Here is a 57,034-nt window from a genome sequence, read left to right on the forward strand (position 1 = left end):
GACGACCCCGAGCACGAGGTCGTGCTGACCGTCGAGCGGATGGACGGCCTGCGGGTCGACGAGCTGCGGATCATCGTCGTCCCGATCGTCCACGACGACTACGACGAGTCCGAGGAGGACGAGCGATGAGCCCCGTCCTCGCGATCCTGCTGGCGATCGTCCTGCTCGCCGCCAACGCCTTCTTCGTCGGGGCCGAGTTCGCCCTGATCTCCGCCCGCCGGACCGTGATCGAGCCCCAGGCCGAGGACGGTTCCTGGCGCGCCCGCGTGACCCTCGGCGCGATGGAGAACATCTCGCTGATGCTGGCCGGCGCCCAGCTCGGGATCACGATCTGCTCGCTCGGACTCGGCTACATCGGCGAGCCCGCCGTCGCCCACCTGATCGAAGGGCCGCTCAACGCGGTCGGGGTCAGCGACGCGCTGCTGCACCCGATCGCGTTCGTGGTCGCGCTGACGGTCGTCGTCTTCCTGCACGTGGTCGTCGGCGAGATGGTGCCCAAGAACATCGCGCTCGCCGGACCGGACCGCTCCGCGCTCGTGCTCGGGCCGCCGCTGGTCCTGGTCGTCCGCGTGCTCCGTCCCGCGATCGCCGGCCTCAACTGGATCGCCAACGTGACGTTGCGGGCGGTCGGGATCCAGCCGAAGGACGAGGTCACCAGCGCCTTCACCCGCGACGAGGTCGCCGGGCTGGTCGAGGAGTCCCACCGCGAGGGGCTGCTGGAGCACGGTGAGGGGCAGCTGCTGCTCGACGCGCTCCAGTTCGAGGACCGCGACGCCCGCTCGGTGCTGCTGCCGCTCGCCGAGCTGGAGACCGTCGACGCGACCGCGACCCCCGAGCGGGTCGAGGCGCTGGCCGGGCGGACCGGCTTCTCGCGGTTCCCCGTCCGGGGGCCCGACGGCCGGCTGACCGGCTACCTGCACCTCAAGGACGTGCTCGACGGCGACGAGGCGATCCGCCGTCGCCCGGTGCCCACGACCGCCTGGCGCCCGCTGCCGACGGTCCGCGAGAACGACCGGCTGCGGACGGTCCTGACCACGATGCAGCGCTCCGGCGCCCACCTGGCCCGGGTCGAGGGCCCGGACGGGACCGTGCTCGGCGTGGTCGCGCTGGAGGACGTGCTCGAGGAGCTGGTCGGCGAGATCCACGACGAGAGCCGCCGCGCCGCCGCCTGACGCCGGGCCGGGGCCAGCCGGCCGTTCTCTTCGAGGTTGACCACCGTATGGGTGGCGAACCTCGAGCAGAAGCGGCGGGCTCGTGCCCCGCCGGCCGCCGCTCAGCCGAGCAGCCGGTAGCCGACCCCGGTCTCCGTCCGGATCAGGCGGCCGCCGCTGCCGTCGGCCGCGACCGGGCCCTCGATCTTGCGGCGGAGGTTGGCGATGTGGGTCCGCAGGGTCGCGGTGTCGTCGGCGTAGGCCGCGCCCCAGACCTCGAGCAGCAGCGCCTGGTGGGTGAGCAGCTTGCCGCGGTGGCGGACGAAGGTCCGCAGCAGCCCGAACTCGGTCCGCGTCAGGTGGATCTCCTGACCGTCGCGGCTGACCCGGTGGCCGGCGACGTCGACCTCGAGGTCGCCGACCCGGATCACCGGCTCGCCGCCGACCGGGGCCGCCCGTCGGACCGCGGCCTGGAGCCGCGCGACCAGCTCGCGCGGGCCGAACGGCTTGGTCACGTAGTCGTCGGCGCCGGCCTCCAGCGCCCGCACCTTCTCGTCCTCGTCGTCGACCGCCGACAGCACCACGATCGGCATCGCCGACCACTCGCGCAGTCCGCGGCAGATGTCGACGCCGCTGCCGTCGGGCAGCATCAGGTCGACGATCGCCGCGTCCGGCCCGTGCAGCGCCGCCAGGTCGAGCGCCTCCTCGACGCCGCCGGCCGCGATCATCTCGAAGCCCGCGTCGCGCAGCAGCACCTTCAGCGCCCGCACGATCTGGCGCTCGTCGTCGACGACCAGGACGGTCTTGCCTCCGGCGCTCATCGCTCCTCCCCCTCCGGGTCCTCGTCGGTCCCACGCGTCGCCCCGGGGCCGGAGTCGGCCGCCGTCGCCTCGTCCGGCGGCAGCTCGAGCACGAACGCCGCCCCCTGGCCGGGATAGCTCTCGACCCGGAGCGTGCCGTCGTTGGCCTCGGCGAAGCCCCGGGCGATCGCCAGCCCCAGCCCGCTGCCGGTCCCGTGGGTACCGCCGGCCGGCGGGTTGCGGTGGAACGGCCGGAAGACCATCGCCTGGGTGGCGTCCGGGACGCCCGGCCCACGGTCGACGATCCGCACCACCGCCCGGCCCCGGCGGCGGGCGACGCGGATCAGCACCCGGTCGCCCTCCGGCCCGCTCCCGCGCCCGTGCAGCAGCGCGTTCTCCAGCAGGTTGACGAGGATCCGCACGACCTGGGCCGGATCCGCGCGCACGCCCGGCGGCGGTTCCTCGACCTCGAGCGTGACCCGTCCGGCCGCGGGGCCGACCGCCTCGAGCGCGTCGCGGACGAGGTCGTCGAGCGGCACCCGATCGGCCCGCGGGCTGGCGGCACCGACCTCCAGCCGCGACATGTCGAGCAGCTTCTCGATCATCGCCGCCAGCCGTTCGGCGCCCTCCTCGATCCCGCCGGCCAGCTCGATCCGCTCGGACTCCTCCAGCGACGGCGAGGCGAGTGCCGCGGCCGCGGCCGAGATCTGGGTCAGCGGGGTCCGCAGGTCATGGCTGACGGTCCGCAGCAGCGTGGTCTTGACCTCGTCGCTGCGGCGCAGGGTCTCGGCCTCGACGCTGGCGGCGGCCAACCGCTCGCGCTCGCTGCCGGCGGCCAGCGCTGCGGCCAGCGCCGGCGCGATCCGCTGCCGCAGGGCACCGTCGATCGCCGGGTCCTCGATCTCCCGCTCGAGCCGGACCGCACCGATCGTGCCGGTCGGGCCGTCGAGCCCGATCGCGGTCTCCGGCGAGGTCCGCCCGAGCGCGCCCTCGCCGAGCACCAGCGTGACCCGGACCCCGACGTAGACGGACAGCAGCCGGGCCGCCTCCGGCAGCGCGTCGTTGACCCGACGCGCGCTCAGGACGGTGCGGGCGAGCTCGCCGACCAGCTCCGTCTCACGGCGCGCGAGCCCGGCCTGGCGGGCCTCGCGCCGGCCGGCCTCGGCGATCCGGGCCGAGACGACCGCGACCACCAGCAGCACCCCGACGGCCGACCAGTGCCGGCTGTCGACCAGCGTGAAGCGGTGGATCGGCGGCAGGTGGAACCAGTTGTAGGCGAGCATCGACGCGACCGCGGTCGCGATCCCGAGCCCGACGCCCCAGCGGGTCGCGACCCACAGCACGGGCAGGACGTAGAGGACCCCGAGCGAGAGCACCGGCACGGAGCCGGCCAGCAGCCCGATCGCCGCGGTCGCCAGGGTGATCCCGAGCGCGGCCGCCAGCACGCCCGCCCACTCGGGGCGACCGGTGGACGTCGCAGCAGGAGGAGCCCCGGACGGTTGCACCGACGCAGCGTACGCCCGTCGCCCGTCGGTGGGCGTGTCCGCGGCCGCCGTGGCGGCGCGGGAGGGTCGATCGGTGCCGGCGGCCGCGCGGGCCCGCGCGATCAGTCGGCGTCGGTCGCCAGCGTGGCGTCGCAGCGCGCCGTCAGCTGCTCGAGCGTCGGCGCCGGGACCGGCAGCGGCGACGCGCCGGCCGGACGCATCCCGTCGAGCACGATCCCGAGGTAGCGGCGCCAGAGGCCCGGCGTGACCTCGCCGGCGGCCCCGCACTGGCCGGTCGCGCCGCCGACGGCGCTCAGCAGGAACGGCACGTCCTCGGCCCGCAGGTCCTCGCGCACGAGGCCCGCCTTCTGGGCCCGCTCGATCAGGGTCTTCAGGTGCCCCATCCGCTCGGCGTTGCGGCGTTGCAGACTCGGCTCGCGGAACAGCTCGGGGCCGACCGACTCGAGGAAGGCGCGGTCCCGCGACTGGATCTCGGCGCAGACAGTCAGCACGTGGACGAGGCCCTCCCAGCCGTCGTCCATCGCCTCGGCCTGGACGATCGCGGCCTGGATGTCGTCGAAGCCCAGCTCGAGCGTGGCCAGCAGCAGCTCGTGCTTGGTCGGGAAGTGGCGGAACAGCGTCCCGGCGCCGACCCCGGCCCGGCGGGCGATCTCGGCCACGCTGGCGTCGGCGCCGACCTCGGCGAAGACGGCGGTCGCCGCCTCCAGCAGCCGCTCGCGGTTCCGCCGCGCGTCGGCCCGCTGGGGGCGCAGGACGTCCGCTGCGCCGGGGGCCTCCGGGAGGCCTTCGACCGTGGTGCTCATGGACGGATGCTAGTCGACCGGTCCACCCGACCCGGGATCGCGGGGGCTCCGGCGGCAGACCGGTCGACGACGCCCGTCGTCGACCGGCCCTGCGCGGCCATTCAGCCCGCCTCGGAGTAGGCCGGCGCCGCGCCCTCGGGAACCGCGTCGGCGTTGACCGCCGGCTCGTCGCGGAGGACCAGCACCGCGGCCGCGATCGCGGCGAGGACGATCCCCGCGGCGATCAGGTACGCCACGTGGAAGCCGGCGTTGAGGGCCTCCAGCTGGCTGGCGCCGTCCGCCAGCTTGCTCGTCGTGCGCTCGGCGGCGAAGGTCGCCAGCACCGACAGCGCGATCGCGCCGCCGACCTGCATCGACGTGTTCACCAGGCCGGACGCGATGCCGGAGTCCTCCGGCGTGGCGCCGGACATCGCCAGGCCCATGATCGAGGGGAAGCTGAGGCCGGCGCCGAGGCCGAGCAGCAGCATCGACGGCAGGACGTTGACGAAGTAGTTGCCGTCGACCGGCGTCTGCGTGAACAGCAGGACCGCGGCCACGATCGACGTCAGTCCGCCGATCAGGACGTTGCGCGGACCGAACCGCTCGGTCAAAGGCTGCGCGAGCCGCGTGGAGACCCCGCCGATCAGGAGGGTCAGCGGCAGGAACGCGAAGCCGATCTCGATCGGGCTGTAGCCGAGGATCTCCCCGGCGTAGCGGGCGCCGAAGAAGAAGACCGAGAACATGCCGGCCAGGACGCCGAGCAGGACGAGGTTGGCGCCGCTCACGTTGCGCGAGCGGAAGATCCGCAGCGGCAGCAGCGGGTGCGCGATCCGCGCCTGGCGAACGACGAAGCCGACCAGCAGGACCGCGGCGACGGCGAACAGCAGCAGCGTCTGGGCCGAGCCCCAGCCCTCGCGCTCGACGCCGACGATCGCGTAGACGCCGACCATCAGGCCGCCGGTCAGCATCAGCGCGCCGGGGACGTCGACCTTGTTCTCCTTGAACCCGAGGCCGGGACGGTCGGGCACCAGCCGCTTGGCCAGGATCACGGTCGCGATCCCGATCGGCAGGTTCACGAAGAAGATCCAGTGCCAGCTGAGCACGTCGGTCAGCACGCCGCCGAGCAGCAGGCCGAGCGAGCCACCGGCGGAGGCGACGAACGAGTAGATGCCGATCGCCTTGCCCTGCGCCCGCGGCTCACGGAACATCGTGATGATCATCCCGAGGATCACGGACGAGCCGAGCGCGCCGCCGACGCCCTGCAGGAAGCGGGCGCCGATCAGCATCTCCTGGCTCTCGGCGAGCCCGCAGAGCAGCGAGGCGAGCGTGAACAGCGACATCCCCCAGAGGAACATCTTGCGCTGACCGATCAGGTCGCCGATCCGGCCGGACAGCATCAGCAGGCCGCCGAACGGGATCAGGTAGGCGTTGAGGACCCAGGTCAGGTTGCTGTCGGAGAACTCGAGGCTCTCCTTCAGCACGGGCAGCGCCGTGTTCACGATCGTGCCGTCGAGCACGATCATCAGCATGCCCAGGCAGAGCACGTAGAGCGCGATCATGTCGCGCCGGTTGTTTGGGGTGGTCTCGGTACTCATACGGGGTCCTCCTGCGGAATCGGGGGCTCGGGACGGGACGGCCGCCGAGCCGGTCGGACGACGCCCGGCGATTAAGCGGAGCAGACGATCCGTTTGGCAACGTAGCACAAGCGGATCGCGCGCTCCGTTTCTAGCCGGGTGAGACGCTTTGACAGCGAACGACCGCCGCGCGACCCGCTGGCGACGGCCGTCCGGTGGCCGTGCGCTTCCCGCGGGACGCCTCCGCGCGCTACGGTGCGCGGGTGCTCGCGCTTCTCTACGACGTGCACGGCAACCTCGCCGCGCTCGACGCCGTGCTCGACGACGCGCGCGCGGCCGGTGCCGACGACTGGCTGATCGGCGGCGACGTCAGCGCCTTCGGCCCGTGGCCGGTCGAGGCGCTCGAGCGGCTCCGCTCGCTGGAGAACGCCCGCTGGATCCGCGGCAACCACGAGCGCTGGATGGTCGAGGCCGACGACGTGCCCCGGATCCCGCTCGCCGTCGACGGCGCCGCAGCAGCCCGCGACGCGCTCGGCCCGGAGACCGTCGCCGAGCTCTACGCGCTGCCGCTCTGGCTGCCGATCCCCGGCGGCGAGGCGTGGCACGGCTCGCCCCGCTCCGACGTGCTCGGCTTCCTGCCCGAGCCCGCACCGGACGAGGCCGAGCTGCTCGACGGACGCACGCCGGACCTGCTCGTCGTCGGCCACACCCACATCCCCGTCGAGCGCGAGCTGCTCCGGCCCGACGGCGGGACCACCGTCGTGGTCAACCCGGGCAGCGTCGGCCTCCCGTTCGACGGCGACCCGCGGGCCGCCTACGGACTCCTCCACGACGACGGCCACGTCGAGCTGCGCCGGGTCGCCTACGACACCGCCGGCACGATCGCCCACCAGCGCGAGCGCTGGGGCGACGCCGCGTGGGCGGCGACCGTCGCCGAGGCCTACTCCAGCGGCCTCCCCTCCCCGCTTCCTCCCCCGTCCCCGGAGTCCCGCCCGTGAGCGATCCGTCCGTCGACCTCGTCGCCACCGTCGGCCCGCTCGACGAGGTCGTCGTCCTGCTCCGCGAGCTGCTGCACGCGTCCGGCGCCAACCGCGCCGTCGCCGTGATCGCCGGCGGCGTCGGCCGCCACGACCTCGTCGAGCCCGCCGTCGTCGACGTCGAGCGGCTGAACCCGATCGAGGTCACGATCGGCGACCGCGTCTTCCACCTCCCGCACGCGATCGAGCTCGGGGAGGACGGGTCGATCCCGACCCCCGTGGTGCCGGCGTTCAAGTCGCTGCCGCCGTTCGACGCCGATCCAGAGTCGGGCGACATCGCCGCGCCACTGGGCGGCGTCGAGCACTACGCGGTGACCACCCAGCAGGCCGCCGCCGCCCTCGACGGCAGCGACGTGCTCCAGCTCCACTGGGACACGACCCGGCCGCAGCTGTCGTTCTCCGTGACCGTCCGGGCCGACGCCAGCGAGCCGGTCGTGCTCGGGATCGGCGAGGAGAGCTTCCCGATGCCGCCCGGCTGGCCCGACGCGGACTCGTCCGCCGCGCTCCGCGCCTAGCGAGCGGCAGCGCCCGCCGGCGACGACGCGGCGCCCCGGGACTCCACGCTCCGGGGCGGGACGGGCGGACAGCGTTCGCCCCAGGTGGTATGCCATTATGGCCTGTCTATGGCTCGACCTTCCAGCAAACCGGCACGTGGCCGGCGTTCTCCTAAGGGTGGCCCGCGGCGCACGCCCAAGCTCACCAAGGAGCAGGTCTCGCAGATCGACCACCTGCACGTCGATGCGCTCCGTGCCCTCGTGACCGAGAAGGGCAAGATCCGCTCGCGTCGCGCGACCGGCCTCAACGCCCGTGACCAGGCCCACGCCGCTCGCGCCGTGAAGCAGGCGCGTGAGCTGGCCCTGCTGCCGTACCCGCACCCGCGCATGATCTCCATGCCCGGTCGCGAGGACCGCGGCGAGGATCGCCCGGAGCGCGGTGGCCGCGGCCGCCGCGACGACCGCTAGAGCGATCGTCCCCCGGGCGGCTCACGCCGCCCCGTAGTACCCCTTCGAGCCCGGATCTTCCGGGCTCGTCGTGTTTCCGCCCTCGGGGCCGCCCGGCCCCCTCGGAGGCCAGCTCGCGACTCCTGCCCTCCTGATCGCCGCGGCGACGCTGCCCGCGGGCGGGCGGGCGGGCGGGCGGGCTCGAGTCCAGACGGCAAACCGGGCGCGTTCGCAGTCGTACGCGCGTCCACCAGAGGGGGAACATCGTTCACCGCAGACCGCGCCGGGCCGTGAGCGTGAGTAGGGTGCCGCGCATGTCGCGCACCGGCCGTCAGACGCGGGAGCGCACGGCCCGCTCCATGAAGCAGGGCCAAGCAACCGATCGGTCGACGCGGTCCGGCCCCGACCGTCGCGGCCGACCAGGGATCCGCGAGCGGGTCCGCTACCACTTCGACGCCAGCATGGCCCGCGGGCCGTCCGCCCTCGTCGGCTGGCTGGCCGTCCTGACCCTGGCGCTGATCGTCGTCTTCAGCGTCCTGGTGCTCGCCACCCGGCTCGCTCCACAGGACGACGACGGGGTCCGCCCCGGAGTCCGCCAGCAGCTCTTCAACAGCCTGATGCACGCGCTCGACCCCGGCACCGTCGCCGGCGACAGCGGCTCGTGGCGGTTCCTGCTGACGATGCTGGCACTGACGATCGCCGGCCTGTTCGTGGTCAGCGCCCTGATCGGCGTGATCGCGACCGGGATCGACGCGCGCCTGATGGAGCTGCGGCGCGGCCGCTCGCGGGTGCTCGAGGAGGACCACACGCTGATCCTCGGCTGGTCCGACGCCGTGATGACGATCCTCCGCGAGCTCTCGATCGCCAACGAGAGCCGCAAGCGCCCCGCGGTCGTGATCCTCGCGCCCAAGGACAAGGTCGAGATGGAGGAGGAGATCCGCGAGCGCGCGGGCGACCTCCGCGGCACCCGCGTGATCTGCCGGACCGGCTCGCCGATCGACGTCGGCGACCTGCGGATCGGCAACCACGAGGGCGCCCGCTCGATCATCGTGCTCGCGCCCGACGGCGAGGAGCCCGACAGCGAGGTGATCAAGACCCTGCTCGCGCTGACCCACGGACCGCGCAGCGAGGACCGGCCGCTCCACGTCGTCGTCGAGATCGAGGACCCCTCGTCGCTCGAGGCCGCCCGGATGGTCGCCGGCACGGGCGTCGTGATCGTCAACAAGCGCGAGACCGTCGCCCGCCTGATCGTGCAGACGTCCCGCCAGTCCGGCGCCGCGATGGTCTACACCGAGCTGTTCGACTTCGACGGTGACGAGGTCTACTTCCACGACGAGCCGCGGCTCGCCTCCGGCAGCTACGGCGAGGCGCTGCTCGGCTACGAGGACTGCTCCGTGATCGGCGTCGCCGAGGCCGACGGGACCGTGACCCTGAACCCGCCGATGGAGACCCCCGTCGACGGCCGCACGCTGGTCGTGATCGCCGAGGACGACTCGAAGCTGACCGGTGCCCGCGCCGCCGCCGGCGTCGCCGACCCGGCCGCGATCCGCGCCCTCCCCCGCCGTCCGGAGCCGCCGTCGCGGATCCTCGTGCTCGGCTGGAACGAGCGCGCGCCGAGCGTCGTCACCGAGCTCGACCAGTACGCCTCGCCCGGGTCGCACCTGACCGTCGTCAGCGAGTTCGGTGCGCCCGAGGTCCAGCCGCTCCGCAACCTCGAGGTCACGACCGCCAGCGGCCGCACGACCGACCGCTCCTGCGGCCGGACGAGCACGACCGGGTCGTGGTCCTCTCCGAGGACTGAGCCGGCCGGCCGCACGGCCCGAGACGGCCGTGTGGCCCAGTCGGTCGTGCAGCCCGAGGCGGTCGCGCGGCCCGAGACGGTCGTGGCCGGGAGCGGCCGCGACCGAACCCGGCCGGTCCCGCGCCCGCGTTCGTGCCTCAGTCGATCGGCGCGAACCGCGGGCGGGTCTCGCCGTCGACCTCGACGGTCTCGACGAACATCGCCTTCGGGCGGACCCAGAGGCCGTGCTCGCCGTAGAGCGCGCGGTAGACCACGAGGACCTCCTCCGTCTCGCTGTGCCGGGCCTCGAACAGGACCTCGTACTCGGGTCCCTTGTAGTGGCGGTAGCGACCGGGGCGGACCTCCGGCCCGTCCCCGCCCGCGGCGTCGGTCCCGGCCACGGTCAGATCGCCGTCTTGACCAGCTGCTGGTCGGGGTCGATCCCCCACCGGCGTGCGGCCTGCATCTGCGGCGTCCCGATCGCCCACTGGTCGGGGCGCTCCTCGCCCTCGAAGACCGGCGAGGCACCCTTCAGGTCCATCGAGCCGGAGTTGTCGCCGTACTCGGTGATCTTCACCAGCTCGGTCTTCGCGAGCCGGATCTCGGCCGGCAGCGCGGCAAGCTCGTCGCGCTTGGCGAAGATCGACGTCGGCTCGACTGCCATCGGACCGGTGGCCGGCAGCTCCTGGATCAGCGTCGGCACGACGCACGAGACGGCGGGCTGAGCGAGCGCCCACTGGGCAGCAGTCTGCATCGGGGTGAGCCCCCGGGCGCGGCCGATCTTGGCGATCCGGTCGACGATCCCGACCCCGCGCTCGACCCAGCCGTCGGGACGGAAGCGGCGGTGGTCGTACTCGCCGAGCGGCGTCTCGGGGCGCAGGTCGCCCCAGAAGATCCCGCCGTAGTCGACGACCCGCGCCAGCACCTGGACCTCGTGCTCCTCGCAGGCGGGCAGGACCAGACGGCCCGGCCACGGCTCGAGCGGGCCGAGGATCAGCATCGCCCAGTCGATCCGGTCGCCGAACCGCTCGAGGCAGCTGAGGATGTCGAGGGTGAAGCCGTTGGCCGGCCCCGGGGCGATCCCGATCGCGTCGGCCAGGCCCTGGTCCTTGAGGTCCTGCATCGCGTCCCAGACGACCTCGGACGAGTAGCCGATCCGGTCCGGGTTGTGCAGCATCAGCAGGTCGAAGCGGTCGACCCCGCAGCGCTCGAGGCTGCGCTCGGTCGCCATCTTCAGGTAGTCGGCGTAGCCCTCGGGCCCGCGCAGGGCCGGGTCGGTGAAGCGCGGGAAGCCCTTCGCGCCCTGGCGCTCGCCCTCGTAGAAGTCGTGCCCGACCGCGCCGACCAGCCGCACCTCCGACCGCGGCGTGTCCGCGATCGCCTTGGCCACGACCCGGTCGCCCTCACCCTCGCCGTAGACGTCGGCGGTCACGATCGTCCGCAGACGCCCGACCGGTCGGAGCAGCTCGACCAGCTGCTCCTCTTCGAGCTGCTGCCCGAAGTGCATGAACCGTCCACCACTCCAGGCGCCGAGTGCCGCGTGTCCCAAGTCGACCATCCCCAGAGCGTACGGGGCGAGGGCCGTACGCCGCCCGCGCCCCGCTGACAGGATGTCGGTCTGTGCTGACCGTCACGTCCACGCTGCTCACGCCCCTACTCGCCCAGGCGGGCTCCGGTTCATCGGGCTTCTCGGGTGGGGGCGGCGGTGGAGGCGGCTATTCGGGAGGCGGAAGCTCCGGGGCCTCGGGCGGCGGGGAGACCAGCGGCGGCGCGCTGGTGCTGATCTTCGTCGGCCTGTTCCTCTTCGTCGTGGTGCCGGCGGTCGCCGCCTGGCTCTCCCGCCGGAAGCGGGCCAGGGCCCGTCAGCAGCGCGACGCCGAGGTCCGCGCCGCCGCGGTCGTCGCCGCCGAGGACGACGCGAAGTTCGATCCCGAGCGCCTGATCCCGCTGGTCGAGGCGCTGGTCGTGCGGGTCCAGACGGCGTGGTCGACGGGTGACCGTCCGACGCTCGCCGCGGTCCTCGGCCGCGACCTGCTCGTCGAGTGGGAGCGGCGGCTGGACGACTTCGAGCAGCGCAGCTGGCAGAACCGCGTCGAGCTGACGCATCGTCCGGAGGTCCGCCTGATCACGGTCCTCAACCGGACCGCCGACGGCGACGACCGTGCCGTCGTCCACGTCCAGATGCCGATGAAGAGCTGGGTCGAGACGCCCGCGGGACGGAAGTACCCCAACGGCCAGGACGGCCCGCAGATCCAGCTCGCCGAGTACTGGACGATCGCCTGGCACGCCGAGCAGTACTGGTTCCTGCTCTCGATCGAACAGGAGCTGGAGGGCGCGCACCATCTGACCGAGACGCTGGTCCTGACCCCCGACCAGGATCCGGAGCTGGCCGGCGACGCCCGCACCGAGATGGCGGCCGATGACGCCGCCGGCGACGGCGGAGCGGTAGCCAGCCTCGTCGCGACCAGCTTCAGCGGGGACGCCCGGGCCGCCGCGCTCGACCTCTCGCTGGTCGACGACCGCTTCAGCCCCGACGTCCTCACGATCGCGGTCGATCGGGCCGTCGCCGCCTGGGCCACGGCGATCGACGGTGCCGACGACGCCCTCGAGCGACTCGCCGCCCCCGAGGCGATCCAGACCCTGCTCTACGGCGCCGACCAGAGCGAGACGACCCGCACCGTCGTCCGCGGCCCACGCGTCACCTCGGTCGCGATCGAGTCGGTCGCGGGCGGCGAGGGCCGCTCGGCGACGATGGAGGTGGCGCTGCGGTACCGGGCCCGCTGGTACCGCGAGGACCGCGACACCGTCGCCCTGATCGCGGGCTCTCGCGACCGGGAGACGGAGCAGGGGCAACGCTGGCGCTTCGAGCTGACCAACGACCGTGAGAACCCCTGGCGGTTGGTCTCGGCCTCCGTCTGACCCGGTCGAGCGGGGCGCCGACGCGCCCCGCAAGCAGATCCGCGCGTCCGCCGCGGAGCGTCGTTCGCTCTGTCACGCTGCCTCTCCGTGCTGGACCAGTTCGCCCCCCTCCCGCCCGCCGCTCCGCTCCGCTCGACCGCCGGATCGCCCTCCCCGACGGCCCCTGCAAGCGGGCCCGGCATCGCGTCCGAGCGGCGTCCTACTGTCGGTGGCATGGCTTCCTCCGTGACCGTCGACGCTCGGACGAGTGGGCCGCTCTCGACCCACCATCCGCTGGGCACGTCGACCGGTCACCTCGTCGAGCTGCGCGGCCACTGGGACCTGCTGGTCCACCGCGCGCTCGATGTCTCGACGCTCGCCGCCGAGCTGGCGGCGCTCTCCGAGCCGGAGTTCCTGAGCCTCTGCACCTGGCTCGACGAGACCAGCCGCGAGCTGCCGTTCCGGTTCCTCAGCATCCACGCGCCGACCAAGCACCGCGAGCTGCCCGAGGCCGAGCTGGTCGCGCGGCTGCGGGCGCTGCCGCTCTCGATCGACGCGCTGGTCGTCCACCCCGACTCGATCGAGGACCCGGCCCACTACGCCTCGCTCGGCCGCGCGCTGGTGCTGGAGAACATGGACTCCCGCAAGGCGACCGGCCGGACCGTCAACGAGCTGGCCCCGCTCTTCGACCAGCTGCCCGACGCCGGCTTCTGCCTCGACGTCCCCCACGCCCAGTCGATCGACCCGACGCTCGAGGAGGCCCACCGGCTGCTCGACGCCTACGGCGAGCGGCTGCGCCACGTCCACCTCAGCTCGCTCGACGAGGGCTGCCACCACATCGCCTTGACGGCGGCCGACGAGGAGGCCTTCGCGCCGGTCCTCTCGCGCTGCCGCGACGTGCCGTGGATCCTCGAAGCGGACCTGCCGGCGCGCTGACCGGCGGCGGAGTCGGTTCCCGCCGGACCGCCGCTCGCCGTCTCCACCCGCCGTCGTGACGTTCCGGCCGGAGCCGGCCGACAGGCGTCTTCGGCCCGCGCCGGACGCGTGTTCGCGGACGTTCGATCGGCTCGCACGATCAGCTTGGCGCCCGCGCGGTAGCGTCCCGGGCGTGATCGAGACCCCACAGGGCGCGCTGGAGCGGTTGGCCGAGCACAGTCGTCGTGGCTTTCCCCACCTGATCGCCGCCCGCCAGCGGACCGGGGTCGACCTCGAGGCGATCCGCAAGCGGCTACGCGACGTCCCCCGCAACGACGACGCCTCGGTCGTCCTGATGGGCTCGTGGGGCCGGCGCGAACGGACCCAGGGCAGCGACGACGACTTCCTCGTGCTGGTCGGCGGCGAACCACGCCCGGACGCCCGACCACACGTCGCGCTGCTCGACGGGATCCTCGGCTCGGGCGAGGCCAAGCCCGGGACCCAGGGGATCTTCGGCCAGCAGGTCTTCGTCGGTCCGATGGTCCGCCACATCGGACTCGAGGACGACAGCAACGCCAATCTGACCCAGCGGATGCTGCTGGTCCTGGAGTCGCTGCCGGTGGTCGGCCGCGAGGCCTACCGGGCCTCGCTCACGCAGGTGATCGACGGCTACCTCGCCGACCACGCCAAGGACCACAGTCCCCCGCGCTTCCTGCTCAACGACCTGATCCGCTACTGGCGGACGATCTGCGTCGACTTCGCGGGCAAGGCGCGGACCGACGAGCGCAAGTGGGGCATGCGCAACGCCAAGCTGCGCCTCAACCGCAAGCTGCTGTTCGCCGGCGGCCTGGTCCCGGTCCTGCTCTGCCACCAGCACCGCCGCGAGGAGCAGCCGGAGTTCCTCGTCGACCAGCTGCAGGCGCCCCCGACCGACCGCCTCGCCGACGCCTTCCTGCGCCACGACGCGACCGACGAGGGGCTGCGGGCGCTCGGCGCCTACGACCGCTGGATCGGGATGCTCGACGATCCCGAGATCCGGGCGCGACTGACCGCCCTCACCCACCGCGACGCTGCCGCCGATCCGCTCTTCCGCGACGTCCAGCGGCTCGCCCGCGAGTTCGAGCAGGGCCTGCTCGCGCTGCTCTTCGAGACCCGCCTCGGGCCGCTCGTCCGCGAGTTCGGGGTCTTCTAGCGGCGCTCGCCCCGGTAGGCCCCAGCGCCACCGGCCGGGATCGCCCCGGCCGGCTCAGCCGTGGTCGCGGGCGATCTGCTCGTTCAGCTCGCGGGTGACCCCGACCACGTCGCCGACCTTCCAGAAGTCGACGGCCAGCAGGTTCGCCGTCCGGTCGCGCAGCTTGCGGCAATGCTCGACCTGCTCCAACAGCGCGGCGCGGCCGTTGACCGCGACCGCCTCCGAGGGCCGCGGCGGAACCGTGCCGAGGAAGTGGTTCATCAGGAACAGCGGCGCCGTGCGCGGCCCACGGTTGACGGCGCACCCCTCGTCGCCGAGCAGCTGCTTGCGGGTCTGGAGGTTGTACGGGGTGTCCTGGGAGATCTCGAACTGCTGGTGCATCCAGGGGATCGTGCCCGCGTCCTCCTCGACCATCACCAGCACCCGGCCCCCGTCGCCGACCATCTCGCCGAGCGTCGGCATCGGCGAGACCGAGCCCTTCCAGACCAGGTCGAGCAGCCCGCTCTCGCGCATGACATCAGCGAACCGCTCCGGCGTGGTCTGGTCCTCGACGCTGAGGATCACGACCTCGTCCGGGTTCGCCAGCAGGAAGTTGCGGATGTCGCGCAGGCTGTCGACAGCGCGGACGGCGCCCAGCTCGCAGAAGCCGTGGCAGAGGAAGACCTCCGACGGCTGCTTCTCGCCGCCGCTCAGCCGCCCCCGCAGGCGCAGCGCGGTGCGGGTCGCGTCGGGGCCGATCCCGCTCTCGATCTTCTCCAGGCTGTTGGTGCCGGGCGCGATCCGGGTGTAGACCCCGCGCGACGTCCGCTGGCCCTCGTGGGTGTCGATCAGAAAGCCGCGGATGCCGCCCGCGAGCTGATCGGCGATCCCCGTCTCCTGGTTCGCGAGCAGGAACCCGTCGTCGGCCGCGGCGTTGGAGTTGTGGGTCGACGCCAGCACGACCTGGTCGAGCCGCAGGTCGCAGAGCTCGGTCGCCCCGTTGCAGCGGGCCGGCCCGAACCGCGGCGTGCTCAGCGACTGCTCGGTCGCGCCGCCGATCACCACCAGCCCGATGATCAGGGCCGCCCCGACGGCGAGCCCGCGGCGGAGGCCGATCCGGGCGCCGAGCGCCTTCAGCCGGGCCCCGAGCGGACGGGCGACCTCGTCCCCGTCCGGTTCGTCGCCCGCATCCGGCTCCTCCCCCGCCCGCGCCTCCGCGCCGGTGCGCAGCAGGACCTCGAGGCCGACCACCAGCAGCGCGACCCCGGCGACCGTCGCCACCACTCGCAGCGCCAGCTCGCGGTCGAGCAGCAGCACGGCGCCCGAGGCCGCGGTCAGTCCGGCCAGCACGCGCCGGCCCCGCGGGTCCTCGTCGATCCCGGTCAGCCGGCGCCGGACGGTCGTGGTCAGCGACTCGCGGCGGGTCAGGGCGCCGACCGCGACGACCAGCACCAGCCCGGTCGCGACCGCGGCCGTCCCGAGCGAGACGACGTCCCCGAGGAACGCGTCGTAGACGGCGAAGCCGATCTCCCGGGTGTCGGGGCCGGTCAGCGCGCCGACGGTGATCGCGCGCACGATCAGGTGGACGACGATCGTGCCGAGACCGGCGGCGGCGATCCCGAGGCCGGTCGAGCGCAGCGCCGCCATCCGGTCGCGGCGGACGAGCACCGATCCCACCAGCAGGATCAGCGCCAAGACCGTCGCCAGCCACGAGAGCACCCGCAGCGTGTGGCCCGCCTCGGTCACGGCGCCCATCACCTCGGCCGCCTGGCCGTCGTCGATCGAGACCAGCGCGGCGTCGATCCCCTCCGGTACCTGCTTGGCCACGTTCGGGTTCAGGGTCCGGAGCGTCTGGACCGCGAGCAGCCCGAGGTTCCCCAGCCGCAGGACCGCCGTGTCGGGATCGCCCGCGACCGCGGTCCGGTGGAGCTGGCGGGCCGCCGTCCGGACCAGGCCCTGCGCGGCCGACGAGCCGACGGCGGCGATCGTCGCGCTGCGCACGATCGGCTGGACGGTCAGCAGATCCGGCTCGACCGCGAGCAGCCGGTCGGTGATCCGGTCGCCGACGACCTCGGAGACGGCCGGCTCGCTGATCGCCTTGCCGGCGGCGGCGACGAACCGCCCCTCGTCGAGCACGGCGAGCCGGAGACCGGTCAGGCCGAGCGCGACGACGGCCAGCAGCACGCCCGCGACCAGCAGCGCTCGTGCGGCCCGGGGCCGGTCCTGCTGTGGTCGACCGCGCGCCATCGCGCGATCCTAGCCGTGAGGGGACGCCGCGGGCGGGTCGCTCGACTCGGCGACGTCCGCCAGCAGCCCCGGCAGCCGGGCCTCGGCCGCCTGCTTCCAGCGATCGGGTAGCAGCCGCGAGATCGCGACCCGCCGCGCGGCGACCCGCCGGTAGGCCGCCGACGCGACCGGGCGCGGCAGCAGCCGCGCGACCATCAGCGCCGCTCGCAGCCCCGGGGCCTGCACGCGCGCCCCGACGACGTCGAGCACGTCGGCCTCGCTGCGCAGCCGCTCGCCGTCCCAGACGTGCCAGCTCTCGAGCCGGCGCCGCTCGGGCAGGTGCCCCAGCCGCTGGTCGCCGAGCGGCCCCTGGATCGTGGCCAGCCGCAGCGTCCCCGGCCGCGTCCGCCGCACGAGCCCGACCACGCCCCAGGCGCAGAAGCGGCAGTCGCGGTCGTAGAACAGGATCGCGGGCTCGACGGGCGGCACGCGACCCAGCCTACGCCGGCCGGGAGCCCGGAGCGGACTACGCAAGAAGTGATGAATAACGCCGGTTCAGTTCTCGCTCTCGGCGGCGGGAAGGCGGCCTGCTTGCGCATACCCTGAGTCCATGCCCGAAGTCGCCTCCCCCGAAGCCGCCGCGCCTCGACCCCATAAGACCATGTCGCGGGCGACGCGCTACGTGAACATCGTGGCCGTCGCCGTGCCCTTCATCGGCGTCCTTATCGCGATCGTCCTGCTCTGGAACAAGGCCGTCAGCTGGTTCGACATCGCGATGCTGGTCGGGATGTACCTGTTCAGCGCCTTCGGCGTGACGGTCGGCTACCACCGGATGCTGACGCACGGCTCGGTCCAGGCGCCGAAGTGGGTCCGCTACCTGTTCGTGATCGCCGGCTCGACCGCGATCGAGGGCCCCGCCCTGATCTGGGCCGCCGACCACCGCAAGCACCACGCCCACACCGACCAGGAAGGCGACCCGCACTCCCCGCACATCGGCGGCGGCGAGGGCCTCAAGGGCCTCTGGCACGCCCACGTCGGCTGGCTCTGGTCGACCGAGATCGAGCGCGGCTGGCCCCGCAAGCACACGCCGGACCTGCTCCGCGACAAGGGCCTGGTGCGGATCTCCAAGGCCTTCCCCTACATCGCGCTGGGCGCCCTGGCCGTCCCGTTCCTGGCCGGCTGGGCCTACCACGGCAGCATCGCCGGCGGACTCCAGACCTTCATCTGGGCGGGCCTGGTCAAGGTCTTCTTCATCCACCACGTGACCTGGAGCGTCAACTCGATCTGCCACTTCTCGGGCTACCGCCGGTTCGACATCGACGACCACTCGCGCAACAACCCGGTGCTGGCGATCCTGACCCTCGGCGAGTCGTGGCACCACAACCACCACGCCTTCCCGCGCTCGGCCTCGCACGGCATGCGCTGGTACGAGGTCGACCTCTCGGCGCTGCTGATCAAGGGCTTCGTGGCCGTCGGGCTGATGAGCAAGCCGGTCTACATCTCCCGCGAGAAGCAGGCCGAGAAGCTGGCCGGCGCGACCCCGCGCGGCGAGGTCGCCAGCGACGCGGCCTAGGGCCGCTTGCGGCTCGCGATCTCGTCAGAGAGCTGCTGCACACGGGCGGGGTCCGCGTCCCGGGCAAGGGCGACGTAGTGGTCCATGACGGCCGGCCGGTAGCGCACGGGCAACGTCTGTCCTGGGGCGAGTCGGGTGAGCTCGGTGATCGTGAGGTTCTCGTCGGCGATACCGCGGAACGAGATGCCGTCGGCGGTCTCCACGTCGAACATCAGGACCACGCGTGGACTGCCGTCGCTGCTGACCTCCCGCCAGTCGACGAGAACGCCGAGCGCCAGCGCCCCCGTACGCAGTTCCGCATTGCGCTTCCATGCACCACTGCTCAGGAGCGGGTTCGGGGCGACGCCCGGGAAGTCGGGCCCGACGCCGAGCGATTCCCGACTCAGGTCGGGCCTGAGCTGCGCCATCAGATCGTTGAGCTTCTTCTTCTGCTTCTTCGAACCGAACATCCTGAGCCCTCTCTCACACTGGTGCCGGAATCTCGGCCTGGCGCTTCGCCCTCACCGCGATCGTACGTCACGGCCTTTCCCGACCACCGTCGCGTCGTCCCGTCCCGATGGGGTCGCCGTCTGCGGTCGCGGACGGGCTCGGTCGAGAGCAACCGAAACGCGACGCGGGACCAGAGCTCCAGCCAGAACGCTCGACCTCTGCCAGACACGCCCTAGGGCGACCGCGGTCCGGACGGCCGCTACTCGCCGTCGCCGAGGATCCCGCGCAGGACGATCAGCGCCCGGCCGCGGTGCTCGTCCAGCTCGACGACCAGCCGGTCGGCGTCGCGGTCGCGGAGCGCCTCGAGGATCCGGTCGTGGGCGTCGGTCGACGCGTGCCGCTCCTCGGGGACGTTGTAGTACAGCGCTCGGTAGGCCTCGGTCGAGTCCCACAGGACCCGGATCAGCTTCTGGGTGTGCGGCCGCTGCGGCGCCTCGAGGATCGCGAAGTGGAAGCGGCGGTTGGCCGCCAGCTCCGCGGCGACGTCGCCGGCCTCGATCGCGTCGACGCACTCCTTCGCGGCCAGCTGGATCCGCGCCAGGCTGTCGTCGTCGAGCAGCGGCAGCGCCTCCCGCGCGGCCCGCTCCTCGATCATCCGGCGGAGCTCGTAGATCTCCTCCAGATCGGCGATGTCCAGCCGCGTGACGAAGTAGCCCCGGCGCGGGATGTAGGTCAGCTGCCCCTCCTGCTCCAGGACCCGCAGCGCCTCGCGGACCGGGACCACGCTGGCCCCGATCTGCGCGGCGACGTCCTCCTGATTGACCCGCGCCCCCGGCTGGAGCGCACCGGTGACGATCGCGTGACGCAACCAGTCGACGGCGTGCTCCTGGGTGGTCTGCGGCCGCGAGGGACCGCTGCTCACCACGTCGAGCTCCGATGGGCGGGGCGTGCGATCACGGGTAGTCGTACAGCCCGTGGCCGGTCTTGCGGCCGAGCCGGCCGGCGGACACCAGCCGCTGGAGCAGGGCCGGCGGGGCGAACAGCTGCTCGCGCTGCTCGGCGTAGAGGGTCTCAGCCACGCCCAGCACCGTATCGAGCCCGATCAGATCGCTCAGTGCGAGCGGCCCCATCGGGTGCGCGCAGCCCTTGACCATGCCGTTGTCGATGTCCTTGGCCGAGGCCAGCCCCTGCTCCAGCATCCGGATCGCCGACAGCAGGTACGGGATCAGCAGGGCGTTGACGGTGAAGCCCGCGCGGTCGGGGGCGTTGATCGGGTCCTTGTGGAGCCGGTCGACCACGAACCCGCGGGCCCGCTCGGCGACCGACTCGGCGGTCAGCAGCGAGGGGATGATCTCGACCAGCGAGAGCACCGGGACCGGGTTGAAGAAGTGCAGCCCGAGCACGTGCGAGGAGCGGTCGCCGACCGCGGCGCCGAGCTCGACGATCGGGATCGACGAGGTGTTCGAGGCCAGGATCGCCTCAGGGTCCTCGACGATCTCGGCCAGCTGCTTGATGACGGCGAGCTTCGCGTCCTTCTGCTCGACGACGGCCTCGACGACCAGCTGGCGGTCGCGCAGCTCGGCGATCGAGCCGGAGGCGCGGACGCGACCGAGGGTGGCCGCAGCCTCCTCCTCGCTCAGCTTGCCGCGCTTGACGCCGCGGGCCAGCGACTGCTCGATCCGGCCGAGGGCCGCGGCGGCGGCCTCGTCGGAGACCTCGACGATCACGACGTCGCAGCCGGCGCGAGCGCTGACCTCGGCGATGCCGGTGCCCATCTGGCCGCCGCCGACGACGCCGATCCGGTCGATGTTGGTGGTCTCAGTCATCTGTCGGTCTTCTCTCTTCGTACTGCGGGGGATTCCGGGTCGATCTTCGCCCCGGGGACCGCCACGGGAGGAGGCGGCGGCGCCGCGTACCCCCCGGTCGGCGGAAGCCCGAACGTCCTCTGCGGGACGGTCGGGCAGAAGCCGTCGGGCCGGGGCTCAGCGGAAGGCGCTGATCCCGGTCAACGTCTGACCGATGACCAGCGAGTGGACGTCCGCCGTGCCTTCGTACGTCACGACCGACTCGAGGTTGTTCATGTGCCGGATCACCGGGTACTCGAGCGTGATCCCGTTCGCGCCCAGCACCTGGCGGGCGGTCCGGGCGACGTCGAGGGCCGCGTTGACGTTGCCGAGCTTGCCCATCGAGACGTGCTCGGGGCGCAGCGTGCCGGCGTCCTTCATCCGACCGAGGTGGAGCGCGAGCAGCGTGCCGCGGTTGACCTCGAGCGCCATGTTCGCCAGCTTCTGCTGCTGGATCTGGAACGAGGCGATCGGCTTGTCGAACTGGATCCGGGTGCCGGCGTACTCGAGCGCGGACTCGAAGCAGGCGCGGGCGGCGCCGATCGCGCCCCAGACGATCCCGTAGCGGGCCTCGTTGAGGCAGGAGAGCGGCCCGCGCAGCGAGGCGACCTCGGGCAGCACGGCGCTGTCGGGCAGGCGGACGTCGTCGAGCACCAGCTCGCTGGTGATCGAGGCGCGCAGCGAGAGCTTCTTGTGGATCTCCGGCGCGGAGAAGCCCTTGACGTCGGTCGGGACGACGAAGCCACGGACGCGGTCGTCGTCGGTGCAGCGGGCCCAGACGACGGCGACGTCGGCGACCGAGCCGTTGGTGATCCACATCTTCTGGCCGTTGAGGATCCAGTCGTCACCGTCGCGACGAGCGGTGGTCCGCATCGACGACGGGTCGGAGCCGGAGTCGGGCTCGGTCAGGCCGAAGCAGCCGATCGCCTCGCCGGCGGCCATCTTCGGCAGCCACTCCTGCTTCTGCTCCTCCGAGCCCCACTTCCAGATCGCGAACATCGCCAGCGAGCCCTGGACCGAGACCATCGAGCGGATGCCGCTGTCGCCCGCCTCCAGCTCGAGGCAGGCGATCCCGTAGGCGGTCGCGCTGGTGCCGGCGCAGCCGTAGCCCTCGAGGTGCATGCCGAGCACGCCGAGCTTGCCGAGCTCGGGGAACAGCTCCTTGGGGGCCGTCCCCTCCTCGAACCAGTCGCCGACGTCCGGCAGGACCTTGTCGTTGACGAACGAGCGAACGGCGTCGCGGATGGCCCGCTCCTCGTCGGACAGCAGGCTGTCGACGTTGAGGTAGTCGTTCGGGCGGGTGGGAGCTTCGGTCGAGGCCACGGGGTTCTCCTAGGGGCGTTTCCTAGATCCTATAATATCTAGCCCATGCCGAGCCACCCGCTGAACGATCTCGTCGTCCTCGACTTCTCGCGGGTGCTCGCCGGACCCCTCGCGACGATGCTGCTCGCCGACCACGGCGCGACCGTGATCAAGGTCGAGCGACCCGGCGCCGGCGACGACACCCGCTCGTGGGGCCCTCCGTACGCGGAGGACGGGACCGCGACCTACTTCCTCTCGGTCAACCGCAACAAGCGCAGCGTGACCATCGACCTCTCGACACCCGAGGGCCGTGAGCAGGCGCTGGAGCTGGCCGACCGCGCCGACGTCGTCGTCGAGAACTTCCGGCCCGGCGTGATGGACCGACTCGGACTCGGCTACGACGCGCTCGCCGCCCGCAACCCCGACCTCCTCTACTGCTCGGTGACCGGCTTCGGCCGCGGGGCCGGCGCCACGATGCCCGGCTACGACCTGCTGGTCCAGGCGCTCGGGGGGCTGATGAGCATCACCGGCACGCCCGGCGGCGAGCCGCAGAAGGTCGGCGTCGCACTGGTCGACGTGATCACCGGGCTCTTCGCCGTCAACGGGATCCTGACCGCGCTGCGCCACCGCGACCAGACCGGCGAGGGCCAGCGGATCGAGCTGAACCTGCTCTCCTGCCTGCTCGCCGGGCTCGTCAACCAGGGCAGCGGCTTCACCGCCGCCGGAGCGATCCCGCCGCGGCTCGGCAACGCCCACCCGAGCATCGCCCCCTACGAGGTCCTGCCGACCGGCACCGGCGACCTCGTGCTCGCCTGCGGCAACGACCGCCAGTTCGCCGCGCTCTGCGGCGTGCTCGGTTCACCCGAGCTGGCGACCGACGAGCGCTTCGCGACCAACACGGCCCGCGTCGCTCACCGCGACGACCTGCGGGCCGCGCTCGAGGCCCGCTTCGCGACCGGCCCGGCGGCCGACTGGGCGCCGCGACTGCTCGACGCCGGGGTACCCGCGGGCGAGGTCAACGACATCGCGGGCGCGTTCGCGCTCGCCGAGCGGCTGGGCCTGGCGCCGACCACGACCCTGCCCGGCCCCGACGGCCGCGAGGTCACCGTGCCCGCCAACCCGGTCCGGCTCTCCCGCACGCCCGCCCGCTCCGAGCTGGCCCCGCCCGCCCTCGGCAGCACCGACTTCGACGAGGCGCTCGACCTCGTGGCGATCGCCCACGCGAACCAGCGGCCGGCGGGGGCGGCAGCCACGCAGGCCGCGTCGGCGGACTGAGGCGCGGTGGTAGGCCGGCCAGCCGAGGAGACGGGCGACGGCGAGCTGATGCGGATTGTGGGTCATATAGGCACCAAATCCGCATCAGCAACTCGTCGGCCCCACCCACCGCTCGGGCCCGACCAACCCCGCCACGCCGACGATCGCGCTCGCGACCGCTCTCGGTCGGCCACCGCGACCCACCCGGCCCCGGGCGCCCCCAAGAGCGCTAGCGTGAAGGTGCATGTGTGGAATCGCCGCCGTATACGGGGCAGCCAACGCCGACGCGGGAGTCCGCATGCTCTCCCGCCTGACCCACCGTGGCCCGGACGACATCGGCCAGGTGTCGGTCGGCGACGAGGCCTGGCTCGGCCACACGCGGCTCTCGATCGTCGACCTCGCGGGTGGCCGTCAGCCGCTCGGCGACCGGACGCTCTGGCTCGTCGGCAACGGCGAGGTCTACAACCACGAGGACGTCCGCCAGACCCTCGACGGCGCGCTCTTCGACACCGACTCCGACAACGAGGTCGCGCTGCACCTGGTCGTCGAGCGCGGGGTCCAGGCCCTCGCCGAGCTGCTCGGGATGTGGGCGATCTGCCTCGCCGGCCCTCCCCCGCCGCCCGACGCCGACGAGGACTGGATCACCTTCCTCGCCGCCCGCGACCCGCTCGGGATCAAGCCGCTCTACTGGGCCCGCCGCGAGGGCGAGGTCCGCTTCGCGTCCGAGATCCGCGCCTTCGACGAGGACTGGCGGTGGGCGGTCGAGACCTTCCCTCCGGGCTGCGCCTGGACCCCCGAGCACGGCCTCGTCCGGTTCGCCGACGCGGTCCCGCCCGAGGTCGTCGACGTGCCGCGGACGCCGGGGCCGAAGCAGCCGGGCGCGCCGATCCCGGAGGACATCCTGCGCTCCACGCGCGAGGTCCTCGTCGATTCGGTCGACCGCCACATGATGGCCGACGTCGACGTCGGGGTCTTCCTCTCCGGCGGCCTCGACTCGAGCCTGATCGCGGCGATCGCCGCCGACTTCCTGAAGGCCCGCGGTCGCCGCCTGAAGACCTTCGCGGTCGGCACCGAGCAGAGCCCCGACCTGCTCGCCGCACGGGTCGTCGCCACCTTCCTCGACACCGACCACCACGAGGCGATCTACACCGCCGACGAGGCGGTCGCCGCGCTCGATCCGGTGATCGAGGCGATCGAGTCGTTCGATCCCAGCCTCGTCCGCAGTGCCGTCCCCAACTGGTTCCTCGCCGAGCTGGCCGCGCGCCACGTCAAGGTCGTCCTGACCGGCGAGGGCGCCGACGAGCTGTACGCCGGCTACGACTACTACCACGACGAGTTCGCCTCGCCGGAGAAGCTCCACGGCGAGCTGGTCCGCACGATCCGCGGGCTCCACGACCTCAACCTCCAGCGCGCCGACCGGGTCACGATGGCCCACGGGCTCGAGGCGCGGGTGCCGTTCCTCGACCGTGAGGTGATCGCCCAGGCGCTCTCGCTCGCCCCCGGCTGGAAGGCGTCGGACACGACCAAGCCCGAGCAGCTGGAGAAGCGGGTCCTGCGGCACGCGTTCGACGGCTGGATCCCGTACGAGATCCTCTGGCGCCCGAAGCTCCAGTTCGGCGACGGCAGCGGTGCCGCCGACGTCCTCCAGAAGCAACTCGAGGCGTCGATCAGCAAGGACGAGTTCGAGCGCGAGCGCACGATCGTCACCCCGCCGCTGCGGACCCGCGAGGAGCTCGCCTACCACCGGATCTACGCCAAGTACCTCGGCGGCGTCCGCCCCGAGCGGACGATGGGCCGCTTCGCGCAGTCCTAACCGGCCGAAGCCCGAAGCACACGCCCGGGGGATCCGTCTGAGGCGTTCGTGGCCCCCGTCAACCACGCGGCGCGGTTGCGTCTGAGGTGGTCGTGAACCAAGCAGGTCGGCGCGCGCGATGCGAGAGCTGGACCCGAAGAACCCCCCGGGGCTCCGTCTGAGGCGTTCGTAGGCCGAGCAGGTCGCCGACCGTGGTCCCGACAGCTGGACGCCAGTCCTGCCGAGGGCCACGGGTGGCGAGATGCGAAGCGCCTACGGACGCCTCAGATGATCCCGACGATGGCGGCGCAGTCCCAGTTCCGCGCCCCCGCCCCGCCGTTCCAGAGCTTGGCCGCGAGCCGGTCCTGCTCGGCCTTCGACGCCTGGTAGGCGTGCGGGGTGCTGCCGCCGAGGCCCTTCCAGGTCGCCGGCATGAACTGGTAGTAGCCCGAGGCACCCATGTAGTTGGGGCCGACGTTCTGGCCGCCGGACTCGCACTGGACGATCGCCCACGGGATCGCCCACGAGCCGCCCCCACCGCTCGACGCGACCGAGCGGGTACCGGCGGCCGCCGCGGCCGGGGCGGTGAATTGACGCGCGGCGCGCCGCTGCTCAGCCTGCAGCCGGGAGAGCGTGCGCTCGGCGCTCTGGCGCTTGCTGCGGGCGTTGGAGAGCGCCGACAGCCGCGCCTGGCGGGCCTCGGCCAGCGACGCACGCCGCTGCTCCAGCCCGCTGGTCATCGACGCCATCGCGTCCCGCTGGCGGGTGACGACCGCGGCCTGACGCGCCTGGCTGGTGCGCAGGGTCGTCAGGTGCTGCTCGTCCTTCGTCGCCCCGTCGCGCGCCACCCGGATCTGGCCGAGCAGGTCGGTGTTGCGGTTCTGGATCCGCTTGAGGAAGTCGACCTGCTCGAGCAGGTCGTTGAAGCCCTTGGCGTTGAGGACGACCTCGACCATCCCGGGCGGATCGGCGGTGTAGCGGGCGCGCAGCGACTCCGCGAGCATCACGCGGCCCTCGGCCAGGCGTCGGCGCAGCCGCACCAGCCGCTCGCGGGTCTCGCGCAGGTCGGTGGTCGTCGCCTTCAGCCGCGCCTGGGTCTGGTCGTACTGCTGCTGCACGTCGTCGAGCCGCTTCTGGGCGGCGGCGACGGCCTTCGACGCCGACGCCTCGAGGGCACCGAGTCGGTCGGCGGTCGAGGACAGCTGCTGCTCGCGCCCTCGCTGGCGGTCGATCTCGCTGCGCAGCGCGGAGCTGCTCGGCGCACCGGGGGCGGCATGCGGCAGCACGGCCAGCAGGACGAGGGTGACGAGCACGGCACCGGCGAACCACAGACCGGCGCGGCCACGGAGGACAGACGTGGAGACCATAAGGATCGTGTTCGAGACGGCAATCGAACGCGACCGTCGACAGTAGTCGCGCCCGGCCGCCGCGCCCAGCGGTGCACGACATCGTGCGTGCGACGTGCACACGGGTCGCCGCGCGACCCGGTCCGTCCGCGCCCTCGCCGCCTGGTTCCACCCGCCTCCGTCCCCCCGGGATCGCGCGCCGTGGGCGCCTGCCCGGCCTCGCCCGCGACCAGATCTCGATCCGCCCTTGACCCTCACGCTACGTGAGGCTGCATGATCGTTCCGTGGACGAGTACACGGTCGGAGAAGTCGCCCGGTTGTCGGGCGTGTCGGTGCGCACCCTGCACCACTACGACGGCATCGGCCTGTTGGCTCCCAGCGAGCGGAGCTCCGCTGGCTATCGGCTCTACGCCGAAGCGGACCTCGCCCGGCTGCGGCAGATCCTCTTCTACCGCGAGCTGGACTTCGGGCTCGACGAGATCGCCGAGATCCTCGCCGACCCGCAGGGCCGCAGCGACGACCACCTGCGTCGACAACACCGGTTGCTCCGCGACCGACAGACCCGCACGGGCGCCCTGCTCGATGCGGTCGAACACGAGATGGAGGCACGAAGGATGGGCATCTCCCTGACCCCCGAGGAGCAGTTCGAGATCTTCGGTACGACGAAGCTCGCCGAGCAGACCGCCGAGGCGGAGCAGCGCTGGGGCGCGACCGAGGCCTGGAGGCAATCGCAGCGCAGGACCGCCGCCTACACCAAGGACGACTGGGTCGCGATCAAGGCTGAGGCGGACGAGAACATCGCGGGCTTCGCCGACGCGCTCCGCGCCGAGGAACCCGCCGACGGGCCGGTCGCGGTGGCGCTGGCCGAGGCCCACCGCGAGCATCTGACGCGCTGGTTCTACGTCTGTGACCACGAGCAGCACCGGGCCCTGGCGGCGCTCTACGTCTCCGACCCGCGCTATGCGGCGAGCTGGGACGAGGTCACCCCCGGGTTCGCCAGCTACGTGCACGATGCGATCCTCGCCAACGCCGATCGGGCTTCCGCCTGACGGCCATCCGCGGCGGGCGGCCCGCCGGGACCCGGGTCACCGGGCCTCGGTGCTGCCGGCCTGGTTCTGGCTCAATGCCCGCGCCCCACGCCCCCACGCCCCTACGGCCCCCGCGCCCCGCGCGGCCCTCAGCGCACGCCCCGCCGGCGCAGCGCCAGCTCCAGCCGGAACCGCTCCTCCGGGTCCTCCAGGTCGCTGCCCAGCAGCTCGCGCAGGCGCGCCAGCCGGTAGCGGACGGTCTGCGGGTGGAGGTGCAGCGCCTCCGCCATCCGCGGGCCGTGACCACGGTGGTCGAGCCATGCCCGCAGGGTCTCCAGGTAGCGATCGCGGCGTCCGGCCGGCAGCGCGTCGAGCGGGCCGAGCGTCGTCGCCGCCAGCTCGTCGGCCGCCTCCGGATCGGCGTGCACGACGAGCAGCGCGAGGTGGTCCTCGGCCCGCAGCAGCCCCCCGTCGGCCCCGGCCAGCCGCCCCGCGTCGTGCAGGACCAGGACCGAGCGGGCGCGGCGGTAGGAGCGGGCGACGTCCGCCCACGGGACCGTCGGGCCGATCGCCGCCGTCCGCCCGCGCAGGCTCCCGGGCAGCCGGTCGCGGACGACGTTCGCCGGGACGATCCCGATCGCGAGCGCGTCCTGGGCCCCGGCGACGACCGTCGGGTCGATCCGCAGCAGGTCTCCCGGCCCGTCGGCATCGGGCAGCAGCACCACCGCGACCGCCTTCGGCGGCACCCAGCCGAGGTCGTGCGCGGCGGTCACGAAGTCGGCGGGCTCGGTCGCACGATCGGCGGTCACCAGCCGGATCAGCGCGTCGCGCGAGCGCTGGGTCGCCCCCGCCCGCAGCGACTGCTCGTGGGCCCAGCCGGCGACCGAGAGCGCGGCGAGCCGGTGGATGTAGGCGAAGATCGCGTCGCCGAGCCGGATCAGCGTCGCCTGGTCGGCCCCGTGCTCGCGGGCGGCATCGCCGAACCGCCGCCAGGCCACGCGGGCGCCGCAGCGGAAGGCCGCCTGGAGCGCGTCGAGGGTGCGGCCGGAGCGGACCTCGCCGCGGCCGACCTCCTCGATCATCGTCGTGCCCGACGGCGGCCGGGCCGGGTCCTCCAGCAGGTCGACGAACTCCCCCAGCGACAGTTCGACGCCCTGGCGGACGACGGCCCCGAAGGCCCCCTCGAACGGTCGCCGGTACTCGTCGACCTCGGCCCGGATCGCGTCGAGGATCTCGTCGGCGACCGACGGCAGCGTCTCGCGCAGGACCGCGGCCAGCTCGGGCGGCAGCTGGCCGATCCGCTCGCGCGCCTCGCGCTCCTCGCGCGGGATCCCCGAGAGGTCGGCCGAGCTGGCGATCCGGTTGCTCGGGTCGTCGAAGCCCACGGTCCCCATCCCTCCATCCTACGCAGGAAGCGATGAATCACAACGACGACGAGCCGCCGACGAGCAACCGTCGACGACTCGCTTCATCACGGCGCGAGCAGTTCGCGCCGCGGGCTGCTCAGGAGGCGGCCTCGACGTGCGCGTGAACGGCATCGAGCCCGGCGCGGATGCCCTCGCCGATCTTGCTGATCTCGGCGCTGTTGATCGTCAGCGGCGGCGAGACGGCGACGCCCACCCCGAGCGGGCGCACCAGCACGCCGGCATCGCGCGCGCCTCGCTGGCAGGCGGCGACCGCGCCCGGCACGGCACGGGCCTCGGCGGTCAGCTCGACCCCGGCCATCAGGCCCGTCCCGGCCCGGACCTCGGACACCAGCGGATGCGACGCCAGCGGCGTCAGCGCGTCGGCCAGCTCGCCCTCGAGCTCGCGCCCGCGCGGGATCAGGTTCTCGTGCTCGTAGATGTCCATCGCGGTCAGCGCGGCGACCGCCGCGACCGGGTGGCCGGCGTAGGTCGCGCCGTGGGGGAAGACCGGCGCGCCCGGCTTGCCGGTGAAGAACGGCTCGGCGATGTGACCGGCGACCAGCAGCGCGCCGATCGGGATCGTGCCGGAGCTGAGGCCCTTGGCGGTCGTGATCATGTCCGGCTCGACCGGCCAGCGGTCGATCCCGAACCAGGTCCCGAGCCGGCCGAAGGCGCAGATCACCGCGTCGGCGACGAACAGGACGCCGGCGTCACGGCAGATCGCGGCGACCGCCTCGATGTAGCCGGGCGCGGGTGGGCGCACGCCGCCGGCCCCGATCACCGGCTCGCAGAAGAACGCGGCGACCTTGTCGGCGCCGATGCGATCGATCTCGGCCTGGAGCGCGGCCGGGTCGTCGTGGTCGATCACCGACGTGCCGGGGACCAGCGGGCCCCAGCCGGTCGTGTTGCCCTCGATCCCGCCGACCGAGGTGCCGAAGCCGTGGGTCCCGTGGTACCCGTGACGGCGGCTGATCAGGTGGTAGCGCTCCGGCTGTCCGCCGTGCTGGAAGTGGCGCCGGGCGAGCTTCGCCGCGGAGTCGATCACGTCGCCGCCGCCGGAGGCGAGGAAGACCTTCGTGCCCGGGCTCGGGGCGAGCGCGGCGAGCCGGTCGGCCAGCTCCATCGCGGGACGGTTGGAGTAGTCGCCGAAGATGCTGTAGCCGTCGAGCTTGCGCAGCTGGGCGGCGACCTTGTCGGCGATCTCGGCCCGGCCGTGACCGAGGTTCGCGTACCAGAGGGCCGCGGTCGCGTCGAGGTAGCTACGGCCGTTCTCGTCCCAGACCCAGCAGCCCTCGCCGCGGTCGATCACGAAGGGGGCGCTCTCGACGGCTCCCATGTCGGCAAAGGGATGCCAGAGGGCGCTTCCGGTCTTCGTGCTCATCGTGCTCTCTCCTGATCGAGGTCGGTGGTGGCGGCGGTTGGCCGCACGGTCGGGTGGTCGGCGCCGGCCGGGCGCCGGGCGGTGGCGCTCACGCCCGCGACCGGATGCGGACGTAGACGCTGCGGGTGGTGGTGAAGAAGCGGCGGGCGGCGACGCCCTGCTCGCGGTCGAGCGCCGACGAGGCCTTGTCGCCACCGAACGGCACGTGCGGATCGGCGCCGCCGGTCTCGCGGTTGACGTGGACCATGCCCGCCTCGACCCGCTCGGCGAAGAGCATCGCCGAGGCGAGGTCGCGGGTGAAGATCGCGGCCGACAGCCCGTACTCGGAGTCGTTGACGCGGACGATCGCGTCGGCGAAGTCGCTGACCGGGACGATCGCCAGGACCGGCCCGAAGATCTCCTCGTGCAGCAGCGGGTGCCCCTCGGGGACGCCGGTGACGACGGTCGGGGCGACGAAGAAGCCGCGCTCCGGATCGCCGGCGGTGCCGCCGGCGCGGACCTCGATGCCGTCGTCGGCGGTCTGCGCGAGGTAGCCCGCGACGCGATCGAACTGGGTCCGGCTCACGAGCGGCCCGATCTGGGTCGCGTCGTCGAGCGGGTCGCCGACGACCATCTGCCCGACGCGTTCGACGATCCGCTCCACCAGCGCGTCGTGGACGGCCTGCTCGACGTACAGCCGGCTGGTCGCGGTGCAGCGCTGGCCGGTCGCGAGCATCGCCCCGCGGACGATCTGGTCGGCGGCGTCGTCGAGATCGGCGTCGGCGAGCACGACCGCGGCGTTCTTGCCGCCCATCTCGACGCCGACCCGGATCCCGCGGGCGGCCGTCGCGGCCTGCAGCAGGCGGCCGACGCGGGTCGAGCCGGTGAAGGTCAGGGCGGCCAGCCGCGGGTCCTCGGTCAGCGCGTCGGAGATCGGCGCCCCCGGCCCGGGCAGCAGGTTGAGGACGCCGTCGGGGAGCCCGGCCTCGGCGGCCAGCTCCGCGAGCCGGGTCGCGCAGCAGGTCGCCAGCTCGCTCGGCTTCCAGACCACCGCGTTGCCGTAGGCGAGCGCCGGGGCGATCTTCCAGGCGGGGATCGCGAGCGGGAAGTTCCACGGGGTCAGGCAGGCGACGACGCCGAGCGGCCGCTCGATCGTCAGCGGCAGCGTGTCGGGCTCGGTCCGCGGGTGCACGTCGCCGGCCGGCTGCAGCGCCTCGCCCGCGAACCAGCGCAGGATCTGGACGGTCCGCTTCGCCTCGCCGCGCGCGTCGCGGACGGCCTTGCCCTCCTCCGCGGCGAGCAGCTGGGCCAGCTCCTCGAGCTCGTCCTCGACCAGCCGGGCCCACTGGTGCAGGACCGCTGAACGACGACCGGCGCCGCCTTCGGCCCAGTCGATCTGGGCCCGCGACGCGGCGGCGTAGGCCTCGTGGACGTCGTCGGGGGTCGAGCGACCGATCTCCGCCAGGGTCCAGCTCGGGTCCCCGGGCGAGACGTGCGGATCGGTGGTCGTGGCCACCCGCCAGTGGCCGCCGATCAGCAGCTGACCGGCGTGTTCGGAGGCGACGGGACGTCGGGGGGCGACCGGCTGGGGCATGGTCCCAGCCTCGCGTTGGGACGGACCGCTCGCAACGGGGTTGACGACGAAGGCCACCGATGTCGTTCGTGGCGAGCACAATGGTTGTCGGTCCACGATGATGGCCGTCAGGCCTCCGCTCCCCCACCCCCGCTCCGACCGACCCATGCCCGCCAACCGCCCCTCCTCGCTGTTCTGCCTCGGCGACCTGCTCGACCAGCACGACCTGCAGCTCGAGCTGGTCGTCGGCGGCGACGAGGCGCGCGCTCGGCGGGTCTCCGGCGTCCACGCGATCGAGATCGACCGTCCGGCTCGCTGGCTCGCGCCCGACTGGGTGATGCTGAGCACCGGCGTCCGCCTCATCGGCAACGTCGAGGCCCAGCGCGCGCTGCCGGGCGAGCTGCTCGGGGCCGGGGTGGCGGCGCTCGGGATCGGGCTCGACCTCGGCTTCGCCAGCGTCCCCGAGCCGCTGCTCGACTCCGCCCGCGAGCTCGGACTGCCGGTCTTCAGCGTGCCGTTGCAGACCCCCTTCCGCGAGATCGAGGGGTTCGTGCAGCGGGCGCTGCTCTCGTCCGAGATGCGGATCCTCCAGCGGCTCTCGTCGATGCAGCGGTACCTCGTCGACGCGCTCTCCTCCAGCGACCCGCAGCCGACCGTCGTCCGCCGGCTCGCCCGGTTGCTGGAGTCGTCGGTCGCGGTGCTGCATCCCGACGGGACGCCCGAGGAGGCGATCGGCGAGCTGCCCTCCGGCCTCGGCGAGCTGTTGGACGATCCCGCGGCCGGCGTCCGCGAGGTCGAGCGGGACGGCTGGCGGATCGTCGTCGCCCCGGTCGCGCCGGACGCGGCCGATCCCGACGGGCGCTGGCTGGCGCTGGCCGCGCGCGGACGCGAGCTCCACGACCACCGGCTGGTCCGCCCGGTGCTCCAGGCCGCCGCCCCGCTGCTGGCCGCGGTCGGCCGGCTCGAGCAGACCGGCCTCCGCCAGGACCGGGAGCTGCGGCGGCTGCTGCTGACCGATCTGCTGGCGGGCGTCGGCGACGAGCAGACCCTGCGCGCGCGGGCGACCGCCTGCGGGATCGACCTGCGCGCGCCGAGCGCGGTCCTGGCCGTCGCCCCCGCCCCCGGCCTCCAGACGCCGGCCGGGGTCGAGCGGATCGAGCGGCGGATCGACGAGCGGTTGGCGGCGGCCGGGGTCGCCCGGCTCGTGACCGTCGACCGCGGCCGGGTCGTGGCGCTGGTCGCGGTCCCCGAGGGCGACGTCCCCGACGAACTGCTCCGCCGCCTGACCGCCGATGCCGACACCGACGGGATCGCGATCGGCGTCGGGCGCGGCGGCGCCGGGGCGGCCGCGATCGCCCGCAGCGGCGCCGACGCGCACGTCGTCGCCGACACGCTGACCGCTCCCGCCACCGTTGGCCGCGCACCGCGGACGGCCAACGGCCCGAGCCCCGTCGCGGGCGCCGGATCCGGGGACCACCACGACCGCTGGCGCCGCTACGTCGACGTCGACCTGCCCGCGCTGGTCGTCGGCGAGGTCGAACCGGCGGCGATCGCGCCCCAGGTGGAACGGGTGCTGGCCGCGATCGACGCCCGTCCCGGCCTGCGCGAGGCGCTGCTGGCCTACTTCGCGCACGACCTCGACGCGGCCGCCGCAGCGGCCTCGCTGCACCTGCACCCCAACTCGCTCCGCTACCGGCTCGGCCGCCTGGCCGACACGCTCGGCAGCTCGCTGCGCGATCCGACGACGATCGCGACGCTGGTCCTGGCGCTGGCCGCCGAGCGGCGCGCCGCCGGCGACCCGCCCGCCTGAGCGGACGGGTCGCCGGGTCCGGCTCAGCCCTCCCGCTCGACCTCTTCCGGGAGCTCGTACCAGCGCTTGCGCTCGCCGATCTTCGCCCGCAGCTTCCAGCCGCGCGACTTCGGGGCGGCCTCGATCGCGGCCGACAGGGCGTCGAGCCGCTCGCGGACGAGGACCCGCTCGCCCGCGTCGAGCGCGCTCTCGGCCAGCCCCTCGCGGAGCCGGTCGAGGTTGATCTCGAGGGTGTGGCAGAGGCCCCAGTCGCGAGCGGTCAGCTCGGCGATCCGGGCGCCGTTGATCGCGTCCGTGTCGTGGTCCGCGACCGGCAGCCCGGCGAACAGGGCGTAGAGGTCGCCCTGGTCCTTCGGGTTCAGCTTCACGACCTGGAGCTTGGTCAGCGCCAGCTCGGCGGCGGCGAGGGTCCGGTCCTCGACGTCGATCCGCTCGGCCAGCGGCAACGCGTGGCACATCTCGAACGACTCGACGAAGACGTCGATCTTGTGACCGGTCGGATCGTGGTGGAAGATCAGCCGGCGGGCACCGTTGAGCGCGTTGAACTCGCGGTCGCCCTCCCAGCCGGCTTCCGCCAGCAGCCGCTCGACCGCCCGCGACGAGCTGCGGTCGGTCAGGTAGTCGAGGTCGTCGCTGGTCCGGTACAGCGCGGGCGGCATCCGCTCGCCCAGCAGCAGCCGGATGCCGATCCCCCCGAGCAGGCGCATCCGCACGCCCTGCTCGGTGGCCAGCGCCGCCAGCCGCGCTGCCTCCTGGGGCAGCTCGGGCAGGACACCGCTCTCGGTCGTGCTCATCATGCTCTGCTCCTCGGTGGTCATCCGGTCACGAACTGATGGCGGACGCGTCCCGGTGTCAGGTTGATCAGGCAGCCGGCGATCCGGCCCGTGTGGTAATCGCTGCCCGGGTTGATCGACACCGTACGGCCGATCTCGGTCGCACCGGGACTTTCGTGGACGTGGCCGTGCAGCGACAGCAGCGGCTGGTACTTCTCGATCAGCTCACGGACCGCCGTCGAGCCGACCGGGACCAGCTTCGGCTCCGACCCGGACATCACGACGTTGAGGTCGGCGTCGAGCGCCGGCGCCGTGTCCAGCCGCGAGTCGTACGGCGGCACGTGCAGGTTGAGGATCAGGCGATCGCGGTCCTCGACCTGCTCGCAGAGCGCGCTGACCCGGTCGAACAGCTCCGACTCGTCCATCTCGCGCGGGGAATCGAACGGGGTCCGGTTCGCCCACCCCATCGAGACCATCGTGTAGTCGCCGAAGGTCACGATCCGCTCGTCGCAGGCCTCGACCCGGGTCGCCTCCTCGATCGCGCCGTCGACGCCGTCGGGGTCGTCGTTGCCGGGCATCATGAAGCAGCGGACGTCGGTCCCGTCGAGGCGCTCGGCCCCCAGCTCCAACCAGCGGCGGAACGTCTGGAGCATGACCTCCGCGAACCACTCCTCGCGGCGCTCCTCCTCCATCCCACCGACCTCGGTCACCTGCTCCGGGGTCATCCGGTGCGGGTAGAGGCCGCTGTTGCGGATCCGGTCCTCGAGCGCCTTGATCTCGTCGTCGGTGACGGCATGCTGGACGTCGCCGTAGAGATCGGCGGTCCAGCCACCGGCCTCCGCCTCCACGAGCGGGATCACCACCTTGCCGGTGACGTCCCCGCCCATGATCAGCGTGTTGGCCTCGTAGACGCGACCGGCGTTGAGGAACTTCCGCCACAGCACCTCGGCGCCGTGGATGTCGCTGGCGAAGTAGATCCGCTGACTGGCCGCACCCGCGGCGCTCTTGCGCTTGCCGAAGAGTCCCATCGTGCTCCTTCTACTCGGCCGGGAGCTCGCGGTACGCGAGGTCGAGGTCGTATCCCTGGCGACTGCGGATCGCCCGGCTGATGATGTAGATCGCGATCGCGACCACGTAGACCCCGACGGCCATGATCAGCTTGCCCGGGTTGTTGGCCAGGCTCGCACCCGAGTTCGGGTCGATCAGCAGGATCGTGATCGCGCCGCCGAAGCCGAGCACCGCGAGGCCGCCGACCAGCGACAGCATCGGGATCCCGAGGATCTTGCGGCCGTAGGCGGTCGAAGCGACCAGCTTGGGGTGACGCAGCGGCAGCACCACACCGGAGATCGCCGTCACCAGCAGGGTCAGCGAGAGCCCGAGCAGCGCGGCCAGCGACGAGAACCAGTCGGTGAACGAGTAGACGGCGGTGCTGGCGATCGAGAGGCTCGTCATCACGACGATCGCGACCAGCGGCGAGCGGGTCTTCGGCTCGACGTAGGAGAGCGCCTGCGGCATCACGCGGTCGAACGACCAGGCGAACATGCTGCGGCTGACGAGCAGGATCGTCTGGGGCAGCCAGACCATCATCGAGACCGCGAAGCCGAGGATGATGATGCCGCCGATGATCGGCGAGCCGGACGCGATCGCCATCAGCTCGGCGTAGGCCGGGGCCCCGGAGAAGCCGTAGCTGGCCGGATCGGCGAGGCCGAACTGACCGGCCATGTCGTAGCCGACGATCTTGGTGAAGGCCGGGGTCAGCAGCAGCAGGATCAGGACGACCAGGCCGACGGCGCCGGGGATCGAGAACAGGTGCGTGCGGCGCTGCATCCGGATCTCGCCGGCGAAGTAGTTGCTGGAGTAGATGAAGCCGAAGATGAACCACCAGATCGACGCCGACTTGATCGTCGCGCTGAGCGAGAACTCGGTCGAGGCGTGCCCGGCATCGCGGGCCGAGGCGGCCAGCTTGGCGGCAGCGTCGGAGACGCCGAGGTTGGCGGAGTAGCTGTCGAACTGGCCGAGGAACCCGGCGTGGCTGCCGAACAGGCCGAGCAGGATCGGGATCAGCAGGGCGCCGATCAGGTAGATGGCGAAGGCCCAGATCTGGACCTTGAAGAACAGCCGCAGGCCGCCGAGCGCGAACAGCGCCGCGGAGCCGATCAGCAGGAAGGTGCCGACGATGAACAGGCCCCAGCTCGAGGTGAGCCAGTCAGCGACGCTCAACCAGCCGGTCGCCCCGGTGTAGCCGGCGATCATCCGTGCCAGCGCGCCGAAGCCGTACTCGGCGATGTAGGTCGTGTAGACGCCGATCACGACCGCGAGCCAGAAGCAGAAGCTGAAGCTGGCGGCGAAGCCGATCGATGGATGCAGCGCGCGACTGTTGAAGACGTAGTCCCCGCCGGTCCGCGGCATGACCTGGGTCAGCATCGCGTAGAGGAACGCGCCCGGTAGCCCGAGCGCCGAGGCGATCAGGAAGCCGACGATCGCGTTGGCCCCCGGGTAGAACCCGTAGAACAGCCAGAAGAAGCCGAACGTCAGGGCGACGCTCGACCACATGACGTTGTAGAAGAGCGCGTCGCGCGTTCGTCCTTCACGGACGAGTCCTGTGGCCTTTCTTTGAAAGACGGTCGCCGGGGTCTTGGTCGTACTCATGCGGATCCTTGCGCGGTCGGGTGGTGAGCGGTGCGGACCGGCAAGCGGTCACGCAGATGATCGAGGTAGTCGAAGTCGTCGTGGGGACGATCTCCGACGGGCACGTCGGCAACGAGCAGCACCGGGGTGCCGGCTTCGTGTCGGTCCCCCGGGTCTGTCTCGGCCAGTACTCGGCCGTCCTGGTCGACGATGCAGCTCCCGCCAACGAATGTGTGGCCGGACTCGTGGCCGACCCGGTTGACGTAGACGTGCGGCAGCCGGTTCTCCAGCGCCCGCGAGCGGGCGGCGAGCCGGTGCTGATCGGCGTACGGGGCCATGTTCGCCGCGATCGTCACGAGCAGCTCCGCCCCCGCCCCCGCGAGCGCGCGGGCGGGCTCCGGGAACTCGACGTCGAAGCAGTTCAGCGGGCCGACCCGGTGGCCCGCGAGCGGCGCGACGAGGTACTCGTCGCCGGGGGTGAAGGTGGCGTGCTCGACGGCGCCGAAGAGGTGCGTCTTGCGGTAGACGTCGACCAGCTCGCCGGCGGCGGAGACGAGCGCGACGCTGTTGGCGATCGCGTCCCCCCGCCGCTCGGCGAACCCGACGACGACCGCCGTCTGCTGCTGCGCCGCGACGGGGGCGATCTCGGCGATCGCCTCCTCCGCGGTGCTGGCGGTGCGGTGGGCGTTCGCGGGGTCGTACCCGTCCAGGAACAGCTCGGGGAAGACCGCGAGCTCGACCTCGGGGTGCTCCTCCAGTGCCGTCCGCACGGTCGCGATGTTGGCGCGGCGCGCCCCCGGCTCGGGGGCGGCCTGCACGAGCAGGACCCTCACGTGATCAGCGCCCGCAGCCGGCGTGGAAGGCCATCGCCTCGAGCGCGATCCGGCCGGCGATCAGGCTCGTGGTCGGGGTCGGGTCGAGGCTCGGCGAGGTCTCGACGACGTCGACGCCGACCAGGCCGGGCCGGGACACGCCGCGGACGAGCTCGATCGCCTCACGGGCGGTCAGGCCGCCCGGGGTCGGGCAGCAGGTGCCGGGAGCGTAGGCGGCGTCGAGCGAGTCGACGTCGAAGCTCAGGTAGACCCCGTCGCCGGCGCCGGCGATCTCGAGCGCGCGGTCGACGGCCCAGGCGGTCCCCTTCTCGGCGATCTCGTCGAGCCAGACGACGCTGATGCCCTTCTCCTCGCAGTAGTCGAGCTCGGCCCGCGGGTTCATCCAGCCGCCGATCCCGACGAGCACGATCTTGGCCGGGTCGAAGCCGGCGTCGACGGCGCGGGTGATCGGGCAGCAGTGGTTGAGCTCTTCGCCACCGACGTCGGGCGCGCTGTCGAGGTGGGCGTCGATCAGGATCAGGCCGGGATCGGCGACGTGGTCCTTGACCGCGCGGACGGCCGGGATCGCGATCGAGTGGTCGCCGCCGAGCGTGACCGGCAGGGCGCCGGCGCCGATGATCTGGCCGATGTCGTGCTGGGCCCGGGCGAAGGTGACCTCGGCGTTGGCCAGCGCGACGTTGACGTCGCCGCAGTCGACGACGTTCAGCGCGTCGAAGAGGTTGAAGTCGTAGTTGGCGAGGTATGGCTTGTACTGGACCGAGATCTCGCGGATCTCGCGGGGGCCGTAGTTGGCGCCGGTCCGGCTGATGTTGGTCGCGTCGAACGGGATCCCGTAGATCGCGGCCGTCGCCCCGTGCTCACGCAGCGCCGCCGTGTCGGCCGGCACGTGCGGCACGCCCATGAACGATCCGGCGAGGCCGGCGTGGAGCAGGCTGGTCCACATGTGCGGGTCGTGCTTCGGTGTCATCTCTGGGGCTCCAGGTTGCAAGAACGTTTTTTCAGCGTCACGAGGGCGACAGAGGGGACCGCGTGACCCGGCCTCGGCTCGTGAGTGGGGAACGACCGCCGCCGGCCTGCGCCGTCGGTGGGCACCTCACGAACCCTCCCCTCCTGCAGACCGACCACGGAACGGATGACCCTCCCGGCCCCCGTCTCGAGGTCGCTCTGTGATGGACCTTACGCAAAACCGTTTTTGTCTGTCAAGTCCGGATGTGAGTAGGATCCGCCAGGTGAGTCGTCCAGAACGGAGCAAGCGGGTCGGTATCCGCGACGTCGCCGCCGAGGCGGGGGTCTCCGTGACGACCGTGTCCCACGCCCTCAACGGCAAGGGCCGACTGCCCGAGACGACCCGGGCCCACGTCCGCGAGGTCGCCGAGCGGCTCGGCTACCGCCCGAACCCCTCGGCGCAGCGGCTCGTCGGCGGCCGGACCGGGCTGCTCGGCCTGACCGTCGCCCACCCCGGCGCCGGCTCGCCGTCGATGATCACCGACGTTGCGTACTTCGTTCAACTGCTGAGCGCGGCCAGCACCGCCGCGCTCTCGCGGGGCTACGCGCTGGTCCTGTCGACCAGCGGCGCGGAGGGCGAGCACGCCTGGCAGCGGACCGCCATCGACGGCGCGGTCGTCGTCGACCCGGTCGCCGACGACCCGACTGTCGCCGATCTGCGCGCCGCCGGCACCCCGGTCGTGACCACCGGGCGGATCGCCCACGAGGACGGCGAGGAGGACAGCGGACCGTGGGTCGACAACGACCACGCCGCCGGCACCCGGCGGCTGCTCGCGCACCTCGAGCGAGCCGGCGCCGAGCGGATCGCCCTGATCTCGGCCCCGCTGGGCACCTCCTACGCCCACGACATGCGCGAGACCTACCTCGCCTGGTGCACCGAGCGTCGTCGCCGGCCCGAGATCGAGATCGTCAGCGAGGACCTCGGCGAGGGAGCGGGCTTCGCCGCCGCCGGCCGGCTGCTGGAGGGCGACCGCCCCGACGCGATCCTCGCCGCACTCGACCGGCTCGCGCTCGGGGCCCAGCTCGCGGCCACCACCCGCGGTCTCGACGTTCCCGGGGACCTGTTGATCGCCGGCTACTCGGACTCCGACGCCAACCTCCGTGCGTCCCCGTCGCTGACCGCCCTCCACCTCCATCCCGAGCAGATCGGGGCGCGGGCGGTCGAGCTGCTGATCGAGATCGTCGAGGAGCGGGTCCCGGCCCAGCAGCAGATCCTGATCCCGGTCCGCCTGAACGCCCGCGGTTCGACGCGGCGCGCGCTGGCGGCGACCGAGTAGCCACGGCGGTCAGCGCACGGTCCGCCACCGTGGCGGCCACGATCGGGCGGTCGCGGAATCGGTGGCGCTCCAACCTCGCCGGGGCCCGGCCCGCGTCACGATCGGGCGATGTCCGCCCCCGCCCGACTGACGCTGCGCGACCACACCGCCGACCCGCGCCCGGTCCTCCGCACGCTGCTCCAGCTGCGCCCCGTGCCCGCCACCCGGGAGGCCCTGCTCGAACGCCTGCAGGTCACGATCGACCGCCACGACGAGGTCGTGCTCGGCGTCCACCGCGACGGCGAGGAGGACGCGATCGGCGTCGCCACCTACAAGCTGGTCCACAACGTCGCCTACGGACGGGTGCTCTACGTCGACGATCTCGTGACCGACGCCGGGGCCCGCCGGCTCGGGGTCGGCGGCTTCCTGATGGACGAGCTCGAGCGCCGCCGCGACCAGCTCGGCTGCGACGAGCTGCAGCTCGACTCCGCCCCGACTCCGGAACGCGCCGCCGCCCACGCGATGTACTTCCGGCGCGGCCTGCGGATCACGTGCTTCCACTTCGGGCCGTGACGGGTCGCCGCCAGCATCGTGCACGTCGCCCGACACCGCAGGAACCGGGTCGCGGCGACCACCGATGACGGATCGAACAATGGACGGGCACATGAGCGGACGCGAGCGCGGCATAGTCTCTTCCGCTCACTGCGCCACCCCTTCGGCACGCAGATGGCCTCCGCAGGCGTCCCACTCGTAGCAATCAAGCAGTGGCTCGGCCACGCCGACATCGCCACCACGATGATCGACGCCAAGTGGGCAAAGGATCGCGCCGCGGAGCGGGCGTTCGTTGATGCGGCGTTCGCCGGCCGCGCGTCCATTCCGGGCGAATCAGGGGCACTCGGCAGATCCCTGGCACTTGGCCAAGTCACGATCTGCCGTTTCGCAGCCTCATCGGGTCACCTCAAGCCCCCCTCGATCTCGCTGCGCTCCCAGATCCAGTTAGCGGCGAGAGCAGCGGCCTCGTCCCACGGGCGCTCGGGGTCGTCATCGGGCACCCAAGCAGCAGCCTGCAGGTGCGTAGTCGGGTGCAGCTCAGCCACGAGACGTTTCCTTGTTGAGCATCCTCTGAACGCTGCCCGAGTCTTGCAGGGGGCACCGCTCGTCTACTCGGAGAGATGGCAGACAAGATCCAGTCCGGCCGCGCGGTTCAAGCGAGACGCGCCGGAGCGATGTGGCGGACGACATCGTGGAGCAGTGGCGCGCAGAAGCCAAGCGACTCGAAGGCACAACGTGAGTCGAGCAGCGGTGAATCCCGCTGCCGCCTACTGCAGCCAAGAAGCAGCCGCCCCCGGGTCGCGGGCACCTACCATGCGCGCCCCCAACATGACGGCCAATGAACGGGTCGCCGTCCGCGATGCTCTCCCCAGAAACGACGGAACCCCCGCGTTTGCAGGGGTTCCGAGAGTAGCGGGGGCAGGATTCGAACCTGGCGACCTTAGGGTCATGAGCCCGAGGGCCCCGCAAGCCGCTCAGCCCGGCTTGCGCGCCTCGATCAGGAAGCGGGTCGTCGTCGCCACGAACGGCCCCTCGGCCTCGATCCGCTCGTGCAGCTCCCGCAGCCGCTCGCGGTAGCCGTCGACGGTGAAGCCGGGCACCATCCAGATCACCTTGCGGAGGAAGTAGATCACCGCGCCGACGTCGCCGAAGGTCGTCCGCAGCGCCTCCGGCCGTAGGTCCACGATCTCGAGGCCGGCGGCCTCCGCCCCGGCCCGCGCGTCGTCCGGATGCCGCGCGCGCCGCACCGCCTCGGGCTGCGGACCGAGGAAGTACTCGACCAGCTCGAAGACGCTCGCCGGTCCGACGTGCTGGGCGAGGTAGACGCCGCCGGGCTGGAGCACCCGGGCGATCTCGGCCCACCAGACCGTGACCGGATGGCGGCTGACGACGAGGTCGAAGGTCGCGTCCGCGAACGGCAGCGGCGGCTCGTCCGCGTCGGCGACGACCGCGACCCCGCGGGGTCGCAGCAGCGCGGTCGCCTTCGCCACGTTCGGCGGCCACGACTCGGTCGCGACGGTCAGCGTCGGCAGCTCCGGCGCCTCGGCCAGCACCTCGCCGCCGCCGGTCTGGACGTCGAGCGCGGCCGACGCCGTGGCCAGCCGCCGCGCGATCGTCCGCGCGTAGCCCCACGAGGGCCGCTGCTCGGTTGCCCGTCCGGCGAGCCAGGAGAACTCCCAGCCGGCGACCGGCACCGCCTCGGCCTCGGCAACCAGCTCCTCGAACGACCGGGACATGCCCCGATCCTGACAGTCGGGCCTGCGGAAGGACGACCCGCCCGGCGATCCTGCCCACCACCGCCCCGCCCCGCCCGACGACCGCGTCAGCCGTGTTCCGGCTCGTGCCCGCCCCCCCCCCCGGAACGACGAAGGGCCCGCCGTCGCGCGGACCCTTCGCCCGGTGCTCGCCGCGGCGAGCGGTCTCGGGACGTCGTCGCGGGGAACGCGACGCCCGTCCCGAAGCCCCTAGAGGGCGACGATCACCGACTTCGTCTCGAGGTAGTTGTTGAGGACCTCCTCCCCCATCTCGCGGCCCCAGCCGCTCTGCTTGTAGCCGCCGAACGGCAGCTCGGCGGAGAACACGTGGTACGTGTTGACGTGGACCGTGCCCGCCTGGATCCGCTTGGCGAGCTGGTGGGCCTTGGAGACGTCGCGCGTCCAGACGCCCGCGGCGAGGCCGTAGTGCGAGTCGTTGGCCTGGCGGGCGAGGTCGTCGACGTCACTGAACGGCAGCGCCGCGATCACGGGTCCGAAGACCTCCTCGCGCACGATCGCGTGGTTCGCGTCGGCGCCGGTGATCACGGTCGGCTCGACGTAGTAGCCCGGCCGGTCGATCGGGTTGCCGCCGGCGACGGCGGACGAGCCCTCCTCCTGGCCGAGCTTCAGGTAGCCGGTGACGCGATCGAACTGCTCGCGGGAGACGAGCGGACCCATCTCCGTGTCGGCGTCCATCCCGTAGCCGACCTTGATCCCCTTGGCCGCGGCCGAGACACCCTCGACGACCTGGTCGAAGTGCTGCTCGGCGACGTACAGGCGGGATCCCGCGGAGCAGACCTCCCCCTGGTTGAAGAAGATGCCCTGGGCGGCCCCGGCGATCGCCGCGTCGACGTCGGCGTCGTCGAAGATGATGTTCGGCGACTTGCCGCCGAGCTCGAGCGAGACCCGCTTGAGGTTGCCGGTCGCGGCCCGCGCGATCATCTTGCCGACCTCGGTCGAGCCGGTGAAGGCGATCTTGCCGACGTCGGGGTGCGCGGCCAGCGCGGCGCCGGCCGTCTCGCCGTAGCCGGTGACGATGTTGACGACGCCCTTGGGCAGGCCCGCCTCGAGCAGCAGCTCGCCGAGCCGCAGCGCCGACAGCGGCGTCTGCTCGGCCGGCTTGAGGACGACCGTGTTGCCGGTCGTCAGCGCCGGGCCGAGCTTCCAGGCGGCCATCAGCAGCGGGAAGTTCCAGGGGATGATCTGGCCGACGACGCCGATCGGCTCACGCAGCGTGTAGGCGTGGAACTCGGCGCCCGGCAGGTACGGGACCGACGGCGTGACGGTGCCGCCCTTGATCTTCGTCGCCCAGCCGGCCATGTACCAGAAGAGGTCGGCGGCGAGGGCCACGTCGGCGGCCAGCGCGACCGCCTTCGGCTTGCCGTTGTCGAGCGACTCGAGCTCCGCCAGCTCCTCGGCGTGCTCCATGATCAGGTCGCCGGTGCGGTGCAGGATCCGGCCGCGCTCGGACGGGTTGAGCTTCGACCAGGGCCCCTCGAAGGCGCGGCGGGCGGCCGCGACGGCAAGGTCGATGTCGGCCGCGTCGCCCTCCGCGACCACGGCGAGGACCTCGCCGGTGCCGGGATCGATGGTCTCGAAGGTCCGGCCCGAGACCGCGTCGACGAGCTCGCCGTCGATCAACAGCCGCTTGGTGCCCTGCAGGAAGCTGCTCGCGTGGTGAGCGGGGGTGACGCTGGTGGTGGCCATCGAACTCTCCGTGTCCGTCGTTGGTCTCCGGCGCGGCGGGGAGGCGATCTCTCTCGAGATCGCATCCCGTGGCCGGGAGGGGTCAGGACGAACGTACGCCCGCGCCCGTTGCCCTCACGCTGCCAATCACGAGCGGCAACGCGCCACGTTTGGGACGGGCGATGCCGGTCGCTCCGACCCCGACCGCCGGGCGCCCCCGCTCGCAACCCCCGTGCAACCGCCGTGTTTCCCCCCGCGCGCTCGGCGCGTGCGTACGATCGGTGGTGAGAGAGATGCCCCGCAGTTCGATCGATCCGTGGGCGGCGTTCGACGCCGCCGCCGACCCGGTCCGCCACGCCCTGCGGCTGGCGCGACTGAATGAGACCGCCCGGACCGGCCGCCAGGTCGCGGGAGCGGTGCGGTCGGTGATCGACCGTTCGTGGCAGCGCTCGGCCGCAGCCGGGGTCGATCCGTCGCTGACCCGGCCTGTCTCCTCGCTCGCGGGCGACGCGCTCGAGCAGCGCCGGTCGCTGCACCCGCTGGCCACGGTCCGGCCCGGGCTCACGCGGCTGCTGCGGGAGCTGTCGGCCAGCGCACCCCACGTCTTCGCCCTCAGCGACGCCGACGGGCTGCTGCTGTGGGTCGACGGCGCCGAGTCGGCCGTCGAGCGGGCCGGCGGCGATATGGCCTTCGAGGCCGGCTCCGACTGGAGCGAGCGGTCCGCCGGCACCAACGCCGTCGGCACCGCGCTGATCGAGGACCACGCGGTCCAGATCTTCAGCGCCGAGCACTTCCGGCCCGCGGTCCACGACTGGACCTGCTCGGCCGCCCCGATCCACGACCCCGAGACCGGCGAGCTGCTCGGCGTGCTCGACGCGACCGCCGACCTGCGGACGGTCGACCCCCGCACGCTGCCGTTCCTGGTCGGCGCGGCGCGGGCGGCGGAGCAGGTGCTGCGGGCCCGGGCGCTGCGCCGCGACGCCCGCCTGCAGGCGCTGGTCCGCCAGCGGCCGACCGGCGCCCCGCGGCCCGCGCTCGCGCTCAGCCCGGCCGGACGGGTGATCCGCCTCGACGGGGGCGGCAACGCCCTGGCCAGCGGCGACCGGCGCTGGCGGCTGCCGCTGCCGGGCCCCGACGGCGGACCCGTACGACTGCCCGACGGGAGCATCGGTCACGCCGAGCCCGCCGGCGACGACGGCTTCCTCGTCTTCGCCGACGACGACGTCGCTCGCCCGCGTCCGCAGGCGACGCTCGAGCTGCTGGGGACGACCAGCCCGCTCGCCCGCCGCCGCGACGGCGCCCAACCGCTCAGCCGCAGCCACGCGGAGATCCTCGCCCTGCTCGCCTTCCACCGCGCCGGCCTCTCCGCCGAGCGCCTCGCGGTCCTCCTGCACGGTGACCAGGCCAACGACAGCACCGCCCGCGCGGCCTGCTCACGGCTGCGGTCGCGGCTGCCCGGCGTCGTCCTCGCCCGCCCCTACCGGCTCGCCGACGGGGTCAGCGACGACCTGACCGAGGTCCGTCGGCGGCTGGCCGCGGGCGACCTCGCCGGAGCGGTCGGCGCCTACCGCGGGCCGCTGCTGCCCGAGAGCGTCGCCCCCGGGGTCCGCGAGATCGGCGACGGGCTCCACGCCGAGCTCCGCGGAGCGCTGCTCGAGGCCGGCGACGCCGAGGCCCTGGCCGCCTGGTGCGCGTGCCCGCACGGCGCCGACGACCTGCTCGCGGCCGAGGCGCTGGTCCGCGCGCTGCCCGCGGGCGATCCGCGCCGCGGGGCCGCTGCGGGCCGGATCGCCGCGCTCCGCCGACGGCTCGGGCTGACCAACCGCCCGGGCGTCGTCGGGGCTCCCGGCTGAACCGCCGCGGCGGCAGCGTCGAGGCCACGGCGCCGTCGCCCCCGCCGCACGGCCCGACCCTGGCCGCGCCGCACCCGATCGGCGGACGACCGACCGGCCCGGTCCCGCGACGCCCGTCACCGCCCGGATCCGGGGGCCCGCCCCGTAGCCTGGCTCGTCGATGACGCTGCTCGCCAACGCCGCCGCGACGACGCCGTACCTCGAGGCGGCCGGCCTGCTGCTGGCGATCGCGCTGCTGCTGGTCGTCGCCCAGGCCGGACGACTTCCGTACCCGCTGGTGCTGGTGGTCGGCGGCGGCGCGCTGGCGCTGATCCCGGGCGCCCCGCGGATCGAGCTGAACCCCGAGCTGGTGCTCGTGATCTTCCTGCCGATCCTGCTCTACGCGGCGGCCTTCTTCAGCTCCCTGCGCGACCTCCGCCGCCAGGCGCTTTCGATCTCGACGCTGGCGGTCGGACTGGTCCTGGCGACCGCGGTCGCCGTCGCCGTCGCCGCCCACGTCCTGATCGGGATGGACTGGCCGGCCGCGTTCGTGCTCGGCGCCGTCCTCTCCCCGACCGATCCGGTCGCCGCGACCGCGATCGCCCAGCGGATCGGCGCCCCGCGGCGGGTGGTGACGATCGTCGAGGGCGAGTCGCTGATCAACGACTCGAGCGCGCTGATCATCTACAAGTTCGCGGTCCTCGCGGTGACCTCGGGCGGCTTCTCGCTCTGGCACGCCAGCGCCAGCTTCGTGCTCGGCGTCCTCGGCGGACTCGCGATCGGCGTCCTGACCGGCATCGCGATCGTCGCGATCCGGCGCCGGATCCGCGACACCACGACCGAGATCGCGATCTCGCTGCTGACCCCGTACCTCGCCTACCTGCCGGCCGAGGCCGCCGGGGTCTCCGCCGTCGTCGCCGCGGTCACCTCCGGCGTCTGGCTCGGCTGGCGCTCGCCGTGGCTGGTCACCCCCACCTACCGGCTGCAGGCGTTCGCGGTCTGGGAGGTGCTCCAGTTCGTCGCCAACGCGGCGCTGTTCGCACTGGTCGGGATGCAACTGCCACTGATCGCCGACTCGCTGCGCGACGCCCACGAGCCGACCGGCACCTGGATCCTCCAGGGCCTGCTGGTCGCCGCGGTCGTGATGCTGGTGCGGATCGCGTGGATCGGCAGTGGCGAGCTGCTGGTCCGCTGGCTCCCGCGGCTTCGTGAGCTGCGCCCGGTCGGCAGCGGCACCGAGGGAATCGCGATCGCCTGGACGGGGATGCGCGGGGCGGTCTCGCTCGCGACCGCGCTGGCGATCCCGGTCGCGCTCGACGACGGCACGCCGTTCGCCGACCGCGACCGGATCATCCTGCTCGCCTACGTCGCGATCCTGACCACGTTGCTGCTCCAGGGCCTGACCCTGCCGCGCCTGCTGACCTGCCTCGGCCTCCGCGACAGCGACGACGGCGACGCCGAGGAGGAGGCGATGGCGCGGGCGGCGATGGCCGACGCGGTGCTCGACCAGTTCGACGAGATCACCGCCGGCTACGACATCCCTGAACCGATGGCCAACCGCTTCCGGACCCAGTACCGCTTCCGCCAGGAGCGCCACAGCGCCCAGCACCGGGGCGAGGCCGATGCACGCCTGGAGGCCGGCAGTGCCCGCTTCGTCGCCTTCCGCAACGACCTGCTCGACGCCGAGCGACGCGCGCTGCTGGAGCTGCGGACGACGGGCTGCATCGGGGACGGGGTCATGCACCGGATCCAGCGCGACCTCGACCTCGAGCAAGAGCGCTTGACGGGCTGACCGCCGCCACCTCCGGCGGGCACCGAAAGTAGGAGGTGGCACGTCTCGCTCCTGGCGGGCATGATGTCGGGCGTGAGCACCGTCGACCCGCGCACCCCCGTCATCGTCGGCACCGGCCAGGTCACGCACCGGCCGGACTCCGGCGACCCGACGCCGTCCCCGCTCGACCTGATGGTCGCCGCCGCCCGCAAGGCCGCCGCCGACGCCGGTCGCGGCGGCGAGGGCCTGCTCCAGCGGGCGGAGAGCGTCGGCCTGGTCGACATCTTCTCGTGGCCGATCCCGGACCCCGGCGCGCTGCTCGCCTCGGCGCTCGGGATCAGCCCGCGCGAGACGGTCCGGACCGTGATCGGCGGCAACAGCCCGATCGCCCTGCTCGGCGACGCCGCGACCCGGATCGCCGCCGGCGAGCTCGAGGTCGCCCTGCTCGGCGGCGGCGAGGTCGGCACCGCGTTCCGGACCGCGATGACCCGCGGCGAGCCGACCGGCTGGGAGACCCAGCCCGAGGGCACCGCCCCGACCCGCGTGCTCGGCCGCGACCGGCCCGCCTCGCACGACGTCGAGCTGGCCGCCGGCGTCGGCCTGCCGATCAGCTACTACCCGATCTTCGAGCACGTCCTGCGGCACGAGGCCGGCCGCACCAGCGGCGAGCAGCGGGAGTGGATCGGCTCCTGGTGGTCGCGCTACAGCGAGGTCGCCGCCGCCCATCCCCAGGGCTGGGAGCGGACGTCGATGACCGCCGCGGAGGCCGCCACCCCCGCCCCGCGCAACCGCCTGATCAGCGATCCGTACACCAAGGCGATGAACGCCGACATCACCGTCGACCAGGCCGCGATGCTGCTGGTGACCAGCGCCGGCGCCGCCGAGGCCGCGGGGATCCCCCGCGACCGCTGGGTCTTCGTCCACGCAACGGCAGCCGCCTCCGACCACTGGTTCGCGGGGGAGCGCGACCGGCTCGACCGCTCGCCAGCGATCGCCGCCTGCGGCGAGGCGCTCTTCGGTCACGCCGCGATCGGGGCCGACGACGTCGCGCTCGTCGACCTCTACTCGTGCTTCCCCTGCGCGGTCCAGATCGGCGCCCGCGAGCTCGGCTTCCGCGTCGACGATCCCGCCCGGCCGCTGACCGTCACCGGCGGCCTCTCGTTCTTCGGCGGACCGGCGAACAACTACGTCACGCACTCGATCGCGACCCTCGCCGATCGGGCCCGCGAGCAGCCCGAGCAGCTGGCGCTCGCCAGCGCCGTCGGCTGGTACATGACCAAGCACGGGCTGGCGCTGCTCTCGGCGACCCCGCCGGCCCGGCCCTTCGCCCACCGCGACGTCCAGGCCGTCGTCGACCGGCAGCCGACCCGCGAGCTGGTCGCGAACGGCTCCGGCGTCTGGACCGTCGAGTCGTTCACCGCGCCCTACGACCGCGAGGGCCAGCCGAGCTTCGCCTCGGTCGTCGCCCGCGACGCCGACGGCCGCCGGACCTTCGCCAAGGCCGACGCCCCGGAGACGATGGCCCGGCTGCTCGACGGCGACCCGATCGGCGGCCCGGTCGAGCTGGACGGCGCGGGCGGCTTCGCGCTCTAGCCCGGCCTAGGCCAGCTGCCGTTGGAGGAAGGCGGTCTGATCGGTGACCGCCCGCTCGAACGCGTCACCGGTGTAGATGTCGAAGTGGCCGATCGGGTAGCGGACCAGCTCGCCCCGCGGGGCCCGCTCGGCCATCGCGATCGCGGGCGCGGGCGGCGTCGTCTCGTCCGCATCGCAGACGCAGACCAGCAGCGGCGCCTGGACCTTCGCCGCCGCGCGCCCGGGCCGGTAGAGCGGCAGCGTCAGCATCAGCCGGGCGGCGAAGGCGTTCCGCCAGCGCGAGTCGGCGCCGACCATCCCCCGGAATCCGGGATCGGCCTCGGGGGCGGTCATCGCCGCGAACTCGCCGGGCGGGGCTACCGCCGGCACCAGGTGCGGCGAGCGCCCCGCGGCCGCGCCGGCGACGTCGCGCAGCCCCGCACCGGTCATCCGCACCAGGTTGCCCAACGGCAGCTTGCGGGCGGTCGCGATCCCGTCCGCGAACGGGGCCTGGGCGACGACCGCCGCCACCCGCGGGTCGGTCGCGGCGACGGCGACGACGTGCCCGCCGCTGAACGACGAGCCCCAGAGCACGATCCGCTCGGGGTCGACGCCGTCGAGCCCGCGGGCGTACGCGATCGCCGCCCGGTAGTCGTCGTGCTGCTGGCCGACGTCGAGCAGCTGCCGCGGCTGGCCCGTGCTGGCCCCGAAGTGGCGGTAGTCGAAGACGAGGACCACGAAGCCGGCAGCCGCGAACCGCTCGGCGAACGCCGGCAGCCGGTCGTCGCGGGTCGCGCTGAAGCCGTGGGCCATCACCACGCAGGGCCGGTCGCCGGTCGCGGTCCCCTCCGGGCGGTAGAGGTAGGCGGCGCACTGCTCGCCGCCGGAGGGGAAGGTCAGGTCGCTGCGGTCGGCCATGGCGCCACCCTACCCGCGGTCGTCCGCGCCGCTCAGGGCAGCAGCACGATCTTCCCGCGGGCGTGCCCGCCCTCGCTCTGCGCGTGGGCGGCGGCCGCCTCGGCCAGCGGGTAGCGACCGGCGATCGGGACCTCGAGCCGGCCGGCCGCGATCAGCGCGACGATCTCCGGGAACGCGCCAGAGGTGTCGGTGTCGCCGTCGCCGCCTGAGAAGCGGACGCCGGCCTCGGCCGCGTCGTTGCCGGAGATCGTGATCACGCGCTCGGGACCGCCGGCCAGCTCGACCGACAGCGCCAGCACGCCGCGCCCCGCGGTGTCGAAGACCGCGTCGACGCCGTCGGGGGCGATCGCCCGGACCCGCTCGGCGAGCCCGTCGCCGTAGGTCACCGGCTGCACGCCGAGGGTCCGCAGGTACTCGTGGTTCGCCTCGCTGGCGGTGCCGATCACGTTGACGCCCCACTCGCGGGCGAGCTGGTCGGCGAACAGCCCGACCCCGCCGGCGGCACCGTGGATCAACAGCGTCTCGCCCTCCTGGACCCCGAGCTGCTTGAGCACGCGGTAGGCCGTGCGTCCGGCGACGCCGATCCCGCCGGCGACCTCCCACGGGACCTCGGCGGGCTTGATCGCGAGGCTGGCCGGCTTGGCCAGCGCGTACTCGGCGTAGGTCGAGGCCCCGGTCCCGAGCACCTCGTCGCCGACCGCCAGCTCGGTCACGCCCTCGCCGACCTGGTCGACGACCCCGGCGAGGTCGTTGCCGAGGCCCTTGGGCGCCGCCAGCGTCTGGTCCTTGGCCATCACGCCGCTGCGGACCTTGGTGTCGTACGGGTTGACCCCCGCCGCGCGGACCGCGATCCGGACCTGCCCGGGGCCGGCGGTCGGCTCGGGAACCTCGACGAGCTGGAGCACCTCGGGCGCCCCGTAGGTGGAGAACTGCACGGCCTTCGACATCACTCGACCGTATCCGACCGGGCCCTGCTTCTGGCACAAAGTAGTGCGGCGATCACTTCCGCCGCACCGGACGTTCGCCCGGCGTACGTCACAGGCCCCGACCGAGCCTCCGGCGTACGCCGCAGGCCTCCGCAGCCGGATTCACCGAGGCCCCGGCAAGCATGCCGCCGCCTCGGATCCTGCCCCGCCGCCCGACCAGCTCTGGGGTCACGTTGCGTCGGCCGGGGGCTCCGGGGTCACGTTGCGTCGGCCGGGGGCTCCGGGGTCACGTTGCGTCGGCCGGGGGCTCCGGGGTCACGTTGCGTCGCCTGGCGACGCCACGTGACCCCGCGACGGGAAGCCGACGCCACGTGACCCCACGACGGGGCACCCCGAGACCCACGACGGGGCACCCCGAGGCCCCGGCGCCTCCCGCCGGCCGGCCTCAGCCGACCAGCGTGGTCCTCACTTCTTGCTCGACCTCTTCGCGCCGCAGGCGGTCCCGATCGCCGGCTTCGCGGCGGCCGGCTTGGCCCCGTTCTGTCCGGCGAAGCGCACGCTGCCCGCCAGCTTCGCGCCGCAGAGGCTGCGGGTCGCCGCGATGATCCCGTGCTGGCCACCGTCGATGTTCAACGTGAACTTCGTGATCGGCTGGTCGGGGATCGCCGGGAACGTCGTCACCAGCTCGTTGCGACGGACCGAGGTCGTCGCGCGCAGGTTGATCGTCGTCTCCCCGCGCAGCGCCACGTAGAGCGTCGGCAGCGTCTTGATCACGTTGCCGGTCTTCGGGTCCTTGCGCTCGCCCTTGACGAAGTAGACCGGGCCGCTGAGGGCCTTGTCCAGGATCGGGGTCTCCGCCTTGGCCGAGCCCACGATCGAGCTCGGCGGGCACTTGTCGGCGAGGGCGGCAGCGGTCTCGCACAGCGCCTGCGCGTTGTCCGCGGCCAGCGCCAGGGCCTTCGGCAGCGTGACCGACGTCGACGCGAAGCCGGCCTCGCCCTCGGCCTGGGTCACCGTCGCGGTCAGACGCGGGTGCTTGCCCTTGCCCATCTGCGTCTTGTTGCCCAGCGCCAGCTTGATCTTCGGACCGAACTTGAGGTCCTTGCAGCCGTCGAACGACAGACGCGTCGACGGCGTCGCCGCCGCGCCCCCGGCCGACCGCACGGTCGCCCCGAGCAGGCCCGCACCACACGACGTCGGGTTGCGGAGGAAGCCCGCCCGCGACACGTGCATCGTCAGGTCCCGCAAGCGCAGCGGGATCCCTTCCTTGATCTGCGGCAGCGGATCGCTGTCGACCGTCACCTGAGCGGTCTCCGGATCGATCCGCAGCGCCTGGCGCACGACGACGTTGCCGAGGTCGTAGGGGCCGGCGACGGCACGGACGATCGCGACCATCCCGAACGAGCCGCCCTTGTACCCGTTGGTCAGGTACACCGGACCCGACAGCCCGTACGGCGCCCCGCCCGTGCCCGCCTTGACCGAGACCGACCCGATCTGCGAGCCACCCGGGCAGCTCTCCGCCGCGACCTGCGCCTCGGCGCAACGCTGCACGCCCTTGAGCTTGGCCGTCATCCCGAGCGGCAGCGTCGCGCTGATGCCCGAGAGGAACTGGTTACCGTCGGCGCGGGTGAACCCGACCGACAGCGGCGAGAACGCACCGGACCTCAGCGACACCGTCGACGCCGAGAAGCCCGGCGAGAACGGGAAGCCGTCGCAGCCGACGACCTCGATCGGCGCGGAGGTGATCACCCGCGACCGCGACGCGTACGACTTGATCGCCGCTTCGCCCTCGGCCGTTCCGCAGGTCTGCGGCGCGGCGATGATGCCCCGCTCGCCCCCGTTGAACTGGAGGTCCAGATCGCTGAACGGCAGCTCCGGGTTGCCCTCGAACGTGGTCGTGAGCCGTCCCGTCACCGGATCGGCCTGGACGTCGCCGTTCAGGCGGATCGAGACTCCGTGGCCTTCGGCCAGGAGCAACAGCCGGTAGCGGTTGCCCGGCTTCGGCTGCCCGACGAAGATCTTGCCCTCGAGCGGGCTGTCGACCAGCGGCGAGTCGATCGCGACCGTGCCGACCTGGGCGGCATCCGGGCAGGCGACCGGATCATCCGTACCCTGCGCGAACTGCTCGTCGGTGCAGGTGTCGAGGCCGTTGGCCACCGACGGGTTGATCGAGAAGCCTTCCGGCAGCGTGACCTTGACGTCCTCGACGTGGGCCGAGGCGAGCACGTCCCCGCGGTCCGCCTGCGGCACCTTCAGGCCGACCTTCAGGGCGACCGCGGAGTCGGCGCGGACCGGACCGTCGGAGCCGAAGCTGACCTCCGGGGCGAACGGCAGCTTTCCGCAGCCCTGCATCCCGTCGGAGATCTGGGTCTCACGCGAGTCGGTCTCCCCGTCGACCGAGCGGACCGTGACCCGGGCCATGAGCGGCCCGTCGCAGCTCGTCGGGTTGGTCAGGAAGGGGGTCGTCCGATCCTCGACCGGCCAGACCCCCTCGTAGTAGGCCCCGAAATGGAGCGGCTCCTCCGCCGAACCGAGGTAGCCGTTGTCCGTCGCGAGGATGACGTCGGCCTTCCGGCGATCGGCGTCGTGGGATGCCGCCCCGGGAGTCCCCCAGATCTCCATCTTCGCGTCGAGCATCGGCAGCGACTGCGGCGCCTTGAGCGTGAAGGAGATGCCGTTGTCCTCCGGACGGACCTTCCCGATCACGTCGACGCGACTGAAGTCAGCCTCGACGACCACCGAGGCCGGCGCCGACTCCGGGTTGAACGCGAAGCGTCCGACCTGTCCGGGGCTGCGCGTCATGTTGTAGACGGGCACCTGGACCCAGAACGTGGACCGCCCCCAGCCGAGGATCATCTCGCCGCGGGCCTCGAGATTGACGATGCCGACCTGCGAGCCGTCCGGGCACTGGTTCTCGTGCGGCTCCGTGCTCGGGCCCTGGTTGGTGCCGTCGTAGGCCTCGAGCTGCTCGTTGGTGCAGGTCGGGAACGCCGTCGGGTCGGCCGTGAGGCCGGCCGGCAGGTCGACCCGCACCTCATCGGTCACCGCCCGTGGCTCGAGCCACGTGTTGCGGACGGGCAGAACGATCTCGTCGGGAGTCGGCAGCGCGTCCTGGATGTTGTCCGGGATCCCGAAGTCGAGGTTCAGGCTGCCGGGGGTCGCGCCGGCCTGGTTGGCGGGGGTCGTTCCGTCGGCCTGCAGGATCGAGCCCCCGACGCCGGTCAGCTCGTAGGGCCCGTAGGCCTGGGCGGCTGGCGCAGCGACGGCCGCCAGCGCCAGGCTGGCGCCGACCGATACCGCGAGAACGGTTGACCGGCGCCGTCGGCGCCGTTCGAGTTCGCTCGTCAAATCCACTGAATCGTCTCCTGCACTCAAGTTCCGCAATCGAATGGTTGACGGGGTCAGCCCCGGCACCCGGTCCTCCGGACCTCCGTACCCAACCCGTAGTACAGATGTCCGGGAGTTCGAATTCGACCGATCGTTCGTTCGGCGATGCGCCAGCCTACTGACGGGTAGTTCGAACGGGGAAAACTTTCCTACCCCACGTATACCCTGTCCCCAACTGGACTTGTCGGCTTTAGAGCCACCCCAGGCAAACCGCCCGCGGCGCAGCCAGATTCCGCGCCGCACCGCTTCCCCAAGCGGCGCGATCGGTTAATCCAGAGTAGACCCTCCACAATGGATGTTGTCGTTGTATACGCGTCCCGGGTACGGTCGAAGCCTGGTGTACCCAGGAGCGCAGACCAACCTCGCCACGGTCGAGCAGGCCGTCCGGCGGGTCGGCGCCGGCCAGGCGTTGATCCTTCGCGGCCGCCCGTCCTCGGGACGGACGACGCTGCTCGCCCACGCCGCGGCGTGCGCCGACGAGCGGACGACGATCCTGCGGGCCGGCGGGACCCGGGCGGAGGTGCCCCTGCCCTACGGCATCCTCCACCAGCTGCTCGTCCCGTTCGACGACCGTCTGCCGGAGCTGCCGGCCTTCCAGGCCGACGCGCTCGCGATGGTCCTGCGGCTGCGCGCCGGCCGCCCCGACCCGGCCGCCGTCGGCGCTGGCCTCCGCTCGTTGCTGCTCCGGCTGACCGAGGACCGGGCCGCCCTGGTGCTGGTCGACGACGTCGAGCTGGTCGACCCCGAGAGCGTCGACGCACTCGGCTTCGCCGCCCGCCGGCTCAGCGGCCACGAGATCGCGCTCCTGCTGACCGCGCGCGCCGGCCGCGTGCCCCCGGCCCTCTCCGACCTCCCCACCTGGGACCTGCGTCCGCTCTCCGCGGCCGAGGCGACCGCGCTCGTGGCCGGCCAGACCGGCGGCGCGTGCGGAGCCCGGATCGCGGAGATCCTGCTCGCGGCCACCGACGGCCTCCCCGGCGAGCTGGTGCGCGTCGCCGGGCTGCTGCCGGTCCTCCGGCCCGGTGAGACCCCCTCGGCGGACGCGCTGCTGGTGCGGACCGCGACCGCGGCCTGGCGCAGCGGCGACGGGGCGTCGGCGATGCGGCTGCTCGCCCACGTCTCCGACGACGGCTCGCGACTCGGCGAGGTGCGACGGCTCCAGGGACTGTTCGAGCTCCGCTCCGGGATGCCGGAGGTCGCCAGCGACATGCTCGTCGAGGCCGCCACCGCGCTCCCCCCGGCGACCGCCATGCGGGTCCTGGTCGAAGCCTGCGAGGCCGCGCTCTACGCCGGTGACGTCCCCCGCCTGACGGCGATCAGCGCGCGCGCTCGGGACCTGATCGAGCAACCCCACGCGGGCGACGGGGGCAGCCTGGGCGACGAGCACCAGCCGCAGCTGGCGTTCGTCGAGGGCGTCGCCGCGACCCTCGCCGGACGGCCAGGCGAGGGCGTTCCACTGCTCGCCACCACGAGTCGCTCGGGTGCGTACGCGAGCCGCCCCCACGAGGTCCTGCAGGCGGGGATCGCCGCGATCACGATGGGCGACGCGGCAACCGCACGGGTGCTCCTGACCCGATCGGTCCGACGGGCACGGGTCAGCGGGGCCACCGGCCTGGCCTCCAACGCGCTCGAGTTCCTGGCGATCAGCGAGATCCTGCTCGGGCGCTACGTCGAGGCCTCGACCCACGCCGAGGAGGGCCTGGTCCTCGCCCGCGGCTTCGACCATCCCACCACCGAGGCGAGCCTGCTCGCGGCGCTCGCGCTCTCGGCCGCCTTCCGCGGCGCCCTCGACGAGTGCCGGGCGCGCGCCGAGCAGACGCTGCGGATCGCGGTCGGCCAGAGCCTCGGCCTGGCCGGTGCCGCCGCCGAGTGGGCGCTCGCCGTCGGCGATCTGGCCCGCGGCGAGGTCGCCGCCGCCGCCGACCGGCTGCGGGCCGTCGGCAGTGGCGAGACCGGCACCGGGCATCCGCTGATCGGCCTGCTGTCGGCCCCCCACCTGATCGAGGCCGCCGTTCGGGCCGGACGGCCGACGGTCGCCCGGATCGCGCTCCAGCGCTTCCTGCCGTTCGCGATCGCGTCCGGACAGCCGTGGGCCGGCGCCCTCGCCCTCCGCGGGCGCGCGATGCTGACCCCCGACGCCGAGGAGGCGGACGCGCTGTTCGCCCGTGCGATCGTCCTCCATACCCGTGCGGGCCGCCCGTTCGAGCACGCGCGGACGCTCTGCCTGTGGGGCGTTCGCCTGCGCACCGACCACCAGCGTGCCGCCGCGACCGCCCGCCTGAGGACCGGCGCCACGATGCTCGAGCAGCTCGGCGACGGGGCCTGGGCCGAGCAGGCCCACGCCGAGCTCCGGGTGCTCGGGGCACCGACGAGCCCGCCCCGGAACGACGACCTGCCGACGCTGACGGTGCGCGAGCGCGAGATCGTCCGGCACGTCCGCCGCGGTGCGACCAACCGCGAGGTCGCCGCGCGACTCTTCCTGAGCCCGCGGACCGTCGATCACCACCTCCGCAACGTCTTCCGCAAGCTCGGGATCAACTCGCGGTCGGAGCTGCTGACGGCGCCGCCGGTGGCGGCTGCGGCCTCGTCGCTGCGCGACTGACCGGGCCTCCCCGAGGCCGCCGGGCGGTACCGGGCCTCCCCA

47 protein-coding genes and 1 pseudogene (1 of these 48 running past the window's edge) are annotated in these 57,034 nt (G+C 73.1%); 21 read left to right on the top strand and 27 right to left on the bottom strand.

Annotated elements, in window-relative coordinates; all coding sequences use genetic code 11:
• Together ACVUH9_RS10855 and ACVUH9_RS10860 are read left to right on the top strand one after the other, a co-directional pair.
• Positions 1 to 129 carry the end of a hemolysin family protein gene (locus ACVUH9_RS10855; protein ID WP_475756746.1) on the top strand. Its footprint begins 1,236 nt before the window's first position, so the window shows 129 of its 1,365 coding nt (coding positions 1,237-1,365); its start codon lies beyond the left edge, outside the window; the stop codon is at positions 127 to 129.
• Positions 126 to 1,172 carry a hemolysin family protein gene (locus tag ACVUH9_RS10860; RefSeq protein WP_475756748.1) on the top strand — a complete coding sequence of 349 codons (1,047 nt, stop codon included), beginning with the start codon at positions 126 to 128 and terminating at the stop codon, positions 1,170 to 1,172. Before ACVUH9_RS10855 ends, ACVUH9_RS10860 begins: the two co-directional genes overlap by 4 nt.
• Before the next feature lie 101 nt (positions 1,173 to 1,273).
• On the opposite strand, the gene ACVUH9_RS10865 is transcribed toward ACVUH9_RS10860, so the two are convergent.
• The 4 genes from ACVUH9_RS10865 to ACVUH9_RS10880 form a co-directional block, all read right to left on the bottom strand.
• Positions 1,274 to 1,972 (bottom strand): response regulator transcription factor, encoded by a 699-nt coding sequence (locus ACVUH9_RS10865; RefSeq protein ID WP_475756750.1) that lies wholly within the window; start codon positions 1,970 to 1,972, stop codon positions 1,274 to 1,276.
• Complete coding sequence (locus tag ACVUH9_RS10870) at positions 1,969 to 3,456, bottom strand: sensor histidine kinase (RefSeq protein ID WP_475756751.1); 1,488 nt, start codon at positions 3,454 to 3,456, stop codon at positions 1,969 to 1,971. The genes ACVUH9_RS10865 and ACVUH9_RS10870 overlap by 4 nt, the downstream gene beginning before the upstream one ends.
• Before the next feature lie 101 nt (positions 3,457 to 3,557).
• Positions 3,558 to 4,259 carry a TetR/AcrR family transcriptional regulator gene (locus ACVUH9_RS10875; RefSeq protein WP_475756753.1) on the bottom strand — a complete coding sequence of 234 codons (702 nt, stop codon included), beginning with the start codon at positions 4,257 to 4,259 and terminating at the stop codon, positions 3,558 to 3,560.
• Between the two features lie 101 nt (positions 4,260 to 4,360).
• Positions 4,361 to 5,833 (bottom strand): MFS transporter, encoded by a 1,473-nt coding sequence (locus ACVUH9_RS10880; protein ID WP_475756755.1) that lies wholly within the window; start codon positions 5,831 to 5,833, stop codon positions 4,361 to 4,363.
• Positions 5,834 to 6,075: 242 nt separating this feature from the next.
• Between ACVUH9_RS10880 and ACVUH9_RS10885 the strand changes: the two genes are divergently transcribed.
• The 4 genes and pseudogenes from ACVUH9_RS10885 to ACVUH9_RS10900 all read left to right on the top strand — a co-directional run.
• Positions 6,076 to 6,810, top strand: a complete 735-nt coding sequence (locus ACVUH9_RS10885) for a metallophosphoesterase family protein (protein ID WP_475756757.1) — start codon at positions 6,076 to 6,078, stop codon at positions 6,808 to 6,810.
• Positions 6,807 to 7,364 (top strand): hypothetical protein, encoded by a 558-nt coding sequence (locus ACVUH9_RS10890; protein WP_475756759.1) that lies wholly within the window; start codon positions 6,807 to 6,809, stop codon positions 7,362 to 7,364. The genes ACVUH9_RS10885 and ACVUH9_RS10890 overlap by 4 nt, the downstream gene beginning before the upstream one ends.
• Positions 7,365 to 7,472: 108 nt before the next feature.
• A complete protein-coding gene (gene rpsR / locus ACVUH9_RS10895; protein ID WP_475756760.1) occupies positions 7,473 to 7,811 on the top strand; it encodes a 30S ribosomal protein S18 in 339 nt (112 codons plus the stop codon).
• Positions 7,812 to 9,070: 1,259 nt separating this feature from the next.
• Positions 9,071 to 9,241, top strand: a pseudogene (locus ACVUH9_RS10900) (CASTOR/POLLUX-related putative ion channel); the annotation flags it as partial.
• Here ACVUH9_RS10900 and ACVUH9_RS10905 read toward each other — a convergent pair.
• From ACVUH9_RS10905 to ACVUH9_RS10915, 3 genes are all read right to left on the bottom strand, one after another.
• Positions 9,169 to 9,561 (bottom strand): hypothetical protein, encoded by a 393-nt coding sequence (locus ACVUH9_RS10905; RefSeq protein WP_475756762.1) that lies wholly within the window; start codon positions 9,559 to 9,561, stop codon positions 9,169 to 9,171. The pseudogene ACVUH9_RS10900 and the gene ACVUH9_RS10905 sit on opposite strands and share 73 nt — an antisense overlap.
• Before the next feature lie 167 nt (positions 9,562 to 9,728).
• A complete protein-coding gene (locus ACVUH9_RS10910; protein ID WP_475756764.1) occupies positions 9,729 to 9,971 on the bottom strand; it encodes a DUF1653 domain-containing protein in 243 nt (80 codons plus the stop codon).
• Between the two features lie 2 nt (positions 9,972 to 9,973).
• Complete coding sequence (locus tag ACVUH9_RS10915) at positions 9,974 to 11,128, bottom strand: aldo/keto reductase (RefSeq protein ID WP_475756766.1); 1,155 nt, start codon at positions 11,126 to 11,128, stop codon at positions 9,974 to 9,976.
• 62 nt (positions 11,129 to 11,190) lie between these two features.
• Between ACVUH9_RS10915 and ACVUH9_RS10920 the strand changes: the two genes are divergently transcribed.
• From ACVUH9_RS10920 to ACVUH9_RS10930, 3 genes are all read left to right on the top strand, one after another.
• Positions 11,191 to 12,489, top strand: a complete 1,299-nt coding sequence (locus ACVUH9_RS10920; protein ID WP_475756767.1) for a TIM44-like domain-containing protein — start codon at positions 11,191 to 11,193, stop codon at positions 12,487 to 12,489.
• A gap of 213 nt (positions 12,490 to 12,702) precedes the next feature.
• Entirely contained in the window at positions 12,703 to 13,404 is a 702-nt protein-coding gene (locus ACVUH9_RS10925) for a TIM barrel protein (protein ID WP_475756769.1), read from the top strand.
• A 172-nt stretch (positions 13,405 to 13,576) separates the two neighbouring features.
• Positions 13,577 to 14,575 (top strand): hypothetical protein, encoded by a 999-nt coding sequence (locus ACVUH9_RS10930; protein ID WP_475756771.1) that lies wholly within the window; start codon positions 13,577 to 13,579, stop codon positions 14,573 to 14,575.
• A 54-nt stretch (positions 14,576 to 14,629) separates the two neighbouring features.
• Here the strand turns inward: ACVUH9_RS10930 and ACVUH9_RS10935 are convergent, their stop codons facing one another.
• Together ACVUH9_RS10935 and ACVUH9_RS10940 are read right to left on the bottom strand one after the other, a co-directional pair.
• Complete coding sequence (locus tag ACVUH9_RS10935; protein WP_475756773.1) at positions 14,630 to 16,801, bottom strand: phosphoinositide-specific phospholipase C-related protein; 2,172 nt, start codon at positions 16,799 to 16,801, stop codon at positions 14,630 to 14,632.
• A gap of 9 nt (positions 16,802 to 16,810) precedes the next feature.
• Complete coding sequence (locus ACVUH9_RS10940; protein ID WP_475756774.1) at positions 16,811 to 17,269, bottom strand: DCC1-like thiol-disulfide oxidoreductase family protein; 459 nt, start codon at positions 17,267 to 17,269, stop codon at positions 16,811 to 16,813.
• Positions 17,270 to 17,441: 172 nt separating this feature from the next.
• On the opposite strand from ACVUH9_RS10940, the gene ACVUH9_RS10945 reads away from it, so the two are divergent.
• A complete protein-coding gene (locus ACVUH9_RS10945; protein WP_475756776.1) occupies positions 17,442 to 18,353 on the top strand; it encodes an acyl-CoA desaturase in 912 nt (303 codons plus the stop codon).
• Here ACVUH9_RS10945 and ACVUH9_RS10950 read toward each other — a convergent pair.
• The 4 genes from ACVUH9_RS10950 to ACVUH9_RS10965 form a co-directional block, all read right to left on the bottom strand.
• Complete coding sequence (locus ACVUH9_RS10950; protein ID WP_475756778.1) at positions 18,350 to 18,802, bottom strand: hypothetical protein; 453 nt, start codon at positions 18,800 to 18,802, stop codon at positions 18,350 to 18,352. The genes ACVUH9_RS10945 and ACVUH9_RS10950 overlap by 4 nt on opposite strands.
• A 239-nt stretch (positions 18,803 to 19,041) precedes the next feature.
• Positions 19,042 to 19,704 carry a GntR family transcriptional regulator gene (locus ACVUH9_RS10955; protein WP_475756780.1) on the bottom strand — a complete coding sequence of 221 codons (663 nt, stop codon included), beginning with the start codon at positions 19,702 to 19,704 and terminating at the stop codon, positions 19,042 to 19,044.
• A gap of 31 nt (positions 19,705 to 19,735) precedes the next feature.
• Positions 19,736 to 20,608 carry a 3-hydroxybutyryl-CoA dehydrogenase gene (locus ACVUH9_RS10960; protein WP_475756782.1) on the bottom strand — a complete coding sequence of 291 codons (873 nt, stop codon included), beginning with the start codon at positions 20,606 to 20,608 and terminating at the stop codon, positions 19,736 to 19,738.
• A 156-nt stretch (positions 20,609 to 20,764) separates the two neighbouring features.
• A complete protein-coding gene (locus tag ACVUH9_RS10965; RefSeq protein ID WP_475756963.1) occupies positions 20,765 to 21,895 on the bottom strand; it encodes an acyl-CoA dehydrogenase family protein in 1,131 nt (376 codons plus the stop codon).
• A 99-nt stretch (positions 21,896 to 21,994) separates the two neighbouring features.
• Here ACVUH9_RS10965 and ACVUH9_RS10970 point away from each other — a divergent pair, with 99 nt between their 5' ends.
• Positions 21,995 to 23,203, top strand: coding sequence for a CaiB/BaiF CoA transferase family protein (locus tag ACVUH9_RS10970; RefSeq protein WP_475756783.1), 1,209 nt, complete (start codon positions 21,995 to 21,997; stop codon positions 23,201 to 23,203).
• Positions 23,204 to 23,426: 223 nt separating this feature from the next.
• The gene (gene asnB, locus ACVUH9_RS10975; RefSeq protein ID WP_475756785.1) at positions 23,427 to 24,995 is read left to right on the top strand and encodes an asparagine synthase (glutamine-hydrolyzing); all 1,569 of its coding nucleotides are present in this window, start codon (positions 23,427 to 23,429) and stop codon (positions 24,993 to 24,995) included.
• A gap of 263 nt (positions 24,996 to 25,258) precedes the next feature.
• Here the strand turns inward: asnB and ACVUH9_RS10980 are convergent, their stop codons facing one another.
• Positions 25,259 to 26,341 (bottom strand): transglycosylase family protein, encoded by a 1,083-nt coding sequence (locus ACVUH9_RS10980; protein WP_475756787.1) that lies wholly within the window; start codon positions 26,339 to 26,341, stop codon positions 25,259 to 25,261.
• Positions 26,342 to 26,604: 263 nt separating this feature from the next.
• Here ACVUH9_RS10980 and ACVUH9_RS10985 point away from each other — a divergent pair, with 263 nt between their 5' ends.
• The gene (locus tag ACVUH9_RS10985; RefSeq protein ID WP_475756789.1) at positions 26,605 to 27,369 is read left to right on the top strand and encodes a MerR family transcriptional regulator; all 765 of its coding nucleotides are present in this window, start codon (positions 26,605 to 26,607) and stop codon (positions 27,367 to 27,369) included.
• A gap of 128 nt (positions 27,370 to 27,497) precedes the next feature.
• On the opposite strand, the gene ACVUH9_RS10990 is transcribed toward ACVUH9_RS10985, so the two are convergent.
• The 3 genes from ACVUH9_RS10990 to ACVUH9_RS11000 form a co-directional block, all read right to left on the bottom strand.
• Entirely contained in the window at positions 27,498 to 28,742 is a 1,245-nt protein-coding gene (locus tag ACVUH9_RS10990) for a PucR family transcriptional regulator (protein ID WP_475756791.1), read from the bottom strand.
• Positions 28,743 to 28,851: 109 nt separating this feature from the next.
• A complete protein-coding gene (locus ACVUH9_RS10995; RefSeq protein WP_475756793.1) occupies positions 28,852 to 30,135 on the bottom strand; it encodes an aminotransferase family protein in 1,284 nt (427 codons plus the stop codon).
• Between the two features lie 88 nt (positions 30,136 to 30,223).
• On the bottom strand, positions 30,224 to 31,708 hold the full coding sequence (locus tag ACVUH9_RS11000) for an aldehyde dehydrogenase family protein (RefSeq protein WP_475756795.1): 1,485 nt from the start codon (positions 31,706 to 31,708) through the stop codon (positions 30,224 to 30,226).
• Positions 31,709 to 31,853: 145 nt separating this feature from the next.
• Between ACVUH9_RS11000 and ACVUH9_RS11005 the strand changes: the two genes are divergently transcribed.
• Positions 31,854 to 33,497, top strand: coding sequence for a PucR family transcriptional regulator ligand-binding domain-containing protein (locus tag ACVUH9_RS11005; protein ID WP_475756797.1), 1,644 nt, complete (start codon positions 31,854 to 31,856; stop codon positions 33,495 to 33,497).
• Positions 33,498 to 33,520: 23 nt separating this feature from the next.
• Here ACVUH9_RS11005 and ACVUH9_RS11010 read toward each other — a convergent pair whose 3' ends face one another.
• Genes ACVUH9_RS11010 through speB form a run of 5 tightly spaced genes read right to left on the bottom strand, consistent with a single transcriptional unit; the run spans position 33,521 to position 38,698 of the window.
• Entirely contained in the window at positions 33,521 to 34,291 is a 771-nt protein-coding gene (locus ACVUH9_RS11010; protein ID WP_475756799.1) for a hypothetical protein, read from the bottom strand.
• Between the two features lie 20 nt (positions 34,292 to 34,311).
• A complete protein-coding gene (locus ACVUH9_RS11015; RefSeq protein WP_475756801.1) occupies positions 34,312 to 35,298 on the bottom strand; it encodes a metallophosphoesterase family protein in 987 nt (328 codons plus the stop codon).
• 10 nt (positions 35,299 to 35,308) lie between these two features.
• The gene (locus ACVUH9_RS11020) at positions 35,309 to 36,919 is read right to left on the bottom strand and encodes an amino acid permease (RefSeq protein WP_475756803.1); all 1,611 of its coding nucleotides are present in this window, start codon (positions 36,917 to 36,919) and stop codon (positions 35,309 to 35,311) included.
• Positions 36,916 to 37,716: a nitrilase-related carbon-nitrogen hydrolase gene (locus ACVUH9_RS11025; RefSeq protein WP_475756805.1), complete on the bottom strand. Its 801-nt coding sequence runs from the start codon at positions 37,714 to 37,716 to the stop codon at positions 36,916 to 36,918. Before ACVUH9_RS11025 ends, ACVUH9_RS11020 begins: the two co-directional genes overlap by 4 nt.
• Before the next feature lie 19 nt (positions 37,717 to 37,735).
• Complete coding sequence (speB, locus tag ACVUH9_RS11030) at positions 37,736 to 38,698, bottom strand: agmatinase (RefSeq protein WP_475756806.1); 963 nt, start codon at positions 38,696 to 38,698, stop codon at positions 37,736 to 37,738.
• A 262-nt stretch (positions 38,699 to 38,960) separates the two neighbouring features.
• Here speB and ACVUH9_RS11035 point away from each other — a divergent pair, with 262 nt between their 5' ends.
• The 3 genes from ACVUH9_RS11035 to ACVUH9_RS11045 all read left to right on the top strand — a co-directional run bounded on the left by ACVUH9_RS11035 (position 38,961) and on the right by ACVUH9_RS11045 (position 41,621).
• Positions 38,961 to 40,013 carry a LacI family DNA-binding transcriptional regulator gene (locus tag ACVUH9_RS11035; RefSeq protein ID WP_475756808.1) on the top strand — a complete coding sequence of 351 codons (1,053 nt, stop codon included), beginning with the start codon at positions 38,961 to 38,963 and terminating at the stop codon, positions 40,011 to 40,013.
• A gap of 108 nt (positions 40,014 to 40,121) precedes the next feature.
• On the top strand, positions 40,122 to 40,565 hold the full coding sequence (locus ACVUH9_RS11040) for a GNAT family N-acetyltransferase (protein WP_475756810.1): 444 nt from the start codon (positions 40,122 to 40,124) through the stop codon (positions 40,563 to 40,565).
• Positions 40,566 to 40,583: 18 nt separating this feature from the next.
• Positions 40,584 to 41,621 carry a tyrosine-type recombinase/integrase gene (locus ACVUH9_RS11045; RefSeq protein WP_475756812.1) on the top strand — a complete coding sequence of 346 codons (1,038 nt, stop codon included), beginning with the start codon at positions 40,584 to 40,586 and terminating at the stop codon, positions 41,619 to 41,621.
• Here ACVUH9_RS11045 and ACVUH9_RS11050 read toward each other — a convergent pair.
• Positions 41,519 to 42,280, bottom strand: coding sequence for a class I SAM-dependent methyltransferase (locus ACVUH9_RS11050; RefSeq protein WP_475756814.1), 762 nt, complete (start codon positions 42,278 to 42,280; stop codon positions 41,519 to 41,521). The two genes, ACVUH9_RS11045 and ACVUH9_RS11050, sit on opposite strands and share 103 nt — an antisense overlap.
• Positions 42,281 to 42,508: 228 nt before the next feature.
• Positions 42,509 to 44,005 (bottom strand): aldehyde dehydrogenase family protein, encoded by a 1,497-nt coding sequence (locus ACVUH9_RS11055; RefSeq protein ID WP_475756816.1) that lies wholly within the window; start codon positions 44,003 to 44,005, stop codon positions 42,509 to 42,511.
• A 272-nt stretch (positions 44,006 to 44,277) separates the two neighbouring features.
• On the opposite strand from ACVUH9_RS11055, the gene ACVUH9_RS11060 reads away from it, so the two are divergent.
• From ACVUH9_RS11060 to ACVUH9_RS11070, 3 genes are all read left to right on the top strand, one after another.
• Positions 44,278 to 45,837: a GAF domain-containing protein gene (locus ACVUH9_RS11060; protein WP_475756817.1), complete on the top strand. Its 1,560-nt coding sequence runs from the start codon at positions 44,278 to 44,280 to the stop codon at positions 45,835 to 45,837.
• Between the two features lie 160 nt (positions 45,838 to 45,997).
• Positions 45,998 to 47,608, top strand: coding sequence for a Na+/H+ antiporter (locus tag ACVUH9_RS11065; RefSeq protein WP_475756819.1), 1,611 nt, complete (start codon positions 45,998 to 46,000; stop codon positions 47,606 to 47,608).
• Between the two features lie 72 nt (positions 47,609 to 47,680).
• Positions 47,681 to 49,180 (top strand): acetyl-CoA acetyltransferase, encoded by a 1,500-nt coding sequence (locus ACVUH9_RS11070; protein WP_475756820.1) that lies wholly within the window; start codon positions 47,681 to 47,683, stop codon positions 49,178 to 49,180.
• Positions 49,181 to 49,186: 6 nt separating this feature from the next.
• Here the strand turns inward: ACVUH9_RS11070 and ACVUH9_RS11075 are convergent, their stop codons facing one another.
• The 3 genes from ACVUH9_RS11075 to ACVUH9_RS11085 form a co-directional block, all read right to left on the bottom strand.
• Positions 49,187 to 50,077 carry an alpha/beta hydrolase gene (locus ACVUH9_RS11075; protein WP_475756822.1) on the bottom strand — a complete coding sequence of 297 codons (891 nt, stop codon included), beginning with the start codon at positions 50,075 to 50,077 and terminating at the stop codon, positions 49,187 to 49,189.
• A gap of 32 nt (positions 50,078 to 50,109) precedes the next feature.
• On the bottom strand, positions 50,110 to 51,024 hold the full coding sequence (locus tag ACVUH9_RS11080) for an NADP-dependent oxidoreductase (RefSeq protein ID WP_475756824.1): 915 nt from the start codon (positions 51,022 to 51,024) through the stop codon (positions 50,110 to 50,112).
• Positions 51,025 to 51,468: 444 nt separating this feature from the next.
• Entirely contained in the window at positions 51,469 to 54,351 is a 2,883-nt protein-coding gene (locus ACVUH9_RS11085; RefSeq protein ID WP_475756826.1) for a hypothetical protein, read from the bottom strand.
• A 376-nt stretch (positions 54,352 to 54,727) separates the two neighbouring features.
• Here ACVUH9_RS11085 and ACVUH9_RS11090 point away from each other — a divergent pair, with 376 nt between their 5' ends.
• Positions 54,728 to 56,992, top strand: coding sequence for a LuxR C-terminal-related transcriptional regulator (locus tag ACVUH9_RS11090; protein ID WP_475756828.1), 2,265 nt, complete (start codon positions 54,728 to 54,730; stop codon positions 56,990 to 56,992).
• Positions 56,993 to 57,034: the final 42 nt, after the last annotated feature.

It is taken from the genome of Patulibacter ginsengiterrae, from assembly GCF_056269115.1.

Excerpts from the sequence above, each read along its gene's own strand:
- ACVUH9_RS10990 (WP_475756791.1), bottom strand. The coding sequence starts at position 28,742 with ATGGGGACCGTGGGCTTCGACGACCCGAGCAACCGGATCGCCAGCTCG.
- ACVUH9_RS11005 (WP_475756797.1), top strand. The coding sequence starts at position 31,854 with ATGCCCGCCAACCGCCCCTCCTCGCTGTTCTGCCTCGGCGACCTGCTC.
- ACVUH9_RS10970 (WP_475756783.1), top strand. The coding sequence starts at position 21,995 with ATGCCGAGCCACCCGCTGAACGATCTCGTCGTCCTCGACTTCTCGCGG.
- ACVUH9_RS10995 (WP_475756793.1), bottom strand. The coding sequence starts at position 30,135 with ATGAGCACGAAGACCGGAAGCGCCCTCTGGCATCCCTTTGCCGACATG.
- ACVUH9_RS11020 (WP_475756803.1), bottom strand. The coding sequence starts at position 36,919 with ATGAGTACGACCAAGACCCCGGCGACCGTCTTTCAAAGAAAGGCCACA.
- ACVUH9_RS10880 (WP_475756755.1), bottom strand. The coding sequence starts at position 5,833 with ATGAGTACCGAGACCACCCCAAACAACCGGCGCGACATGATCGCGCTC.
- ACVUH9_RS11010 (WP_475756799.1), bottom strand. The coding sequence starts at position 34,291 with ATGAGCACGACCGAGAGCGGTGTCCTGCCCGAGCTGCCCCAGGAGGCA.
- ACVUH9_RS10960 (WP_475756782.1), bottom strand. The coding sequence starts at position 20,608 with ATGACTGAGACCACCAACATCGACCGGATCGGCGTCGTCGGCGGCGGC.
- ACVUH9_RS11080 (WP_475756824.1), bottom strand. The coding sequence starts at position 51,024 with ATGTCGAAGGCCGTGCAGTTCTCCACCTACGGGGCGCCCGAGGTGCTC.
- speB (WP_475756806.1), bottom strand. The coding sequence starts at position 38,698 with ATGACACCGAAGCACGACCCGCACATGTGGACCAGCCTGCTCCACGCC.
- ACVUH9_RS10865 (WP_475756750.1), bottom strand. The coding sequence starts at position 1,972 with ATGAGCGCCGGAGGCAAGACCGTCCTGGTCGTCGACGACGAGCGCCAG.
- ACVUH9_RS10935 (WP_475756773.1), bottom strand. The coding sequence starts at position 16,801 with ATGGCGCGCGGTCGACCACAGCAGGACCGGCCCCGGGCCGCACGAGCG.
- ACVUH9_RS11040 (WP_475756810.1), top strand. The coding sequence starts at position 40,122 with ATGTCCGCCCCCGCCCGACTGACGCTGCGCGACCACACCGCCGACCCG.
- ACVUH9_RS11015 (WP_475756801.1), bottom strand. The coding sequence starts at position 35,298 with ATGGGACTCTTCGGCAAGCGCAAGAGCGCCGCGGGTGCGGCCAGTCAG.
- ACVUH9_RS11050 (WP_475756814.1), bottom strand. The coding sequence starts at position 42,280 with ATGTCCCGGTCGTTCGAGGAGCTGGTTGCCGAGGCCGAGGCGGTGCCG.
- ACVUH9_RS11075 (WP_475756822.1), bottom strand. The coding sequence starts at position 50,077 with ATGGCCGACCGCAGCGACCTGACCTTCCCCTCCGGCGGCGAGCAGTGC.
- ACVUH9_RS10875 (WP_475756753.1), bottom strand. The coding sequence starts at position 4,259 with ATGAGCACCACGGTCGAAGGCCTCCCGGAGGCCCCCGGCGCAGCGGAC.
- ACVUH9_RS10860 (WP_475756748.1), top strand. The coding sequence starts at position 126 with ATGAGCCCCGTCCTCGCGATCCTGCTGGCGATCGTCCTGCTCGCCGCC.
- asnB (WP_475756785.1), top strand. The coding sequence starts at position 23,427 with ATGTGTGGAATCGCCGCCGTATACGGGGCAGCCAACGCCGACGCGGGA.
- ACVUH9_RS10945 (WP_475756776.1), top strand. The coding sequence starts at position 17,442 with ATGTCGCGGGCGACGCGCTACGTGAACATCGTGGCCGTCGCCGTGCCC.
- ACVUH9_RS11065 (WP_475756819.1), top strand. The coding sequence starts at position 45,998 with ATGACGCTGCTCGCCAACGCCGCCGCGACGACGCCGTACCTCGAGGCG.
- ACVUH9_RS11000 (WP_475756795.1), bottom strand. The coding sequence starts at position 31,708 with ATGCCCCAGCCGGTCGCCCCCCGACGTCCCGTCGCCTCCGAACACGCC.
- ACVUH9_RS10915 (WP_475756766.1), bottom strand. The coding sequence starts at position 11,128 with ATGGTCGACTTGGGACACGCGGCACTCGGCGCCTGGAGTGGTGGACGG.
- ACVUH9_RS10950 (WP_475756778.1), bottom strand. The coding sequence starts at position 18,802 with ATGTTCGGTTCGAAGAAGCAGAAGAAGAAGCTCAACGATCTGATGGCG.
- ACVUH9_RS11060 (WP_475756817.1), top strand. The coding sequence starts at position 44,278 with ATGCCCCGCAGTTCGATCGATCCGTGGGCGGCGTTCGACGCCGCCGCC.
- rpsR (WP_475756760.1), top strand. The coding sequence starts at position 7,473 with ATGGCTCGACCTTCCAGCAAACCGGCACGTGGCCGGCGTTCTCCTAAG.
- ACVUH9_RS10980 (WP_475756787.1), bottom strand. The coding sequence starts at position 26,341 with ATGGTCTCCACGTCTGTCCTCCGTGGCCGCGCCGGTCTGTGGTTCGCC.
- ACVUH9_RS11055 (WP_475756816.1), bottom strand. The coding sequence starts at position 44,005 with ATGGCCACCACCAGCGTCACCCCCGCTCACCACGCGAGCAGCTTCCTG.
- ACVUH9_RS10925 (WP_475756769.1), top strand. The coding sequence starts at position 12,703 with ATGGCTTCCTCCGTGACCGTCGACGCTCGGACGAGTGGGCCGCTCTCG.